Origin of the sequence: Novosphingobium sp. 17-62-19 (genome assembly GCF_002256775.1) — a bacterium.
In the GTDB taxonomy this organism is placed as follows: Bacteria; Pseudomonadota; Alphaproteobacteria; order Sphingomonadales; family Sphingomonadaceae; genus Novosphingobium.
The window spans coordinates 55,911-102,678 of record NZ_NCII01000007.1; the positions used below are offsets into that span (position 1 = coordinate 55,911).

Consider the following 46,768-nt stretch of genomic DNA (forward strand, 5'->3'; position numbering starts at 1 on the left):
CATCTTCACCGATGCCGCCGTGTCTCCCGCCTTCCTGCAGGAATGCTTGTCCGCCGCGAACACCCGTACCTTCTCGTGCATCACCGTCGATAGCGACACCTCCACCAGCGACACCGTCCTCGCCTTCGCCACTGGCAAAGCGGGCAACGCTCTGTTGACCGGCCCTGACAGCCCCGGCGCAGACGCCTTCGCCGCCGCGCTCGCAGATGTATGCCGCCAACTCGCCCACCTCGTCGTGCGCGATGGCGAAGGCGCGCAGAAGTTCATTGCGGTCAGCGTCAGCGGTGCAGTATCAGATGAAAGCGCCCGAAAAATTGGCCTCGCCATCGCCAACTCCCCCTTGGTCAAGACCGCCATCGCTGGCGAGGATGCCAACTGGGGCCGCGTCGTCATGGCCGTAGGCAAAGCCGGAGAACCCGCCGACCGTGACCGTCTCTCCATCGGCTTTGGCGGCACATGGGCCGCCCGCGATGGCCAGCCCCTTTCAGACTATGACGAAGCTCCCGTCGCCAACCACCTGAAAGGCCGCGACATTTCCATCGAGGTCGATCTCGGCCTCGGCGAAGGTAGCGCCACCGTCTGGACGTGCGACCTCACCCACGGCTACATCTCGATCAACGCCGACTACCGCTCATGACCCGCGCTTTGGACACCGCCGTCGCCGCACTCATGCGCGAAACGGCCGAAAAAACGCTGCTCAAGCACTACCAGCGCCTCGCTACCGATGACGTGACCAACAAGGCCGCCGACGATGTTGTCACCATCGCCGACACCGAAAGCGAGATCATGCTGGCGGAGGGCCTGTCCAAAATCCTCCCCGAAACCGCCATCGTCGGAGAGGAAGCCGCTCACGCCGATCCCGCCATCTTCGAACGCCTGTCCAACAAGCTGTGCTGGATCATCGACCCGCTCGACGGCACCAACAACTACGCCGCCGGAAAGCCCCCCTTCGGCATCCTCCTCGCCCTCGCCGAGAAAGGCGAGACGGTGGCAGGCTGGATCTATGACCCGCTCACCGACCGCCTCTGCACCGCCCATCGCGGCCAGGGCGCTTGGCTCAATGGCGAGCGCCTGACTGCGCGCACCAGCGGCGCAGACGTACCCGTTGCCGCCATCTCGCTCGTCTTTGCCGATCCGACCCGACGCGCGTCCCTGCTAGAACACATAGCCCCGCACTACACGCTGGTCGACATCCCCCGCTGCGCCGCCGAACAATACCCCCGCCTTGCATTGGGCCAGAACGACGTCTCGCTGTTCGAGCGTACCTATGCATGGGACCACGCCGCCGGAGTCCTCTTCCTCAACGAAGCAGGCGGAAAGGCCGCGCGCCCCGATGGCTCTCCCTACCGCGTCGATACCCACCTCAAATCCGGCCTGATCGGCGCCGCCAGCCCCGCCCTGTTCGATGATCTGGCCGAACGGCTTGCACGGATATAAAATTGATCTTTCAAGGCCGGATTGTGCTTTTAGGTTAAGTTATAGAAAACAAGGAAGTCGGCTTGATTATTGAGTTGGAAACATCAGCCCGCGTTCTGCAAGTTACCGAAGTTCGCATGTATCACGCTAAGGCGGTTGCAGCGTGGCGCGGCAAGATGGCTGCGGCTCAGGAGAAGATGGGCGGCGTAAGCACCGGGATCGGGTTTATCGGATCCCCCGAATGGGTGGTTGGAGGCGCACTAGTTTTAGGCGCGCTGGAAAGCGCCGTGTCGAACAGCAATGCGAAAATCGGCATCAAACTATTGGGTGAAGCCAACGCCTTTCTGGAGGAAATGCACGCACGAAGTGTGTTCATCCCGGTTTCCGATATAAAGAACGTCGACCGGCCTCAACCGGAGATGTGGCAGGCAACTCAAGGTTCAATCGACTTCATGTTGCTGGGCAGCGATTTTATGCGGGTGCGCATCGTTGGGGGGCGTGTAGTAAACGTTCGATGGAGCGCAGTCAGTAGTGCGGCCCTGTTGGAATAGAGATTTGCGCAGTCAGGTCGACTGGCAACCCACTCCCGCCTTGCATTTGCCCGCAAAACCGCTAAGAGCCGCCGCTTCCCTGTCATGGTCATCCCTGGAGGCGTGGCGGAGGAAGTTTTGAAACAAAGCATTCTTGGAAGGTACTGACACATGAGCGAGACGCTTAAGGCAAGGGAGCCTCCCGTGCACTGCGTCGCGAAGGCCGCACCCCCGCCGTAATCTATGGCGGCAATGAAGAACCGGTTTCGATTCACCTCGAAGAAAAGGCGCTCAACAAGGCGTTGGGCACCGGCCACTTCTTCAACTCCGTCGTCGAGCTCACTGTCGGTGGCAAGACCCTCCGCACCCTGCCCAAGGACGTCGCCTTCCATCCGGTGTCCGACCGTCCGCTGCACGCAGATTTCCTGCGCGTATCGAAGGACTCGGTTGTTCACGTGAACGTGCCGGTGGTCTTCATCAACGAAGAAAAGTCGCCCGGCCTGAAGAAGGGCGGCATCCTGAACGTGGTTCGCCACGAACTGGAACTGATCTGCTCGCCTGACGCGATCCCTGACGACGTCATCGTCGACGTTTCGGGCTATGAAGTGGGCGATTCGATCCACTTCAGCGCCGTCACGCTTGCCGACAACGTGGCACCCGCCATTACTGACCGCGATTTCACCATCGCAACGATCGTGGCTCCCTCCGCGCTGAAGAGCGAAGAGGGTGAAGCTGAGGCTGAAGCCGAAGGCTGAGCCCAACCAGTTCGCTGCTACGGCAGGACTGAAAAAGCAGCCCCTTCCGCTTCGATGCGGGAGGGGTTCTTTTTTGAATTGCGTGGTTGCGCTTGATCCTTCGACAAGTTCAGCATGAGCGGACAACAAGAATACCGCTCATCCTGAGCCTGTCGAAGGATGCTCAACCTAACGTCGCTAACAAGGACCACCGCACATGCAACTCTGGGTCGGCCTCGGAAACCCCGGACCGCAATATGCACTGCACCGGCACAATGTCGGCTTCATGGCGCTGGATACGCTCGCCGAAGTCCACAGCTTCGGCCCCGTACAGAAGAAGTTTCAGGGCTGGCTGCAGGAAGGCCGCATCGGCACGCAAAAAGTCCTGCTGCTCAAACCCGCCACCTTCATGAACGAGAGCGGCCGCGCCGTCGGCGAAGCGATGCGCTTCTACAAGCTCGGCATAGAAGCGCTGACCGTGTTCCACGATGAACTCGATCTTGCCCCGTTCAAGGTCAAGGTAAAGCAGGGCGGCGGTACTGCCGGGCACAATGGCCTGCGCTCGATTGACCAGCACCTCGGCGCCGACTTTCGCCGCGTGCGCCTCGGCATCGGCCACCCCGGTCACAAGGATCGTGTCACCGGTTACGTTCTGGGCAATTTCGCCAAGGCCGAGCAGGATGATCTTGTCGGAATGTTGGGCGCCATCGCTTCAGAAGCTGAGTGGCTAGCCAAAAATGACGACGTGCGCTTCATGAATGACATCGCGCTACGCCAGCAGGACTGACCGCACACTCCCAATGCGCCTTCGCGGTAACAATTCAGCAACCCGAAACTGTCGAACTTCCTGACACATCGCACCCGTTGAAACTTTCATTAACCATCTAAACCCTCGATTTTACGGAGTTGGCACGGCCTTTGCTGTGTATTGCATCAACCAAGATACAGGGTGTGGAGGTTGTAATGACGAAGAAGTTTCTCACAGCAGTAGCAACGGTCGCACTCGGGACCGCAATGACCACTCCGGCACATGCCACGTGGTGGACCAAGCCGACCCACAAGCACTACTGCAACTGCGGCCACAGCGGCCAGTGCGGTGGCACCAGCACCGGTGGAACCACCACGGGCGGCACGACCACGGGCGGCACCACTACTTCGGGCGGCACCACCACCGGCGGTACGACGACTGGTGGAACGACCACCGGCGGCACCACCACAACCGGCGGCACCACCACAACCGGCGGCACCACCACGGGCGGCAGCACCGGCGGCACGGCTGTTCCTGAGCCTGGTATGCTCGGCATGATGGCTCTGGGCCTGCTCGGCATCGGCTTTGCCCGTTCGCGCAAGGTCAAGCCGCGCGCTTGAACCAATCAAGCAATGGGGGGCGGATCAGCCTCCCTGCGCTACCGAAAATCGAGCGAGGCTGCGCCGGAACGTCACGTTCTGTGGTGCCGCCTCGCTTGCTTGTTTCAGCAGGGCGATTCCAGTGGCCACATCCTTGCCACCTGCGGCACGCACATAGCCTGCCATATAGGTTGTGTCTGGATCTTCCGGCCTGATTGCGCGCGCCCGATCAGCGGCCTTGATCGCCTCATCCGTGCGGCCCAGATGGCTCAGGGCCATCGCCAGACGCTTCATCACTTCTGCATCATCGCCCGTCGCCGACAGTTGGCCATAAGCAGCCACAGCGCCGGTCCAGTCCTGCGTCGCCATCGCCTTTTCACCCTGACGGATCAGACCTTGCGATGTTCCCGCCTTGGCCGCCGCCAATCGGGCTGAAAGCTTAGGCGCATCCGGGCTTTCCAGCGCCTTGGCCGCCATCTCCGCCAGTTCCAGTTCCTGCGGCCCCGCCAGCAGACTGTCCGACAATGGCTTGACTGTGGCATAGGCCGCTGCCGCATCGCCCGTCGCCATCTGCGATTGCGCCAGCATCAGCCGCGCATAGGGATTGTTCGGAGACCGCGTCAGCGCCCGTTGAAACATCGCGCGCGCCTGTTCGGGATGGTTCAACCGCAGCATCGCCTCGGCATATGTCAGCCCATTGGCCGAAAGTGGATCGAGCGTCGCCTCCTGGCTTGCCAATGTGGAGCGCACTTTCTCCCAGTCCCCCTTCATCGAGGCGAACTGCACCTGCAACGCCACCACACGCGGATCGGCAGGTGCAAGCTCTGCCGCCCTCTCCGACATCTTGATCGCGTCGTCCAACTTGCCTTCCATGTCATAGACATCGGCCCGCGCAATCCACGGCTCAGGCACCGCCGGGTAACGCTCGGCCAGTTTGGTCAGCACGCCATGCGCCTCGGCCATGCGCCCGCGTCGCGCGGCAATATCCGCTTTCAGCATCGGCCCATCAAAGCCATCGGGCGCAATCCGATCCAGCACCGCCACTTGCTGTGTCGCCCCATCCAGATCGTTCGCTTCGATCAGGAACTTGGCATAGTCTCGCAGCAGCAGCGCATCATCACCTGCCGCCGCACCTTCGCGCAAAGCCGCCAGCGCACCTTCCTGATCCTTCAACGCCAGCTTTGCTGCCGCCCGAACACGCCACGCAGCGGGCGATTTGTCCTGCGCCACCAGCGCCAGGGCATCTTCTGGCCGCCCCCGCAGCACTGCCGCCTCGCCGCGTGCCAGCGCAAGCTCCGGCCCCTTCATCCCGGCCCGCTCCATGCGTGCTGCCGTGGCCTCAGCCCCATCGCCGTCGCCCATGCGCAATTGCACCGCTGCCAGCATCCGCAAAAGCGCCGGATCGTCACCCTTCTCGGCCAGCGCAGCAGACAGATCAACCTTTGCCGCCCCAAGCCGCATTTCGGCAATTTCCTGCCGCGCGCGGGCGATTTTCTGGTCGGCATCTTCGCCACAAGCGCTCAACAGGGCCACGGCGGATAGAATCAGCAGATGTTTTCTCATGCGCGCGAGTTTCGCAGTTTATGCTGAAATTTCCGTGAAGGTTTCCAAACGCCGCATCCCCCGCTAAAGGCCCCGGCAACCAAGGAGTTTGAGAATGGGTTTTCGTTGCGGGATCGTCGGTCTTCCCAATGTCGGCAAGTCGACGCTGTTCAACGCGCTGCCGTTCTGCACGATTGAACCGAACGTCGGCAATGTCGGCGTCCCCGACCCTCGCCTCGATGAACTGGCCCGCATTGCTGGCAGCCAGAAGATCATCCCGACACAGCTTGGCTTTGTAGATATCGCCGGCCTCGTGCGCGGCGCGTCGAAGGGCGAAGGTCTGGGCAACCAGTTCCTCGGCAACATCCGCGAAGTGGACGCCATCGTCCACGTGCTGCGCTGCTTCGAGAATGACGACATCCAGCACGTAGACAACAAGGTCGATCCGGTATCCGATGCCGATACGGTCGAAACCGAACTGATGCTCTCGGACCTCGAAAGCCTCGAAAAACGCGTTCCGGCCGCGATCAAGAAATCCGCGCAGGGCGACAAGGAATCGAAGATCATCGCTTCGGTGCTGGGCCAGGCGCTCGAACTGTTGCGCGAAGGCTACGTCTGCAACGTCGAGGAAGAGAGCGCTGCCAATGGCAACGCCTTCTCCGCCCGCGTGTTTGAAAAGGCGAAGGCCGAAGGCGCAAATGCCGTGATCGTGTCCGCCGCTATCGAATCCGAATTGGTCGGCATGGACCCTGAAGAACGCACTGTATTCCTTGAGGAAATGGGCCTGCACGAAACCGGCCTCGCCCGCGTGATCCGCTCGGGCTACGATCTGCTGCACCTCATCACCTTCTTCACCGTCGGCCCGAAGGAAGCCCGTGCGTGGACCGTGCATCAGGGCGCCAAGGCTCCCGAAGCCGCTGGTGAAATCCACTCCGACATGCAGCGCGGCTTCATCCGCGCCGAAACCATCGCCTATGACGATTTCGTCTCGTTGGGCGGCGAAACCGCTGCGCGCGATGCCGGAAAGCTGCGTCAGGAAGGCAAGGAATACGTGGTCAAGGATGGCGACGTTCTGCACTTCAAGTTCAACGTCTGAGCCAATTTAATCGATCGGTTGACATCACCGCGCGGCACGCCATGCTGCGCGCATGATGTATTTCGAAGATATTGAACCCGGCGCGGTGCAGCGTTTTGGCAGCTACGCCGTCAATCGTGAGGAAGTGATTGATTTCGCTTCCAAGTATGATCCGCAGGCCTTCCATTTGAGCGACGAGGCGGCGGCGCAGACCCACTTCGGGCGGCTGTCAGCCAGCGGTTGGCACACGTGCGCGATGACGATGGCGATGCTGGTGGAAAACCTCAAGGAGCGCCAGCAGGCGGGGTTGGGTTCGCCGGGACTGGACGAGATCCGCTGGCTCAAGCCAGTCTATCCCGGTGATACGCTATCGGTCGAAACCGAAATCGTCGACAAAAAGCGCAGCGGATCGCGGCCAGAGATGGGCAGTTTCCGTTCAAACGTTAGGGTTTACAATCAGGATGGCGTTGTGGTGATGACCATGAAATCCATCGGCCTGATCCGCGTTCGTGAGGCGGAAAGCGTGCAATCCTGAACTGCACCTAAATGCACCTAAACAGCACCTAAACGCACACAGACTGCCGCAACTTGCTCGAAACCCTGCCTAAATCGCCTTGCATTGCACGTTCCCGATTGCACTATAGACCGGCCTTTCGAACTCGTCGGTGATGACCAGCTTGCCATCAAAATGCTCGCTGGTTCCCACCGCCTCGACCGGCCCTGATGCGGTAAGCGTCAGCGCATATTCCTTGCCGCTGTAACGCGACCAACTGCCTTTCGGCAGCTTTGCGGATCCCGTATCGGGCGCGAGTATCTGGATTTCTCCGTTTAATTTCAACACTCCCCGCTCATCCTGCGCAAGCAGGACTGCACCGATTCCGCCGCCCTCTGCAACAAAAGCACAGCCGGTGCCATGCAGCTTATGCTTTGAAATATCAGGATAAAGGATTGCCTGCGGGGAAATCGGCTCAACCGGATGCTTCCCATCCTGCGCCGCCTCTACCGCCGCAACCGCCTCAGCATCGCTCGGTTCCTTCTCCGTCGAACATGAAGAAAGTGTCAGTAAAATCAGTGGTATAAATGCCAATCTTGCCATTTTACTTTCTCCCGAACAGTTTCTCGATGTCACCGTGCGCCAATTTCACCCACGTCGGCCGCCCGTGATTGCACTGGCCCGACCGTGGCGTGACCTCCATCTCACGCAAAAGCGCGTTCATCTCCGCCACCGAAAGCACGCGTCCGGCCCGGACCGAGCCGTGGCAGGCCATCGTGGCGAGCACGAGATCGAGCTTTTCGCCGAGGAGCAAAGCGTCGCCATTGTGCGCAAGATCGTCGGCGACGTCGGCCACCAACTTTGCCGGATCGCCCTTGGCGAGCGCGGCGGGAATGGCGCGGACTAGCATGGCATTGGGGCCGAACCTCTCCAGCGCGAGGCCGAATTCTGCCAGCTTTGCAGAGGCTTCTTCGAGCCGGTCGCAGGCTACTTCCTCAAGCTCTACCACTTCGGGGATCAGCAGCGCTTGGCTGGGGGCTGTGCCCTGCCCTGCTCCGGCCGAACGCAGGCGTTCAAGGACCAAGCGTTCGTGGGCGGCGTGCTGGTCTACAATGACCAAGCCGTCTTCCGCCTCGGCCACGATGTAGGTGTTGGACACCTGCCCGCGCGCCACGCCGAGTGGGTGTTTTGCCGCGTCGACAACTGGTTCCGCTGCGATTTCGGCGCGAGCCTGCGGTGGGGCCATGACGGATTGCTCGTACCCTCGCCACGCGAGGCCAGCTTCCGAGACGCGAGGTTCGGGTCTCCATGTCTGACCAAAAATGCTTCCCTGTGAGGGGCTTGCTGCGCCTACCGGAGAAATAGGTTCAGCCTGCCAAGCCGCCATTGCGCTGGCTGATGGAGCCTGCGCGCTGCGCTGGTCTCCGGTGGAAAGCGCATGGCGCAACCCGGAAACAACCATGCCGCGCACGAAGGCCGGATCGCGGAAGCGAACTTCTGATTTGGCCGGATGCACATTGACATCGACCTCGCCCGCCGGGACTTGCAGGAACAGCGCGAGCACCGCGTGACGATCACGCGCGAGCATATCGGCATAGGCCCCGCGCACCGCGCCGATGAGCAGGCGATCCTTGACCGGGCGGCCGTTGACGAAAAGGTACTGGTGATCGGCGACTCCGCGATTGTACGTTGGAAGGCCAGCGATGCCGGTCAGGTGATATTCGCCGCGCAGCAGATCGACTTCGACCGAATTACCCGCCAGCTCACGCGCGACCAGTTGGGCGACGCGGGCTTCAAGCGCTTCCCCTCCCCGCACCTGAATCGAGCGCCGTCCATCGTGTTCGAGCGTGAAGCCCAAGTCCGGGCGGGCCATTGCGAGGCGGCGCACGACGTCCGAGGCTGCGGCCCATTCAGAGCGCGGGCTGCGCAGGAATTTGCGTCGGGCGGGGATTTTTTCGAACAGCTGTTCCACCCGCACCCGTGTGCCCGGTGGCAGGGCGGCGGGACCTTCTTCGACCAGAGCGCCGTTATCGATCACGCGCTTCCAGCCATCCGCGCTGCCTTGGGGGCGGCTTTCGATGGTGACTCGCGCGACCGAAGCGATGGAGGGCAAGGCCTCACCCCGGAAGCCGAGAGTTTCCACCATTTCGATGGCTTCGTCGGGCAATTTTGACGTGGCATGGCGTTCGAGCGCCAAGGCGATCTCGTCCGGGGTCATCCCGCAGCCATCGTCGGACACCTCGATCATCGCGAGGCCGCCTTCTGACAGGCGCACGTGGATGTGGCTTGCACCCGCGTCTATAGCGTTTTCAACCAATTCCTTGAGCGCGCTGGCGGGGCGCTCGACCACCTCTCCGGCAGCGATGCGGTTGATCAAAGTTTCGGGAAGACGGCGGATGACTCGCATGGTCTTTCAAGGACTAGCGCCGAAGCCGATTTATTTCGAGACAAGCTGCGAAGTTATCCAACCAAACCGGCACAAACCCATGTCCTTTGCACGAATCGCCTGCTAATGAGCCGCCTTCCCGGGCGCTCACTTTCGAAGGGTCTGGCGCGTGCCCGCGTGCCAAACTCGCAGATTTTCACGGATTTCCTGATGGCATCGATCTTTTCCCGATTCTTCAAATTTGGTTCGCAGAATATCGCGATCGACCTCGGCACAGCGAACACGCTGGTTTATGTACAGGATCGCGGCATCGTGCTGAACGAACCTTCGGTCGTCGCCATCGAGACGATCAACGGCATCAAGCGTGTGAAGGCCGTGGGTGACGACGCCAAGATGATGATGGGCAAGACCCCTGACAACATCGAGGCCATCCGCCCGCTGCGTGACGGTGTGATCGCCGACATTGAAGTGGCCGAAGAAATGATCAAGCACTTCATCCGCAAGGTGAACGGATCGAAGAGCCTGCTGCGCTACCCTGAAATCGTGATCTGCGTGCCGTCGGGTTCGACCAGTGTGGAACGCCGTGCGATCCGTGACGCGGCCAGCAACGCCGGTGCCAGCCAAGTTTACCTGATTCTTGAACCGATGGCAGCGGCCATTGGCGCGGACATGCCTGTGACCGAGCCGGTGGGTTCGATGGTGGTTGATATCGGCGGCGGTACGACGGAAGTTGCCGTGCTTTCGCTGCGCGGCCTTGCCTATACCACGTCGGTCCGCGTCGGCGGGGACAAGATGGACGAAGCCATCGTTTCCTATGTTCGCCGCCATCACAACCTGCTGATCGGTGAAGCCACGGCTGAGCGGATCAAGAAGGACTACGGCATCGCCACTGCGCCTGCCGATGGTATCGGCGAGACGATCCACATCAAAGGCCGCGATCTGGTGAACGGGGTTCCCAAGGAAATCACGATCACACAGGCGAACATCGCCGAAGCACTGTCCGAACCTATCGGAGCCATTGTCGAAGGCGTGCGCATCGCGCTGGAAAACACCGCGCCCGAACTGGCTGCGGACATCGTCGATCAGGGCATCGTGCTGACCGGTGGTGGCGCGCTGATCCGTGGACTGGACGAGCATCTGCGCGAGGAAACCGGCCTGCCCGTGAGCGTGGCCGAAGACCCGCTTTCGTGCGTGGCACTGGGCACCGGCCGCGCGATGGAAGATCCGATCTATCGCGGCGTGTTGATGACCGCATAAGGTCAGGCTTTTAACGGGTTGCTTCGCGGCGCGGCATAGCGTGCCGGATTGAAAGGGTGATCGGATGGCGCGGCCGAAGGACCGCCGCCCGGGCTATTCGCGCAGGGCGCAGTACGGGATCTTCACCGGCTACGTTATCGCCATGCTTGGCGTCGTGGCAGGTATTGCGGTGCTTGTCGTATCGCTGGTCAATCCTGGCGCATTTTCCTTTGCCCGCAGTGCCGCTGCTGAAGTTGCGCGACCGATGGGCAAGGCTGGCGCGGAAGGCCGTGCCAGTGGCCAAGGCGTGTTTGCCGCCATCGGGGCCTATTTCAAGGCTGGACAACAGAACGCCGAACTGCGCCGCGAAGTGGATGCTGCGCGTGCCAACGCCGTTTCAATGCAGGCGCTGGAAGACGAAAACCGGCGCTTGAAAGCCCTGCTGGGTATTGTTGATCCGGCACGCCGCCCTGTGGCGACCGCACATCTGATCGGTTCAAGCGGAGCCAGCACGCGGCGTTATGCCGTGCTGGACGCAGGCATCAGCGATGGCGTGCGGCCCGGCCAGCCAGTGCGTGCCGCTTCGGGCCTGATCGGCCGGGTAATCGAAGCCGGCCCACGAACTGCGCGCGTGCTGCTGGTGACGGACCCCGATAACGTGGTGCCGGTGCGCCGCGCGAGCGACGGACTTTCTGCATTTGTGCAGGGTGCATCTGACGGGCGCATCGACATTCGCCTTATCAATATGGGAACCAACCCTCTGAAAAAAGGCGATGTTTTCGTCACCTCTGGTTCGGGCGGACTCTATCCACCCGGCATCCCAGTCGCCGTGGCCACCGCGCCGCACCGCGATGGGGCGACCGGGCATCTGGCCGCTGACCCCGCCGACCACGTTTACGTTTTGGTAGAGCAAGCGTTTAGCGCGCAGGCGCGTGACGACCTGCAGCGCATGATAGAGGACGGTGCAAAGACCGCTGTTGAAGAGCCGTGATCTTCGAGAAACTGACCGCATCGCCCGAAGACCTTGTACGCAAGCGGATCAATCGTGCGCCCCTTCCCGCGCTCGCCATCGGCCTGCCTTGGGCAACGATCATGCTGGCATCGATGGCCAGCTTTTCGCCAGTGATCGCATCGGCCCCGGTGATGCCGCCGCTGGCCTACCTGATGCTGCTGGCGTGGCGCATGATGCGTCCCGGCATGTTGCCGGTGTGGGCAGGCTTGCCGCTGGGGTTCTTTGACGACCTCTATTCCGGGCAGCCGTTCGGATCAGGGATCGTGCTGTGGTCAGTTACAATGTTGGCGCTGGAAGTGATTGACGAGCGGTTTTTGTGGCGCGGCTTCTCGCAGGACTGGCTGGCGGCCAGCGGGTTGATCGCTGCGTATCTGACAATGTGCGCCCTGGTGGCCGGTCTGGCGACGGGTTATCCCCTGCCATTGGTGATTGGACCGCAAATTCTGCTGTCGCTGGTGATCTATCCTGTGATCACGCGCGTGGTGGCCCTGCTTGATCGCATCCGCCTGCTGCCGTTGAAAAGGCTCTGACACGCATGGGAAAACTGCCGGTCACGTCGGCTGTCCTGACCAACCGGTTCGAGCGGCGCACGTTTGTGCTGGGCGCGTTGCAGGGCGGCGTGGGGCTGATGTTGGCCACGCGGCTGGGCTATCTGGCGGTGGCGCAGAACGAAAAATATCAGGCAGCCTCGGAAAGCAACCGCGTCAACCTGACGCTGATTCCGCCCCGGCGTGGCTGGGTTCTGGACCGGTTTGGCAAGGCGCTCGCTTCCAACCGCGCGGACTTTCGTGTGGACATCATTCCTGATCGGGTGGCCGACCGCGACAAGACGATGGACACTTTGGCCGGGCTGCTGTCCCTACCGCCAGACAAAGTCCGCGACATCCGTGACAAGTTGGACAAGGCGCGAGGGTTTCAACCGGTGGAAGTGGCGGCGAGCCTTGATTGGGAGCGCTATGCTTCGGTCAGCGTGCGCTTGCCCGAACTGCCCGGCGTGATCCCGCAGCAGGGCTTTTCCCGGTTCTATCCTACCGGGGCGGCAGTGGGACATCTCGTCGGCTATGTCGGTGCGGCGTCGGCAGAGGATTACGAGAAGGAGCGCAATCCGCTGCTCGTCACGCCGGGCTTCAAGATCGGCAAGGACGGGCTGGAGAAGCACTTCGAGACGCGACTGCGCGGCGTGCCGGGGGCGCGGCGTGTAGAAGCGACCGCTTCAGGCCGCATCGTGCGCGATCTGGGTACGCGCGAGGATGTGCCGGGCAAGCCGATCCAACTGACGATCAACGCAGGCCTGCAGGACTATGCAGCGCGGCGCGTGGGACTGGAATCCGGCTCTGTCGTTGTGATGGACTGTGAGACTGGCGACATTCTGGCGATGGCATCGATGCCGAGCTTCGATCCAAACAGCTTTTCCGACGGGATCGGCCGCATCGAATGGAAGATGCTGTCCGAGGACGATCACGTGCCATTGCGCAACAAAGTGCTGCGCGGACTTTACCCGCCGGGATCGACGGTCAAACCGATGATTGCCATGTCGTTCCTTGAGGCCGGGCTTGATCCTTCGGCCAGCGTCGGCTGCGGTGGTGGCCTGCGCGTGGGCAACCGCGTGTTCCACTGCTGGAACCGGCGCGGGCATGGCACCGTGGACATGGCCAAGGCGATCTACCAGTCTTGCGACGTCTACTTCTATCACTTCGCGCAGAAGATCGGGATGGACACGATCGCGACGATGGCACGGCGGCTGGGTATGGGGCAGGAGTTTCCGATGCCTTATCCCGGGCAGTCCTATGGCACCGTGCCGGACCCTGCGTGGAAGAAGAAGAAGTACGACAAGGAGTGGGCGGTTTATGACACCGTCAACGCGACCATCGGCCAAGGCTATATGCTCTCAAATCCGCTGCAACAGGCGGTGATGACGTCTCGCATCGCTTCGGGGCGTGAGGTGATGCCGCGCCTGTTGCTTGACCGGAACGCTGCGCAGCCGAAGTCTATGGGGTTCCGGCAGGATCACCTCGACTATATCCACGCGGCGATGAGCGAAGTGGTGAACGGCAGAGGCACGGCGGGGCGGGCAAAGCTGCCGGTCGATGTGCTGATGGCGGGCAAGACGGGGACGGCGCAGGTTGTCGGCCTCAATATCGGCAATGGCAAAGGCGGGCTTTGGAAGCATCGAGACCACGGCCACTTCATCGCCTTCGCACCATTCGACAAGCCGAAATATGCCTGCGCAGTGGTGATCGAGCACGGCGGCGGATCGGGCGCAGCCTATCCGATTGCGCGTGACGTCATGACCTACATCTTCGATCAGGCCAAAGCGATGGAAGTGCTGGAAGGCTTCGAGAAGCAATGGGGCGGCAACGTCCAGCAGCGCATGGCTGCGCGTTACGAGGTGTTTGCGGCCAAGTATGGGGCATCTGCCCCCAAACCGGTCCCTGATGACGCAGAGCTGACCGAGCGAGTGGAGCAAGGGCGCAAGCCCGCAGAGGCCCCTGCAACGGTCCAGACCGACGCCGCAGCACCAAGGCCTGAGCCTGAGCAGGCGCCAGTGACCACGCCTTCACCTGCCCCCACTCCCGCAGCAACACCTACCACGACGGGAGGGCAGTGATGCCGCGCGCCTATATCCCTGCCACGATCTCGCGGCAACCTTGGGGGATGCTGCTACCGTTGATGGCACTGGTAGCGTTTGGTGCGGCAGTGCTTGATTCAGCAGCTGGCGGGCGGTTTGATGTTTGGGCCTCGTCCCATCTTGTGCGATTCTGCGTGTTTATGGTGATGGCCATGGTGATCGCACGCTTGCCGCAGGAACTGTTCCGCAAGATGGCGCTGCCAGCCTACGGCGTGCTGTGCGCGCTGCTGGTGCTGGTGGAACTGATCGGCGGCATGGGGGGAGGCAGCCAGCGCTGGCTCAACCTGGAGTTCATGACGCTGCAGCCATCGGAGCTGATGAAGCCGGGCATCGTTCTGGTTCTGGCGTGGTTCTATTCGGTATTGCCGGTGGGTGAAACGCAAAACTGGCGCTCGCTCGGCCCGGCAGCTGTGCTGCTGGGCATTCCAGCTGGGCTGGTCATGCTGCAGCCGGATCTTGGCACCGGGCTTGCCATCACGTTCGGTGCAGTGGTGGTGATGTTCATGGCGGGCCTGCCGTTGCGCTGGTTCCTTGGCGCAGGTGCGTCCGCGCTGGTGATCGCACCGATCGCATTCTTCACCCTGTTGCATGACTATCAGCGCAGGCGCGTGCTCGTGTTTCTCGATCCTGAGAGTGATCCTCTGGGATCGGGGTATCACATAAGCCAATCGAAGATCGCAATTGGTTCGGGCGGACTTTTTGGCAAAGGCTTTGGCAACGGATCACAGAGTCATCTGAACTACCTACCCGAATCCCACACCGACTTCGTGTTTTCCACGATGGCCGAGGAGTGGGGAATGCTGGGCGGGACTTTCGTGCTTGGGGTATTCGGGCTGGTTTTCCGCTGGGGTCTGAAGGTTTCGTTGGCTGCGCCGGATCGCTTTTCACGCCTTCTGGCGAGCGGTATGACCATGACCATTTTCTTTTACATGTGCATCAACCTGATGATGGTCATGGGCCTTGCCCCGGTGGTGGGAATCCCGCTTCCGTGGATGAGCCATGGCGGTTCTTCGATGATGACCAACATGATCTGCGTGGGCACGATCATGGCGGTAGAGCGCTGGAGCCGCAGCGCGCCGAAGGGCCTTTCGTAAAACTGCAATTTTGGGCTTGGCAGCCGTCAGAAAATCGCTATTGGGGCGGCTCCCGAACGGGAATGCCGCATGGCATGGACGCATAGCTCAGTTGGTAGAGCAGCTGACTCTTAATCAGCGGGTCCTAGGTTCGAGCCCTAGTGCGTCCACCAAACTTCTCAAAGACTTAGAGGCGATGATACACCCCTTCTCCGGGGCTGTCGAGAGCCACGTAATCGCCACGTAATCACGATTATTCGCAGGCTGGCGTAACCTTTTCCACGTAATCTGACGGGAGGAAGTCTCCTCCCTGGTCGGAGCTGCGCCGCATCTCCTCCACACCCACCTCAGCGGGGAAACCCCGCAACGCCCCGAGAAGTGGAGCGGTGCTAATGACGCGCTCTGTCCCGCAGGCCCGTCGGCCCTGCTCCTGAGGGCGCGGCATCAAATGTAATAGGCCCCGCAAGCACACTGAGCCGTGCGACATGGTTCCATGTGCAGGCGATGAAAGCCGACGAGCACCGCCTTTCCGCCTGCACGAGCAAGGGGACAGACCGCCCTCCCCTCAGGGTGCGGTTTTCTGCTGCGGCAACTTCGCTGGCCGCTCGTGTGACCGTTAGCATGAGCGGATTAGAGTGAGAGGGTGGCGGGCTTCGCCGTGACGGGATGAGGGTCGAGAGAGAGGCTCCCGGCCGCCCGTCATGGAGATTTTCCCATGAACATGCAGGTTCCAGGTGTGCGCCGCGATGTGAGCGGCGGCTACAAGGTGGATGTCACGCGCGGCGAGCGGGTCGGGCGGGTGTCGTCGGAGTGGTTCTCGCGGCCCGACGATGAGCGGTATCTGTCTCTGGGCGATCTGGCCCGCTCGGTACGAAGACGGTCAGAGCGCAGCCGGACTCGCGTGGTCGATACCGCGCTGATCCATGTCGAAGCGGGCCGCAACGATCCCGAGCGCCTGGCGCTGATGCTGCCGGGCGCCGACGCGCCGGTCGCGCCGACCCATTGGAGCTTCGGGCAACTTGCCAGCCAGGTCGGGGCACCGGCTGCCTATCTACGCCAGCTTCCCGCGCCGCTCGCCGCGATCAACCTGCAATATGGCCTGACATCGAACCGGGCCGAACAGATCAAGACGCTCGAAACGGGCGATCCCATTTCTGGGGGCAGGCTGGAACTGCGCGCCGTTACCGGACCCGATTATGGCCGGATCTACGATCATGAACTTGTCGAAGCGGTGCAGAAGATTGCGGGCAACGGCACGGGCGACACGCGCTGGAAAGTGCCCGGCGTGCTCGACTGGTCGACCGGCAACTACAATCCGCGCGTCGATATCACCCGCGATACGACCACGCTCTATGCATCCGACCGCGACGTGTTCCTGTTCCTGGTCGATGACCTCAACCCGATCGAGGCGGGTCGGCTGCCCGACGGATCGCCGGATCTCTACTTCCGGGGCTTCTACTGCTGGAACTCCGAGGTCGGCGCCAAGACGCTCGGCATGGCCAGCTTCTACCTGCGCGCGGTCTGCCAGAATCGCAATCTCTGGGGCGTCGAGGATTTCGAGGAAATCAGCATCCGGCACAGCAAGTACGCGGCCAATCGCTTCGCCCACGAAGCCGCACCGGCACTGGAAGGCTTCGCCAACTCCTCGCCTCTACCCTTCGTCAACGGCATCAAGGCAGCGCGCGAACGCATCGTCGCCCGTACCGACGAGGATCGCAGCGACTTCCTGCGGGCGCGCGGCTTCTCGAAGACCGAGACCGGCAAAATCATTGAAACCGTGCTGGCCGAGGAAGGCCGCCCACCCGAATCGATCTTCGATTTCGTGCAGGGCATCACCGCGCTGGCCCGTAGCAAGGCCCACCAGGATGCCCGGCTCGACATGGAGGGCAAGGCCAAGAAGCTGCTCGACCGGGTCCATTGATCCCGGCTCACCCCGATTGTTCTCCCGCGTCGCGCTGCCTTCTCCGGAGTGAGAGGGCGGCGCTTCGCTTCGTGACGGGTCGAAGCCGAGAGAGAGGCTCCCGGCGGCCCGTCATGGAGAACACCCATGATCGTCGGCGACGACGAGGTCGTCGCGCTGCGCCGCTATGTGCGCGATCAAACCTGATGGCACGGGTCACTTACAAGGGGCGCCCTTTCAACGTGAAAAAATTTGGCGACGATCTCATGAAAGCCGGCCTTGAGCTGGGGATGAAGGCGATCGAAGAGAAGGCACGGGGTGCCGCGGCCACCATCGTCGATCCCGAGACGGGGCGGCACGCCGACGTGTTCGTCGACCGCATGCCGGGCAGCAAGGTCGGCATCAGGACCAACGGCTCGCCGGCCTTCGCGCGGCTGGTCGAGGAACGGCTGGGTGTGGGCGCAGGAGAAGTGAAGACCATGAACGCAAGCGACGGCGCGGCCTATCCCAAGGTCTATCTGGCGCACGCCAGCGAGGACAAGGCAATGGTCCGACCGATCGCCGAATATCTCATGGCGAACGGGATCGACGTCTGGTTCGACGAATGGGAGATCGAGCCCGGCGACAGCCTCCGCCAGAAGATGGAGGAAGGCCTGGGCGAGATGACTCATTTCATGGTCGTGCTGACCCCGGCCTCGATCAAGAAACCGTGGGTCGCGCTGGAGATCGATGTCGGCATCGTCAAGCGGATCGGCGGCGAAAGCCGCATGGTGCCGGTCGTCGTCCGTCTCGATCCCAAGCGGCTGACGCCTTTCCTGCGCACGATGCTCTATATCGAGATCGATCCGGCCAGCGAAGCGGACCTCAAGGCGCTGGTCGATCGTCTGCACGGGGTAAGCCGGAAACCTGCGCTCGGCGAGACCCCGCGCTATGTCCGCAGCGCGCCTTCGGGACTTGCTGGCTGGTCAGCCGCGGCCGTCGCGATCGGCAAGCATTTCGTCGAGGCAAGCAAGGATGGCCGCGCCCATGACCCGATCCTCACTCTCAACGCACTGGCCGAGGCGACCGGGCTCGACCCGATCGATGTCCGGATGGGGGTGCTCGACCTCAAGGAGGCCGGCTATTTGTGGGAAGGGAGCGTACGCGGACATTATGCCGCCGAAATCCCGATGTTCGTCGACTTCGATCAAGAGTTCATGCCGTTCAGCCCGGCGGACGATGCCCAAAGGCCCGCAAAACGAATTTGAGTTCCCCGATGGCGGCAAAGTTGAAGACGAAGCCATTCGTGCTCAACGATTGCGCGACATCGCGCAGAACAACGCACGGCAGGCCTCGCTCGACCCTGGCGATGGGATTGAGCTATGACCCGGTCCAAGCACACCTTCCGCTTGCCGCCCGCGCTGGCCGATCAGCTCGCTGAATACGCCATCCGCAAGCGCGTCAGCCAGGCGCTCGTTGTCGAAACGGCATTGGCATCGTTCCTCTCACCCGACGGCACTGAGCGGATGGAAGCTGCCTTCAGTCGGCGGATGGACAAGCTGCAGCGGTCGAACGACCGCCTCCAGTATCACGTCGAGGTCGGCAACGAGGCGCTGGCGCTGTTCGTGCGGTTCTGGCTGACCGCCAATCCGCCCCTGCCGGAATCGGCACGCGCTGCCGCGCAGGCACAGGCCAAGGATCGCTATGACGGATTTGTCGAGGCGCTGACCCGCAAGCTCGAAACCAGCAAGGGCATTGTAGGCGAATTCCCAAACCCGCGGCGGTGAGGCCCGGCGGCAACCGGATCAGGCAGCCAGCAGCAGTTCGATCCGTTCGAGCTCTTGTGCGAATTCGAACCGCAATTGATCGCGTTCGTCGCTCGGAAGCCAGTTGGCCATCTGCGGAAACACCACCTTGTGATACTTCAGCGTCCGCTCATCCCAAGGTGAGCCGTTGGTGGCATTACGAGCTTCGGCCAGAATTTCGTGCAGTTCACGGCGCACTTCTTCGCGATCAGGCTCGAACGACTTGACCGGTTCGGCATCGCCCAAGTCCAGCCCAAACTGTTTCGGTCCGGAATCAAACAGTTCGTCCATTGATCTTTCCAAAACCCTGCTCGAAACGGTTGCGGGAAGCGCCACGCTGCTGCACATGACAATTTAGCGGAGGGAATGCGTGTCGCAAGCTGAATCGATCAAAATTGCAGTGGGCGAATTCGGCGCGTCAGCCAAGGCGAAGCTGAACGAGGGCGGTCAGCCCGAGGACCAGCTGCGCAATCCGATCGAGCAATTGTTCGCGGCGCTCTCGCTGGTCATCGGCATCCCGAAAGGCGCGTTGACCCTGATCGGTGAGAAATCCCTCTCAGAACTGCGAACCCGGCCCGACTTCGCCGTGAACATCAGCAAGGCGCTGATCGGCTTCATTGAGATAAAGGCGCCCGGCAAGGGCGCTGATCCCCGCAAATGGAAGACGGGGCACGACAAGGAGCAATGGGACAAGCTGAAAGCCCTCCCCAACCTGCTCTATTCCGATGGCAACGCCTTTTCACTGTGGCGCGATGGCGCACTGGTTGGCAGCATCATCAAGCTGGACGGCGACATCGAGGACGCAGGCGCAAAGCTTGCCGCGCCCGAGGGCTTCCTGCCGTTGCTCAACGATTTCCTCACGTGGCAGCCGATCGCGCCGAGGAACGTCCCAGAACTCGCGCGCATTTCCGCCCGCCTTTGCCGATTCCTGCGCGATGAGGTGGTGGAGCAACTCGGCATCAAGAACGCCAAGCTGACCGAGCTGAAGGAAGATTGGAAGGCACTGCTCTTCCCCGATGCGGATGACGCCAAGTTTGCGGACGGCTATGCGCAAGCGGTCACCTTCGGTCTGCTGATGGCGAAGTCCAAGGGGCTCAGCCTCGCCGATGGGCTGGACGACATCGCCAAGGAACTGGGCAAGACCAACACGCTGATCGGAGCAGCACTGCGCCTGTTGACCGAGCAGGATCTCAAACTCGGCCCTGCCCTCGATACGCTGACGCGCGTTCTCGATGTCGTCGATTGGGGCGTCATCGCCAAGGGCGACCCGGAAGCTTGGCTTTATTTCTACGAAAACTTCCTTGAGGTTTACGACAACAAGCTGCGCAAGCTGACCGGCAGCTATTACACTCCGCCTGAAGTGGTGCAGGCGATGGTCCGCCTGTGCGACGAAGCGCTGCGATCGTCAGACCGTTTCGCCGTGGCTCAGGGTCTTGCCAGCGCGCAGGTGCGTATTGCCGATCCGGCGACGGGTTCGGGCACATTCCTGCTCGCCGCACTGCGCGCCATCGCGCAAAGTGTGGGGGCCGATGAAGGTGAAGGTGCCGTCCCCGGTGCGATCACAGAAGCGGCCAAGCGGCTCTATGGCTTCGAACTTCAATTCGGGGCCTTCGCCGTGGCGCAGCTGCGCCTGCTGGCCGAAATGATCGATCTTGGGGCCGATGGCTCACCCGGTCTCTTCGTCACCGACACGCTCAGCGATCCCCATGCTGATTTCGAAAGCGGCCAGGGCATCTACCGCGAAATCTCCAAATCGCAGCGCCTTGCTGGCGAGATCAAGCGCGCGCAGCCGATCACCGTCGTTATCGGCAATCCGCCCTACAAGGAAAAGGCCAAGGGCAAGGGAAGCTGGATTGAAAACGGTCGGTTCAAGGATGGCAAGGACGCGCCGCTTAATGACTGGCAGCCGCCAAAAGCATGGAAAGTCGGCACTCACGCTAAGCACCTCCGCAATCTCTACGTCTATTTCTGGCGATGGGCTGCGTGGAAGGTGTTCGAACAAGGTGCTGGTGGAAGAGACAAGGATCCGCCCGATCACGAAGACCTGTCAGGCATGGTCTGCTACATCACTGTCTCGGGATTCCTCAACGGCGCGGGTTTCCAGAAAATGCGCGATGATCTGCGGCGCAGTTGTGACGACATCTGGATCATCGACTGTTCGCCAGAAGGACATCAGCCCGAAGTTGCGACACGCATTTTCCAGGGCGTGCAGCATCCGGTGTGTATCGTTCTTGCCTCGCGCTCTCCCGCGAACGATCCGGACAAGCCTGCGCGCGTCCGGTTCCGCGCGCTCGCCAAAGGCAGACGCGAAGAAAAGTTTGCTGCTCTGGAAACCGTTAGGCTTGATGGCAAAGGCTGGAGCGATTGCCCAAGTGACTGGCGCGCGCCATTCCTGCCCGCATTTTCGGGTGGATGGGCCGATTTCGTGCCGCTCGACAGCGTGATCGGGGATTGCGGATCAGGTGTTATGCCCGGTCGGACCTGGATCATTGCACCCGACAAGGATTCGCTGCAACGCCGTTGGCAGAGGCTTGTCGAGGAAACGGATGCAAGCAAGCAAGCGATGCTGTTCCATCCCCATATGCGGGGTGGAAATCCGGGTGACCGTCATGTCGGCAAATCCGGGAGAGCTTTGGATAGGTCTCAAATTGTACTGACGCCAATCGATCGAATTCCGGTGGAGCGTACCAACCCAGACAAGAAGTTAAGGGCTTTGGCGGAACGCGCTTTGGCTGGCGAGCCGCCGATCGCGTATGCCTTCCGATCCTTTGATCGGCAGTACATCATCCCCGATGCTCGAGTCATAAATCAGCCCAATCCGGGTCTTTGGGACAATTTCGGTAAGGATCAGGTCTATTTGACCGCTCCAATGGACAGATCGCCAACTGGTGGGCCTGCGATTTCGGCAGCGTCGATCATACCTGATCTGCACCACTACAATGGTCGCGGTGGCCGCGTATTTGCGCTTTGGAAAGATGCCGCGGCAACCCAATCCAACATTTCAGCTATGACGCTTGCAGCACTGGCGAAAGCATTCGGCGCGCGGGTCGATCCCGTTGATGTTTTTGCCTATGTCGCGGCCCTGTTGGCTTGCCCGGCCTATACCGAGAAATTCAAGGGCGACCTGATCCGCCCGGGTCTGCGCGTGCCGATCACCGCCGACGCCACACTTTTTGCAGAAGCGGCTGTGCTGGGGCGCGAGATCGTCTGGCTGCACAGCTTTGGCGTGCGCTTTGCCGATGGCAGGCCGGCAGGTGCCCCGCGTCTGCCCGAGGGCCGCAAACCCGATTACCCGAAGGCCGGGGCCATCTCGAACAAGCCCGAGGATTTCCCCGACACAATCGACTACGACGCGGCGAAGCAACGCCTGCTGATCGGCACCGGCTACATCGACCGGGTGCCGCCCGCAGTCTGGGCCTACGAGGTCTCCGGCAAGCAGGTGCTGCGCCAGTGGTTCAGCTATCGCAAAAAGGACCGCGAGCGGCCCCAGATTGGCGACAAGCGCAAGCCCTCCCCGCTTGGCGACATTCAACCCGATCACTGGTTGCCGGAATACACTTCAGAACTAATCAATGTTCTCAATGTTCTGGGAATGCTTGTTGATCTTGAACCTAAGCAAGCCGATCTGCTGAATCGGATTTGCGACGGGCCGCTGATTCCCGCTTCGAAGATCGCGTGATGGCCTGGACCTCGCTTTAGGCTTCAGAGGCTGCACCGCCCTCCCCGCCATGCGTTTCTAGATTTTCGCCACACTACGATGACCGCAACCAGCTGTTGCGTTCACCCGATTTGATGCCTCTTTGATCCGCCTCGTGAGCGCAGCCGGTGGTCGGTTGCCTCGCAGACACGAGGCAACCCATGAGCGTCATCCCGATCAGGTCAGAAGCATCGTCACGCGGCGCGCGCATGCTGCGGACGGCGCTCGGACCGGAAATCGCCGCATGGCTTGAAGATGCTTCAGTCATCGAAGTTATGCTCAATCCCGACGGTCGGCTTTGGATCGACCGACTGGGGGCCGGGATCGCCGATACGGGAAGCGGGATGTCCGCTGCCGATGGCGAGCGGATCATCCGGCTCGTCGCGCACCATGTCGGAGCTGAAGTTCATGGGCGGTCGCCGCGCGTGTCGGCGGAGCTTCCCGATACGGGGGAAAGGTTCGAAGGACTGCTGCCGCCGGTCGTGGCTGCACCGAGTTTCGCGATCCGCAAGCCCGCCGTCGCGGTGTTCACTCTTACAGACTATGTCGGCGCGGAGATCATGTCCGGGTGGCAGGCCGACGCGCTGGTCGCCGCCGTTGCAACCCGCAAGAACATCCTGGTCGCCGGCGGCACATCGACCGGCAAGACCGCCTTCATGGCTGAGCGCGTGCTCGGCAACGTCGTCTCCTCGGGCAACAAGGTGCTGGTGCTGGCGGTGATCGTCGGCATCGGCTCGACCATTTTCTCCGAGTTCACCTCGGCGATCGCGGGCGAACCGACGATCGAGGACGCGCTGTCGATCGTGCTCGCCAGCCTCTCTCTGCTGGGCCTCGGCATCTTTGGCCCCGGCATCGCCAACGGCATCGTCTCGGGCGGACCGCAGCTGGGCGCCGGTGCCGCCGCCGGAACCGCGCTGCTTGCCGGCGGTGCGGCGGCAGGTGCGGTTGCAGGTGCAAAGCTTGCTGGCGGGGCGGTTGCGAGCGCGGCGTCCAATGTCGCGCATGGTACCTCGCGCACTGCTGGCGGGGCGACCATGGCCTATGCTCTGGGCTCGGCAGGCAAGTCGGGAGCAAGTGCGGTTGGCTCCGGCATGGCCGCGGTCGGCGATGCCGCCGTCGGCGCTGCAACTTCTCCGCTGCGCAAGGCAGGCGACGGGATGAAGCAGTCGTTCCGCGAAGGCAGCCGCGCGGCAATTACCAATACGGGCGGCAGCATCACGCCCGGACCCAATACGCCGCCTCCACCGCCCCCAACAGCCGACGCAGGACAACCGGCTTGGGCCAAGGCGATGAAGGACCGGCAGACCATCGCGCACGGCGCGACCATCGCCGCCCACACGCTCAAGTCCGGCGACAGCCACGGCGGCGGGGCTTCCATCGACACCTCCGAAAAGGACTGATCCATGTTCCGACGACCCTCGATCCGCTACGGCAAGACCCCCGAACCCGAAACGCCCTACCAGCGCGCCGCCCAGGTCTGGGATGACCGCATCGGCTCGGCCCGCGTCCAGGCGCGCAGTTGGCGGCTCGCCTTCTTTGGTGCGCTAGGACTTTCGACCTGCCTGACCGCCGGGATCATCTGGCAAGGCGCGCGCGGGAGCATTGTTCCCTGGGTCGTGCAGGTTGACCGGCTCGGCGAGGCGCAAGCAGTTGCCCCGGCTGACGTTGGCTACACGCCCTCGGACCCGCAGATCGCGTTCCATCTGGCGCGGTTCATCGAGCAGGTCCGCGCCGTGCCTGACGATCCGATCGTCGTCCGCCAGAACTGGCTGCGCGCCTACGACTTTGCCACCGACAAGGGCGCGCTCGCGCTCAACGACTATGCCCGGACCAATGATCCATTCGCGCTGATCGGGCGCGAACAGGTCGGGGTGGATGTCACCAGCGTGATCCGTGCCTCGCCGACCAGCTTCCGCGTCGCCTGGGTCGAACGCCGCTACCGCGACGGCAGTCTTGCAGAAACGAGCCGCTGGACCGCGATCCTGACCATCGCCCTCCAGATCCCGCGCACCCCCGACGCCGTCCGCAAGAACCCGCTCGGCGTCTTCGTCAACGCCATCAACTGGTCGAAGGAACTTGGATCATGAATACCATCACGTCAGCGGCGGCATGCCGCGTGATCGCCTCAGTGTTTGCAGCAAGCGCGGTGCTCGCTTCACCTACGCAGGCCCAAGAACCGACAAAGCACCAGCCTGCCGCGCCTGCGTTCCCCAACGAGGTTGCGCAGGCGCCCCTTTCGGAACCAACGGTCGTGGCAATCCCTGTACCGCTTCCGCTTCCCGGCCAACTCAAAGCGTTTCCGCAGCGCACCCCTCCCAACGCTGCGGGCCGCTCCCGCCCGTCCCAGAGTCGCCCCACTCTCCAGGACAGGGTGGGAGCGGCGATGGAGGCAGCGCGGGTACAGCCCGACCGCACAGGGTTCATCAACGCAATCCAGGTCTTCCCCTATACCGAAGGCGCGCTCTGCCGCGCCCGCCGGAACTCCTGAAACAGCTCCTGCTGCAGGAACCCAGGGCGAAGCTGGCCGCAAACAGGCGTTTCTCGAGCGCGCTGCCGATCGCCGCACGGTTTCCGCCGAACGGCTGTCCGGTTTGGCATCCACGCATATCGTTCAGGCAGGCTCGGTCATTCCGGCGGCGCTGATCACCGGCATCCGTTCGGACCTGCCGGGACTGGTCACCGCGCAGGTGACCCAGAATGTCTATGACAGTCCGACCGGGCGAATCCTGCTGATCCCGCAAGGATCGCGGCTGATCGGCGATTATGACGCCGATGTCGCGTTCGGGCAGAGCCGGGTGCTGCTGGCCTGGAACAGGCTAATCCTTCCCGATGGGCGCTCGATCGTGCTGGAGCGCCAGCCCGCCTCGGACCCACGCGGCTTTGCCGGACTCCAGGACGGTACCAACTATCACTGGGGCGGTGTATTCAAGGCCGCGCTGGTTTCGACACTGCTCGGCGCTGGCTCGGAATTTGGTTCAGGCGACGACGGCAATCTCGCCCGTGCGTTTCGTCGCGGGACGCAGGACAGCATCAATCGCGCTGGCGAGCAGATCGTTAGCCGTGAATTGAATGTACGACCGACCCTGACCATCCGGCCCGGATTTCCGGTGCGAGTGCTGGTGGCGCGCGACCTGGTCTTGGGAGGCGGGCAGTGACGCGATTGAAGCTTGCCGATCTCGCAGACGAGAAGCCCGTGCGGCTGACTGTGGAAGTATCAGCGCGGTTGCACCGTGACCTGACGGCCTATGCCGCGGCCCTGAATGGCGGCGATGCCAAAGGCGCCCCCACACCAGAACGCCTTATCCCGCCGATGATCGAGCGGTTCATCGCGACCGACCGGAGCTTTGCCAAGACGCGGCGGTCGGCTCAGCCCGGATAGCGCTCTTCGATCAGCTTGAAGAAATGCTGGAGCGCCGGGTTATCGTTGTTCCTGCGCCAGTAGAGCGCGTACTCAAGCCGGGCCGGACCGTTGGGGTCGTGGATCTCGTGAAATCGCAGGTCGGCCCAGCAAACCCCCTGGGACGCCTCGGTAGCTATTGAGATGTAGCGCTTTGCAGCGACCATGCTTAGCACGCTCTCAAGGCTGGTATCCTGGACGATAATGCTTGGCCGTTTGCCCTGCTCTGTCAGCCGAGCGGCGATCAGGTTGCCGAAAACCGGCCCAAGCCCACCTGCAGGAACCACGAACACTTCGCGGCGCAGATCCTGCCAGTAGATCTGCTCTTTTTCTGCCAGCCCATGATCCATAGGCAAAACGGCGAAGAGGCGCTCGGACCAAATGCGGCGGGACGCGATCCCGTCTTCTTCGAGCCCGATTGGGGCAACAGCCACATCGACTACATGTGAATGCAGCCCGTGGAACAGTTTCTCCAGACCAGCTTCGATGCCGTCGAACTGGACGTCTTCGAACTTCGTGAGGTAGTCCGCGATCGCCAGCCGCAGGTTGCCGGACATGATTGGCGAGCAATAGCCAACTGCGATGCGCGCACGCAGACCGTAGCTGACGTTGCGTGCAGTGGTTTGAAGGTTATCGACATCGGTGATGATGCGGCGGGCCTGTTCGATGAACGGTCGACCGTTTTCAGTCGTCTCGGCACCGCGCGTGGACCGGTCGAACAGCTTAACTCCGAGACGATCTTCGAGCAGCTTTACCCTTCGGCTCAGCGTAATCTGCTTTACGTTGAGCGCAGCGGCTGCACGCGAAAAGCTCTTCGCGTCGGCGGTCGCGACGGCATAGCGGAGCTGGTGGATTTCAATCAATGTCGTCGCTCATGCGAACCACGCAGCCTGCCCCGTCGGGGTTTGATCAACTGTCACGCCAGGAAAGAAGTGAGCCAGCTCGGGCATCGTTTCCCCATGGCGTTTGTAAGAAATCTCTGGTCGTAGCAACGGCGGATCAGATACCACATCGTTACACAGTGTGATCGAAAGATCGACAAATCGACGGGGCATGGGGCGTATTCCCTCAAGCCGGAATCAGTTGGACCGGCAACGAGCCAAGTGCAAAAAGCGTGTTGTTGGGGCGGCGCACGGCAGGCCCGGCAACCCTGATTTCTTCCACGCTTTCAACCATCGCCGAGAGGACCGCTTCCATCTCGAAGCGAGCAACCATCTGGCCTAGGCATTGGTGAATGCCAAACCCGAAGCCAACGTGTCCGCTGGCGTTTCGCGTGATGTCGAATTTGTCAGGATTGTTCCAGCGACGTGGATCACGATTGGCTGCAGCAAGAAAAAGCAACACCTTACTGCCCTCTGGAAGCAGTTCTCCGTGAACCTCGAGTTCTCGACTGGTGGTACGAAAAAATGTCTGAGCAACACCCGAATAGCGAAGCACTTCTTCGATGGCCTTGCGCACCAGCGATGGATCGCGGCGTAACACCTGCCATTGCTCTGGGTTCTCGGCAAAGGCTTGTATGGCCGCGGCAATGCCGTTGACAGTTGTGTCCACACCAGCTGACAGAAACGACCGGACCAGCCGCTCAGCCTCTTCAGTGGTGCATTCACCCCGATCGGCAGCAGCAAACAGGTCAGCGCCCCAGCCTTTTGCCTTAAGGAATTGCCGCTTACAGCTATCCGCAACCCATGCGCTAGCCCCTGCGGCATCGACGCTGCTCTGTTCGAGCAGCGCATTGCGTGGGCCGAAGGCGTTGAAGACCGACATGGCATATGGGATCAGATTTTCACGACCATCATCGCGCAATCCGATAAGTTCTGGAAAAATCTGCAGCGGGAATGCTTCAGCAAGTCCAGCCACCGCATCGAAAGAACCAGCACCTATGAGCGGTTCTACGATGGCCTTGGCCGTCATGTTCCATTCTGCTTGCCTCGCCTTTAGGCCGGGCAAAGCCGTAACCTTGTTCATCAGCCCGCGTGTGCGGTCATGGAGAGGCGGATCAGCCTCGAGGAGAAGTGACGGCGGCCGCCAAGGAGCCTCTTTCGAAAAATCGCTCAGTCCGACGCCTCTTCCGGAAACGAAAGTCTGCCAATCCTTTAGTGCCGCCTGAACTTCGGCGTAACGCGCCATCCCATAGCAAGAATAACGGGACAAGCCGAAGACTGGACCAGCTTCGCGCAAGTCGTCGTGATGCCTGAACGGGTCCGACAGGGCCTTGTCCGTATAAGGATCAAAATCCAGCTGCGGGATGCTCACCTGCATTGCTCCTTCAAACGGATTGGCGCGCCAAAGCTGCTCGCAGACCAATAGGAGTAATCACAAAAGCGAGCCCTGCACCGTAGGCGACCTTCAAGGTCATTGCAGTGCTGTTCGCCAGGGACTCTACTCCCAACATCCAGGCAATGGCTCCAACTGACGAGCTGCCAAGCACCGCTGCGGTTAATGCGAGCAACAAAGCCCTAATGATGAGCGATCGCGGGAGGCGTGTGAGCTGATCCGACGACGTCAAGGTGCCAGCCCTGAGCTTTTTAGCTGTCAGAGCGCCAGGCACGAGCGTGCTCATCAGCGCGATCATGAAACTTTGAGGAAGGTAATCGAAGACCCACTGTCCAACCCCCCACACCGCCACCGGATCATGTTCGCCAAAAACGAACCAAAAGAACCCGGCCGAAATCGCGGCATTTATGATCGTCGAAACAATTGTTTCACGGCGAATGTGTGCAATATGCACAACAGCCAGCGGTTCTGCATTTGCGTTCATCACGCCGTATATCCTCCCAATGTTTCAGCAAACCAGTCTGCGATGCAATCGCGACCGTAAGCCATGTTGTCGGCTCCGACATGCTCGACGCCACCTTCGTGGGAAGTAAAGATCACCTTCTCGCGACGCCGAGAATTGATCAGTTGGTCATAAAGGTCGTCAGCGTATCTTACGCTTATCTGCCGATCATTTCCGCCGTGTGTTACCAGAAATGGCACCCTTACGCGGTCCATATGACCGTTGAGGTTCATTTCCTCAGACTTGGCAAGGAAATCGTCCATATCGCTTGCCCCGAAGGCCCACATGACGTGAGCCCAATAATGCGGGACGGGGTTTTCGCCTTCGCGTTTCAGACGTTGATCCTGAACCTCGCGCCAATTGTGGTTAGCGCCCCAGACTGCACCGGAAGCGAAACGCGGTTCGTAAGCAACCGCTCGCGGCGCGAAATGTCCACCAAGGCTGATTCCGGTCATGCCGATGCGCTCGGGATCGACATCAACCTGAGCTTCCAACCAATCAACCGCCTTTGTTGCCCAGTGTTCACTATGTGGGTCTACTGGTAGTCCTTGCAGACGGAGGGCTTCACCACTCCCGGGCTGGTCAACGCACAGCGTCGAAATTCCGCGACGTGCCAAAGCTTCAGGCAAGCGCGACCAATAAAGCAACTCCTTGCAACTATCGAGGCCGTTGCAATAAACCACAACGGGGTGCGGTCCCGGCCCTGTTGCACGAGTGTAGAGCGCGGGCATAAACCCGTATTTGAGCGGTATTTCAATCCGTTCGCGGTTGAGCTCCCCCAGACGTGTTGATTGCTCAAAGGCAGCCAATGCCTTGGCGTAAGTCTCGCCGCGACCGGGATGACCATGCCCCTGCATTCTTTCGGCAGTAATCAGGTACAGAGATGCCCGTTCAAGTTTGTTGGAAGCACTAAATGCTCTTCCTCTCCGCTCATCCTCCGCCGCCAGATTGATAAGCTTTTCGCCCATTGCCGACCACTGCTTCATGAATTCGGGCGTGCCAGCATCCGCCCCCGACGCAGCGGCATCTCTAATTGGCTTGCACATATCGACGATTTCGCCAATCTGCCCTCCGCTTTCCATCGCGATGGCAACTGACAAGTTCCAGATATAATTTGGAAAATATTCGAAGAGGGCCACTACTCAGCCCTCCACCGCAACGAACAGACCAGGGTTGGGTGCCGGGTGAGGCATGGTCTGTGGCCCGCCAACACCGATGCCCCACTGGTCCATTACCAAGGGAGCAGGTACATGAACCTTGGCTTCATGGGTGTCGAAATCGACTTCCTCAAGATCCGCCGTGTATTCAACGGCAAAGCCAGCCGGCGTTACGAAATAGCTGAAAGCGTTGTTGCCAGCAGTGTGCCGTCCCGGGCCCCACTGAATTTCAGTGCCTTTCAACTTGAGCCGGTGCGCGCCCCGCATCATGTCATCGACCGACAGCATGTCATAGGCGACGTGGTTGAGGCATGGCGGTCCCGGCAGAATGGCAATTCGATGATGGGCCGAGTTGCAGCGCAAGAAGCACATGAAGTCGCCAAGCCAGTCCGAGATCTTGAATCCCAGAACATCTGTGAAGAATTGCACCAACTCCTGATGTTGTGGGCTGTGAAGCACGATATGGCTGATCTTGACCGGCAGGCCCTCCCAGTGCGCCAGACCTCGCTTGCCACCTCTTGCAACATCGCAGGAGATTTCAATCTGCAGCCCATCCGGCGAGAAGAATCGAAAGCCGTATCCGCCTCCAGGCGTGTTGAGCTCATGCGGCTCACATACCAAACTGCAACCGGCGGCGCGGGCCTTGTCGCAAAGTGTGTCCACATCGGAACGGGATGCGGCTGCTAATGAAATCACATCTAGGCGATTGGCTTCGGCCTTCCGGAGCCGAACGACGTGATGCTCATCATGTCCCTGGGTTTTTAACCAAGCCGTGTTGTTGTCTGAATCAACAAGTTCGAGACCGAAGGCGTCAACGTAGTAGTTCTTCTCTGCCTCGAATTCGACTACGCCATAACCGACGTAACGGATTTCAGTGACTCGGCTCATTTGGCTTCCTCTTGATGCGTGAGCCGGTTTCCACCGAGCTCTCTGTTCGATTTTTTTGGCGAAGTATCTTTGCTTTGCGGTCTCAGAACGCATCAAGATCGTTGGCAATGACGACAGGGCCGGCGTAGCGGCTCGCAATGCGACGAACGTACCCCAACAGTTCTCCTGCTTTTGCTCCCGAAGCCACCACATGCGTAACGACCAAGGACTTTGCGCCCGAGCGCTTTGCAAGATCCCCCACGTCTTCGGGGGTCAAATGATGTCGCCTGAGATGTTCAGTCATCCCTGCCAACTGCGCATCAGACATGTCTGGCGTGTTGCGGCGAACATTGGCAACAGTGCGATCAACGTCGATCATCTCGGTGACCAACAGGTCGACGTTGCGAGCCAGTTCCTCAACAGCTGGGCTCGGCCCTGTATCTCCGGTGTAGACGATCGATCGATCTGGCAAATCAAACCGGAAGGACAGCGCCTTGAAGCGGCGATCCATTTCTGATCCAGCGTGGAAGCTATAGTGCGTGTTCTGGCGCACGTGAACTTGTACATTGCCAACCGATGTCTGGGCTCGATCACTCAGCTCAATAACTTCCACGGTTTCGTCCGGACGGATTATGGCAGCACCGTCCAGGCCATAGCCGGCCTCCGCCGCGGGCTGCATTGAAGCCAAAATGCCGGCGACCAGCTGCTTGGTTCCAGGGGGGCCGAATATCTGGAGCTTTCCGGGTACATTGGTTTGATAGCGAAGGCCCAAAACTGCAGCCAACCCTCCAGCATGATCGAAATGCAGGTGGCTCAAAAATACCGCCTTAACCCGGGGCAAGCGAATGCCGGCTTTAGTCAATTGCCCGACGGTCGCGTCCCCGGTATCGACAAGCAATACATCATTGCCCGCCACTAGAACATTGGAGGGCTGTGAACGAACCGGATCAGTAACCGGCCCCCCCATCGTGCCTAAAGTGACAAACATGCTCGACTGTGTCGCCGGAATTGGACTGGCCTGCTGAGCCGAGGCGCTGGTTGACAAAAGCAAAGCGACGCACGCAGCAACATTTGCGCTGAATTTTCCAGACATACCGGCTCCCGAATCTGTATGAGGTTTGCCGCCTGGATACACATCCTGCATGTACCGGCGACGAATCTCATTTTGGCCTTACCACTTTGCAGGCCGCGTTGGGTTCAGGCAAATTCTTAGTTTTTGTTCCTTTCCATTCATGGTATTGATACTGAATGCGTCTCGACAAATTCGATCTGAACCTCCTCATCGCGTTGAATGTCTTGCTCGAGGAGCAAAGCGTCACTCGTTCTGCCGAGCGCATGAACCTGACTCAATCAGCGATGAGCGCTGCCTTGGGACGGCTTCGTGCAGCACTGAATGATGAACTGCTCACGCCGCATGGCCGCAAAATGCTGATAACGCCGCATGCACGGGCGCTCGCACCGCAAGTGGCTGAAGCGATTCAGACGCTGAGGACTTTGGTTTCGGGAGCGACAGCGTTTGACCCTGCCACGTCCGATCGACGCTTTGAGATTGCCGCATCGGACTACATAACGACCGTGCTCATCGCCCCCATTCTCCCGCAGCTGAAGCGTGAGGCGCCAAATATTCAAATCAACCTATCGCTTCCTACCAATTTGAGTCATGGCGAATTGAGTGACGGGAAATTAGATTTTCTTCTTACACCGGAGCAGTTTTTAAGTTCCGATCACCCAAAGGTTCTTCTTTTCGATGAGAGTCATGTTGTCGTAGGCTGGGTAGAGAACCCTGTTTTCGATCACCCATTAACCGAAGACGCTTATTTTTCGTGTGGTCATGTCGCAGTTCGAATCACAGGTGCGCCAACCTTTATAGAAAAGCATATGACAGATTTGCAGGAACACCGCAGGATCGAGATATATGCACCATCCTTTTCTCAAGTCCCATGGCTGTTGCCGGGGACTTCACATCTGGCGCTGATGCATCGAAGGCTGGCCGAAGTGTTTGTTCCTTTGTTGCCCTTGAAATTCGTTGATCCGCCATTTCCCGTTCCCGCGATGCGCGAAATGATCCAATACCACGGGGCCCGAACCAGCGATGCAGGATTGCAATGGCTGCTCTCAAAATTTCTATTGGCTGCAGGACAGGGAACAGATCCGAAATAGCAATTCCATTCATGAGTTATCATAAAATTAATTCACACGATCGATTGCTCTAGATCAAGAAGGGCTCGGCCTATTCCTGCAATCTCCGTCTGGCAAGGAGATTGAAGATGATTGCAGGTATTAGAAGATTGGTTTTTCACGTTGACGATGTTGCGTGGTGCGAACGATTTTTCGTCGACTATGGTCTCGCGCTCCAAAGCTCATCTGAAAAGCGCTCAAGCCTGATTGCATTTGACGGTAGCGAAGTTCTCCTGCTCGACAAGAAGTCCGTTACGGTCATGCCGGGCGCCAAGCAAACAGGTATCGGAGTTCATGAGTGCGTTTGGTACGTGCAGGATGTCTCTGCGTTGCAGCGTATTCGGAAGTCACTGGAAATCGATCATCAGATTGCAACTGATGAAGAAGGTATCTTGCATTTCGTAACGCCCTTTGGGCAATTGATCGGGATCCAGGTTTGGTCTCCAAGGTCTGTTTATGGCGCGCCCTCGCCAAGCAATACACCGGGTTCAATTGGGCGCTTAAATCAGCCGCGCAAATGGTTGACGCGACCTCTCCCGAAACGGATTCACCACTGCGTATGGACATTCCCTGATGTGCAGGAAGCGCTGGATTACTACCGAGATCGCCTAGGATTCCGAGTGACCGATGTGCAAAAGGGCTTTGGCGTTTATATTCGCGCACCTGGAGCATATGAACACCACAGCGTCTTCCTGGCGGATGCGAATGCCAAGATGCCTGGCTTCGATGGATCACTCAAGTTCCACCATGCCAATTTCGAGCTTGAGGACATCGACGAGATCATGGTCGGCAAGAACTGGCTGGATCGCAAAGGATATGATTTCAGCGGGAATTGGGGGCTAGGCCGACACCGCCTGACCAGCGCTGCGTTCCTTTACCTCAATGTTCCGCAACTCGGCGGCGATATGGAATACGGCGCAGACTGTGATTGCGTCGATGATGGTTGGAAGCCGAGAGTTTGGGACGGTGCATTCGGTACGGCAATATATATGCACGAACTGCCGCATTGGATGATGGATGAGCCCAACTGGGACGTATCGTTCGCGCGCGACGATCAGCTTAGATTTCTCCCAGCCGAAAATGTCTAGAGCGTCGAGCCGATCGAGGCATCTTGCCTTGGTCGGCTCAACAGCGCGGCGGCCGCGACGAAACTTGGATCGATCACTTCCCCCACAAACCCTTAGGCAGATCGCACGCAACGAAAGCCTATGTGGCTCGTCGTGCTATCGATGGCTTCTCCTTGCCGAGCTGCCGGACGGTAGCGCTGACAATAATTGTCAGCGCAGAGATGCGACCCTCCTTTGATCACTTTTCGAGGAATCTTGAGACTAGGCGAACACGGGTCGAAGCTTGCAGCACGGGTCGCGCCTCGGGGATTTTCTATTACGCAACAAGCGCCAGCATGGCGCTTGTTGACCGGCTTTGGTTCAGAATACCAGTCGTCGGTCCATTCCCAAACATTGCCGGCCATATCGTAGAGGCCGTAATCATTTGGAGGAAAGTGCCTGACAGGACTCGTGCGGAGCCAGCCGTCCTGGACCGTATTCTCGTAAGGAAACCTTCCCTGCCAGTAGTTGGCGAGCATCGCACCGCCCGGAGCCAATTCATCACCCCAGATAAACTCACGGCCCTCGTGTCCACCGCGTGCGGCGTACTCATGTTCTGCCTCACTTGGCAGACGCTTGTCTGCCCAATCAGCAAATGCCTGCGCATCGCGGTGGGCAACATGCACGACGGGATGGTCCATCAAATCGTCGATATTGCTTCCGGGTCCAAGCGGATGCCGCCAATCTGCTCCGTGTACAAAGGACCACCATTGGCTCCAGTCGTGCATTGCAACAGGATTCTCAGCCCCGGTGAATACCAATGACCCAGCCTTGGCCATTGCAGGATCCAAACCAGGATAGTCCTTTGGATCAGGCGGGATTTCAGCGAAGGTGACAAAGCCCGTTGCCTCAACAAACTCAGCAAACTGGGCGTTGGTCACCGGAGCTTCATCTATCCAGAAGCTGTCGACCTTTACGCGGCGTGTCGGCTGCTCCTCCGGGTAAAACGCAGTAGAACCCATGGTGAAGATGCCTTCTGAAATGAGACGCATCCCATTTGCTACATCGTCCGCACCCGTTCTCGCCGCTTTCTCATTCATCTGTCAAACGACCCCATCGTTTGCATTGACTGCACCGGACGAGCCAAAATCGGCTGTGTCTGTTTCAACCAATAGCTCAAAAAGCGCTGGCCCGGAACAACCTCCGGGCCAGCCTCCTCGACTTCGATGATATCAGAACTGCAGTGAAGCCTGGATACCGACTTGCCGGATCGAACGATTGCTCTGGACAACGCTCTCGACGAGGAGACCGGCACCAGCACCAGCTCGGCCATCAGGGATCTGTGCGCTGATGCCGGCAAGGTTGCTCGGATCGTTAGTGCTGCCGATATTGTCAGCAAACACCGCAAGGCTCCATGACTTATCAACTCGGACGCCGATACGGCCGCCGAACACAGCGTGCGCCTTGTAGACATAGTCTTGCGACCCGCCGCCCGTTCCCAACCGCATCTTCGACAGGTAGTTCATATCGAGCGAAATGAAGCCCTCAAGCTTGTCCCCAAGCGGAACTGAATAATCCGTGCCGATTGTCGCAGCAAAACGCGGAGCCAGCATGAGCTGCTGACCAGCAAGCGACGAACCGTCATCGGCTAGGTATCCAGTCGGATACTTGACCACATTATAGGTAGCGTTGGCATTGATAGTCCAATTTGGCGACAAACGACCAAACAGATCGAATTCAAAGCCCTTGCTCGTGATGCCATCGATATTCTGCGGATTGCAGGTAGGCGTGAATGCGATCGCATCCATCACGCAAAACGTGGTCTGGTAGCCATCTATCTTTGAATAGAAGCCAGCGAGGTTCAGATTGAGCTTGCGATCAAACAGACTGGTTTTGATACCCACTTCATAGGTTGTTGGCTTTTCGGGGAAGACCACCTGCGCAGGCCGGTTGTTCTGAATCGGCGCAATCTGCGCAGCCTTGTAACCGGTTGCCACCGTGCCATAAAGCATCGTGTCCTGCGCCACATCGTAAGTGGCGCCAGCACGCCACATCACGTGCGTATCGCTATACGAAAGGTCAGAGGTCAGCGCGTTCTGAAAACCGTCCAGATGGGTTTTCGAGCTTGAAACGCGCAGGCCGGCAAAGGCTGTGAACCCGTCTCGTTGATAACGGACTTCACCGAAACCTGAGAGATTGTCACTTGTGTAGTCCTGTCCGTTGGTTTGGGCGCGAAGGGTGAAAGTTGCGCAGCGCGCATCAGTCTGTACCGGCCAGCACGTAGCGATCGGATTACTGCCTCGGAAATTGTAATCGCGACCAAATGCTCCAGCAAGACTACCGCCACGGGCATAGACGGTGCTGCGCAAGTAAAATCCGCCAAGTGTTAGAGAAACTGGACGATTTGGGTCAGTTGCGGCTCGAAACTCCTGGGTGAACTGCGTATAGTTCGTGATGCCCCCGCTCTGCTGCTCCGTCGAACCCAACGCACTCATCACGTTGTCGATGTCACTTCCTGTGTCGGAGTCCAGCTTGCGGTATGCAGTAATTGATGTCAGCGAAACATCGCCACCATCATAGTTCAGTTGAAGGGAATAACCCTGCGTGACGAACTTGTTGAGCGAATTTCCGTCACTGCAATTTTCCATGTTCTCGATTGACGGTGTAAGACCGCAGGCCGCGTAGATTGCCGCGCTCCGAGAGGCGGTAGTGTTATTCGTCAAGTCGGTGGTGACAACCGTGGCGGGTGACACACCCGCAGCCGATGTCGTGGTATTGCGAATGACGCGCCAAACGGTCGGAAACCCACCGCCCCGATCGCTCGCATTATAGGCGTATTCCGCGATGGCATCGACAGAAAGATCACCAATATCCGTCTTGAAACGACCACGCACCCCCCACTCACGAAGACGATCTTTACGTCCGTCGAAGGCATTCTCGATGACGCCCTGGGTTTCCCCCAGATAGCCGCTGACACGCACACCGGCCTTGCCTGCAATCGGAATGTTCAGTGAAAGTCGACCGAGCTGGCGTCCATATTCCGAACCAAGAGTGCCGTCATCACTGACCTGCACCGAAACCTTACCTGAAAAATCGTTGTAATTTGGCGCTTTCGTTGTGATGTTGACCACGCCAGCCGAGACGCTCTGCCCGAACAAGGTGCCTTGCGGACCGCGCAGCACTTCAAGCCGCTCGATATCATCCAGGTTTCGAGTGTTGGTCAGCCCCTGAACCACCCCGTCCACAACGAAACCGACCGAAGGTTCAGCCGAGCGTCCGCGCGAATACGTACCAATACCGCGGATGTATGCTCCGCCACCCGTCGTCGCCGGCGTCTGATGCAGCTGGAGCGCTGATGACACGCGCGCCAGGTCGGAAATGTTATTGATGCGTTGCTGATCAAGCTGCGTCCCGCTAACCACCGTCACTGAAATCGGGACGTCTTGCACACTTTCTGCGCGGCGCTGGGCGGTGACGATGATCTCACCCGAGTCCGCACCCTCGTCCGCACCGGTGGACTGCGCTAAAGCCGGGCTGGCTAGCGACAAAAAACTGGCAGAAACCAGCAAAGTGGTCGAAAATTTGATCATCGTGATCCTCCCTGAGAGCTTGCAGCCTAGTGGCTGGCAAATTGGTCAATCCAGTTTATTGCACATCAGGATCCATCGATGCAACGCCATTTCATTGATGGGTATCCATCAACGAAATTGCTGGATGTGTTTGGCGGCTTGAGCACCATCAGATTGACAGGAATGACCCTCCACCGTAAATTGGCCAAACCACATTTCAAGAATCGGGCAACCGACGCTTGCCTATTCGGGAGCGGAGAATAATGCGATCGCTAGTTTGGACTTTGCTCGCCACCTCGAGCGCATTTATGTCATCTGCCCTTGGGGCAAATCCGCATCATACGGCGGAATACACCGCTCCATCAAGCAGCCCAAGACGTGAAATACCTCTCAACGAGGGGTGGAGGTTCTTGCAGGCATCTGACCCTGCCAATGCAATGGCCTCAGAATTTGACGATGCTCAATGGGAGAAGGTTTCACTTCCGCACACATGGAATCGAGTAGGCCTGTATGAAGATGCGGCGAAGGTTGGCGTTCACCGGCCTGCGATGATCAACAAGTTGCAAGGGCCAGGATGGTACAGAGTTAGTCTCACCCCTCCTCGGCTGCTGTCAGGGCAACGAGCCTGGCTAGAATTTGACGCGGCAAGCCGAACAGCTGAAGTGTGGTTGAATGGAATAAAGCTCGGCTCACATGCCGGCGGTTTTTCGAGATTCCGCTTCGATGCGACAAATGTCTTGCGGGTTGGCGCACCCAATATTCTGGTTGTAAAAACCGATAACTCGCCGCCGCGCGCCGGTTCCTTGACTGCAAATACGTTCCCCTTGATGGGCGACTTCTTCGTCCATGGCGGGCTCTATCGCCCTGCCCGCCTCATTGTCACCGAAGCGACTCATTTCGATATGCTCGATCACGGCAGTCCCGGTGTTTACGCTCGGACTACTCGTATTGCGGACGGCCAGGCGAACGTTGCCGTCATTGCTAAGCTGAGCACCAGCGACCGCCGAATGCAGCGTGTTTCGGTTCATGCCAGCCTCATTCATCCCGACGGAACGATCAGCAGCAGGGCTTCGACTACGACCAACATCAAACCTGGCATTGCAATCGACGCGGGATTGTCGCTTGATCTTGCAAATCCGCACCTTTGGCATGGGACGAAAGATCCCTTTCTGTATCGCCTCGTCGTCGAGTTGCGCGATTCCAAGGGAAAACTACTCGACCGTTATGACCGTCCGTTTGGGGTGCGAGAAATCCGGCTAGATCCCCAGAAAGGCTTCTTCCTTAACGGGGAAAACATCCGCTTGTTTGGAGTTGGTTTGCACCAGGATCGCGAAGGCATGGGCTGGGATACCGTGATCCCGCAGACCATCCGCGCCTCTCTGCCAAGGAACGCGCGCTGATCGACAACAGCCGGGGCGAGGACATCGAGGGAAAACCCGCGACCCGGAAAGACGTTCTGAGCAGCCGCTCGTTCTGGGCCATCGCGACACCCCGTTTTCTGTCCGAACCTGCCTGGCAGACCTTCAATTTCTTCATCCCGCTCTATCTGGTGGCGGTATGGAACCTTGACCTAAAATCGATCGCGCTGTGGGCATGGCTTCCGTTCCTCGCCGCCGATTTCGGCAGTCTGGCAGCAGGCCTGTTACCGACATGGCTAATGAAGCGAGGAACAGGTCTTCTCGCCAGCCGCAAGATCACGATGACGCTGGGTGCGCTGTGTATGGTCGGCCCGGCCTGCATCGGCCTTGCCACGTCGCCGGGCATGGCGATTGTGCTGTTCTGCATCGGCGGCTTTGCCCACCAGATGCTCAACGGCGCACTGATCACGCTTTGCGCCGATGTATTCGACCGCCGCACAGTCGGCACGGCAAGCGGCATGGCGGGCACTTCCGCGTGGATCGGCGGCATGCTGTTCACCCTGCTGATCGGGCAGAGCGCGGACACGTTCGGCTATAATCCGCTGTTCGTTGCGCTGGCAGCGCTCGATCTGCTCGCCGCTGCGGTGCTATGGGGGCTGCTCAAGGCTCCTGCGCCGGAATCGCGCCCGACCGCATGATCGTCCACCCGGCGAGCTTATGCCCGGCGCACGCTGCCTTTGAATGATCTGCCCCGTCCAGCCGCGCGGCCAGATAGCCCGCGTTGAATGCATCTCCCGCGCCGCTGGTATCAACCGGGGCAAGGACTACTTCGGGCGCTATCACCGATCCGTCTGGCAGACGGCAGCCTTCAGCACCAAGCTTCACAACGGTCTCCGCGCAGCCCAGCCCTTGCCAGTGCGACGCAACGGCACTGGCCCTATCCTCTCCCGAAAGCGCCGTCTCATCCTCAAGAGTCGGCAGGCCGATAGTGGCAAGCGCGATCGCTTCGTCTCGGACCTTGCATGCCTCTGCAGTGTCATTCCACAGCCGCTGTCGATAGTTGCCGTCAAACGCTACCTGCCCGCCGCGCAATCGCACAGCGCCCGCCAGTGCAAACATTGTCTTGCGCCCCTCGGGCGGCAGAATCGCCAGCGTTATCAACGAGAACGCAATTAAGTCTGCTTGAGTTGCGAGTTCCAATGCCTCCGCCGACCCCGGCAGAGCGAACATTTCGCGCGCGGCGCTCGTATCGCGCCAATATGAAAAGCTGCGCTCACCCGTCGCATCGGTACTGATCGCGTAAAGCCCGGTGCTGCGCGTGGGATGATCCAGCACCAAGGATGTATCCAGCCCCTCACCCGCCCAGCGCTCCTTCAGGTCAGCGCTCAATGGATCGCTACCCAGTGCCGTCAGGTAGGCCACGTCGTGCCCGGCCCGCGCCATGTGGACCGCGGTGTTGAGCGTGTCGCCGCCATAGGCCAGTTGACAGCCCGCGCCGGAACGCGAAAGTTCCAGCATCGCCTCACCAATCACGACAACGCGCACTTGTTCACCAGCTCCACATTGTGCCGTCTTCCAGCCGGGCGACGGGCAAATAGGCGGGCTTGTAGGGGTACTTCGCCGCCAGCGCCTCGTCGATGTCGACGCCGTGGCCGGGGGTCTCGCCGCAAAACAGCTCGCCCGCCTCGAAGTGGTAGTCGTGCGGGAAGACCGCGTCGGTTTCCTCCGAATGGCGCATATATTCCTGGATGCCGAAATTGGGCACCCAGGTATCGAAGTGCAGCGCGCAGCCCATGGTTACGGGCGAAAGGTCGGTCGCGCCGTGGCAGCCGGTGCGGATCTGGTACATCGCCGCCAGATCGGCAATGCGGCGGAGATGCGTGATGCCGCCCGCGCCAACCACGGTGGCGCGGATATAGTCGATCAGCTGGTTCTGGATCAGGTCTTTCGCATCCCACACCGTGTTGAAGATCTCTCCCACGGCGAGCGGGGTGACGGTGTGCTGGCGCACCAGCTTGAAGGCCTCCTGGTTTTCCGCCGGGGTGCAATCCTCCAGCCAGAACAGCTGGTAAGGCTCAAGCATCTTGCCAAGGTTCGCTGCTTCCTGCGGCGTGTAGCGGTGGTGGCCGTCATGCAGCAGGTGGTGGTCGAAACCGTATGTCTCGCGCAGCTTTTCGAACAGCTTGGGGACATAGTTCAGCGCCTTGCGCGTGTCCCATCCGGTGACCGAGGGCAGGCTGGCGTCGGCCGGTTCGTAAAAGAGCTTGCCGCGTCCCACGCCGTAGGCATCCTTGATCCCCGGCACGCCGGTCTGCGCGCGGATCGCCTTGTAACCCATGTCGATATAGTGGCCGACTGCATCGACCGTCTCGGCAATGTCGCTGCCGTTGGCATGGCCATAGACCATCACCCCGTCACGGCTGCGCCCGCCGAGCAGCTGGTACAGCGGCATCCCGGCCATCTTCGCCTTGATATCCCACAGCGCCATGTCGACCGCGGCGATCGCGCGCATGGTCACCGGACCGCGCCGCCAGTAGGCACCCTTGTAGAGATACTGCCAGATATCCTCGATCCGGCGCGGGTCCATGCCGATCAGGCAGGGGATCACGTGTTCCTCGAGGTAGGCGACCACCGAAAGCTCGCGCCCGTTGAGCGTGCCGTCGCCGATGCCATAGACGCCCTGGTCGGTCTCGATCTTGAGCGTGACGAAATTGCGCCCCGGGCAAGTGAGGATGACGCGTGCGGCGGTAATTTTCATGATTCGAGCCTCGCATTCTGATGCAGGAATGTGGTATGACCGATTGACTGACCAGTCTTGGTCTGTCAAGTTTTTGACATTGGCTTTACCAAAAAGGTCGGCATGGATAACCAAGATAAAGGCAAAGACCGCCTGTACCAAGATCTCGCGAGATCGCTGCTTGAGGAACTTGCGGCCGGCAAATACCCTGTCGGTACGCGAATGCCGGCAGAAAGGGATTTGGCGACGCGCTACGGAGTAAGCCGTCCGACGGTGCGCGAAGCAATTATCGCTTTAGAGGTGCAGGGTTTGGTCGAAGTGAAGATCGGCTCGGGTGCCTATGTATTGCGCGTACCGGGCACGGACGACACGCCGGGATTTAATGTTTCAGCTTTCGAACTGACGGAAGCCAGGCTCCTCTTTGAATCAGAGGCCGCCGCACTGGCGGCTACACAGATAACTGACGATGAACTCCTCGAAATTGGCAAACTGGTGGATGCGATAGCGAAGGAAAACAGCAACCCTCGCGGGACTGAAAGCGCAGATCGAGCTTTCCACCTCGCTATAGCCCGCGCTACGCGTAACAACGCCATCCATGACGCGGTGGAACGGCTATGGGACCTGCGTGCGACGTCACCGGAAGCAGCTCTTCTCCACGAGAAGGCACGGACAGCCAACGTGAAGCCCATCGTGGACGAGCACTCAGCAATCTTAGACGCACTCCGGGCGCGCGACCCGGCCAAAGCACGGGCCGCAATGCGGCAGCATTTGTCACAGGTCATCGACAGTCTGCTTTTTGCGACCGAGGAACGGCAAATTGCAGAGGCCCGAAAGGCGGTTCAGGCAAAGCGTGACCGGTATGCCAGAGCTACAGCATGAGTTCCCCCCTCGTATTACATCCAGACCGTTTATTGCCTCATGACCCGGCCACTCGCGCCATCGCGCGCGAGCTGTACGCCGACGTGAAGGGCCTGCCGATCATCAGCCCGCACGGCCACACCGATCCGGCGTGGTTCGCCAGCAACGCGCCCTTCGGCAATGCCACCGAACTGCTGTTGGTGCCCGATCACTACGTCTTCCGTATGCTCTATTCGCAGGGCGTGCCGATGGAGGCACTGGGGGTGCGAAGTCCTACCGCAGACCCGCGCGAGGCGTGGCGACTGTTTGCCCAGCGCTATCACCTGTTCCGGGGCACGCCTTCAAGAATGTGGCTCGACTGGGTGTTTGCCGAGGCCTTCGGCATTGAGGTGAGGCTGGAGGCTGAAACCTCGGACCTCTATTACGACACGATCACCGCCGCGCTGGCCACCGACGCTTTCCGCCCGCGCGCGCTGTTCGAACGCGCCAACATCGAAGTCATTGCCACCACCGAAAGCCCGCTCGACACGCTGGAGCATCATGCCGCGATTCGCGCTTCAGGCTGGCAGGGCAAGGTCATCACGGCCTATCGCCCCGATCCGGTTGTCGACCCTGAGTTTGAAGGCTACCGCGCCAACCTGCGCGCCTTCTCCGACCTGACCGGAGAGGACTGCCTGTCGTGGTCCGGCTACCTTGCCGCGCATCGCCAGCGCCGCGCCTTCTTCGCGGCGATGGGCGCGACCAGCACCGATCACGGCCACCCCACCGCGCAGACCGCGAACCTCTCCGCCGCAGAGGCTGAAGCCCTGTTCCGCCAGGTCAGCGCCGGGTCCTTCACGGCTGCCGAGGCCGAACTGTTCCGCGCCCAGATGCTGACCGAAATGGCGGCGATGAGCCTGGACGACGGGCTGGTCATGCAGATCCACCCCGGCGCCTTCCGCAACCACAATGCCGATGTCTTTGCCCGGCTGGGCCGCGACAAGGGCGCCGACATCCCGATGCGCACCGAATACGTCCATGCGCTGAAACCCCTGCTCGACCGCTTCGGCAATGCCGCTGACCTGTCGATCATCCTGTTCACCCTGGATGAGAGCACCTATGCCCGCGAACTTGCCCCCTTGGCCGGGCACTATCCCTGCCTCAAGCTTGGCCCGGCGTGGTGGTTCCATGACAGCCCCGAAGGCATGCGCCGCTTCCGCCGCATGACCACCGAGACGGCAGGCTTCTACAACACCGTCGGCTTCAACGACGATACCCGCGCCTTCCTGTCGATCCCGGCGCGCCACGACGTTGCCCGGCGGGTCGACTGCGGGTTCCTCGCCGAACTGGTCGCCGAACACCGCATCGAGGACTGGGAAGCGGCGGAACTGGCGCAGGAGCTGACCGTCGGCCTCGTCAGGCAGGCCTACAGGCTGTGAGGCTGTCACCCGCAACGATCGGGGCCTTGCCCGGCGATGTCGCGCGTCCGGCTTATGACCGCGACGGGCAGGTCGTGGGCATCGTCCACTTCGGCATCGGCGCCTTCCACCGCGCCCACCAGGCCTGGTACACCGATGCGGCAATGAACGCCGGGGACCGCAACTGGGCGATCATTGGCGTATCGCTGCGCTCTGCCGATGTCGCCGCGCAGATGAACCCGCAGGGCGGGCTCTATACCGTGACCGAACGCTCGGCGGCAGGCTGGCAGACGCGGCTGGTCGGCGCAGTGCGCGAGGTCCTTGTCGCCACCGAGGCGCGAGAGGCGGTGATTGCCGCGCTTGCCGCGCCGACGACCCATATCGCCAGCTTCACTATCACCGAAAAAGGCTATTGCCGTGCAGCGGACGGCAGCCTCGATCCGGCGCTCGCTTGTCAGGGCAGCATCTATGCCTTTCTGGCCGAGGGCCTGCGCCGCCGCCATGACGACGGCCTGCCCGGCCTGACGCTGCTGTGCTGCGACAACCTGGCCGACAACGGCCGCCAGCTCGCCCGGCTGATGGGCGAATACCTCGAAACCAACGACCCCGCCCTCCGCGGCTGGTTCGAGACGGCCTGCGCCTGCCCGTCGACCATGGTTGACCGCATCGTTCCCGCGACGACCGAGGCCGATCGCGCCGAACTTTCCGCGCGGATCGGCATGGCGGACCACGCTGCCGTGATGACCGAGTCTTTCAGCCAATGGGTGATCGAGGACCGCTTCGCTGGCCCCCGTCCGCGCTGGGAAGCAGTCGGCGCGCAGCTGGTGGCGGACGTCCGACCCTATGAAACGGCGAAGCTCAGGATGCTCAACGGCGCGCATTCGCTGCTCGCCTATGCAGGACTCGCCAAGGGGCACAGCTATGTTCATCAGGCGATTGCCGACCCCGAACTGCGCCAGCTTGCCGAAAGCCTGATGTTGGCCGAAGCCGCACCGACCATTGCCGAGGCATCGGGGCTGGATCTGCCCGCCTATGCCGCCGCGCTGATTGCCCGCTTTGCCAACCCGGCGCTGGAACACCGGCTGATCCAGATCGCCATGGACGGCAGCCAGAAGATCCCTCAGCGCTGGCTGGAAACGCTGAACGAAAACGAAAAACCTTGCCGGGGTATTTTGGCCGGGATTGATGGCTGGATTCGGCACATCGGAGGAGCAAACGGGCCAGTGGATGATCCACTAGCGCCCGAATTGGCCCGCGCTGCAGGTTCACCGGACCCAATCAAAGCTCTATTTGGTCCAGATGGCTTGTTGGGGCACCTACCAGACCAGTTATGTGCTCAATTGATGGACCGGAAATAGGACCAAGCAGCTTCGTTAAGTGCGCATCCCATAAGGTCAACGCACTGCGCTTCTCTATGTCATATCGGTGTCTATTATAAATACCTGCAACACCCGAGCGCGTTCCGCTAATGTGGTTGAGCACCGCTTCGGTCACTTCGATTGGGATCCCCAGCGCTTGCAGATTGGTCGCACCTGTTCGGCGAATGTCGTGGAGCCGCCATTCAGGGATGCCGACAGGTTCATGGCCCCCTTCGCGCTCAACCTGCCGCTTGTGCATGATCGACTGCATCTCGTCATCAAGTGCCCGCTTGGCCTTGGAAAAGCCTGACACCGCGGTTTTACCCGTCGTCGTGAACACCAGGCCACTTGCTTTGGGACCAAGCGCTTTGAGCTGATCGACAACGAGGTCGGTTAGCGGGACGATATGCGCTTCGTCGTTTTTGGCTCGGTCAGCCGGCAGTGTCCAAACCTTGGCTTCGAGGTCGATCTCAGACCAGTCCATTTCCGCAACTTCCTGGCGGCGTTGCATCGTCAGGATCAGCAGGCGGCAATACGGTCCCCACGGCCAGCCGACCTTTTCGCACGCCAGCCACAGGCAGATCAGTTCCTCCTGGCCAAGCACCCGTCGACGCGACGCTGCTGACTTGGGTGCCTTCATCCCGGCGAGCGGCGAGACCATGATATCCTCCCGGTCGACCGCCCAATTGAACAGTTTGCGCAGAAGTGAGTGGACATATTTCTTCCGTCCGGGCCGATCGGCGTAGTCATCCATGAGCTTCACCATGTCGGACCGCTTAAGCGACAGCAGCGACCGCTTGCCCCAGCGCGGCTTGACGACATTCTCGAGCGTCCGCATCGCCTCGGGCCAGGTGTCTGGCCAATGGGGCTGAAGGTAGAGTTCAACGAACTGGTCGCAGTAGGCCGTGAAGTTGAGCGTCTTCTCCTTGCGCTGGGCTTCGCGCTGTTCCTCGACCGGATCGACCCCCTGCTTCACGACCATCAGCAGTCGCTCTGCTTCCTTCCGTGCTGTTTGCGTGGTCCAGGGACTGCCATGAATGCCGATGGTCTTGCGCCGTGCAGCGCCGCCACCGACGCGATATTGCAGCACATAGGATTTCACGCCCTTAGGCGTGGTTTGCGCGGCGACAACTACGATGGCCGGTTGAGCGGCGACTATGATGGCCGGTAGGATCGGTTGTCTGGTCTGATCGTAGGGAGGGGCGCAGCCCCGACC

42 protein-coding genes, 1 tRNA gene and 2 pseudogenes (1 of these 45 running past the window's edge) are annotated in these 46,768 nt (G+C 60.4%); 30 read left to right on the forward strand and 15 right to left on the reverse strand.

From position 1 onward, the window contains the following. The 6 genes and pseudogenes from argJ to B7X90_RS02035 all read left to right on the forward strand — a co-directional run. Positions 1-637 carry the 3' portion of a bifunctional glutamate N-acetyltransferase/amino-acid acetyltransferase ArgJ gene (gene argJ, locus B7X90_RS02010; RefSeq protein ID WP_292621217.1) on the forward strand. 590 nt of this gene lie to the left of the window's left edge, so the window shows 637 of its 1,227 coding nt (coding positions 591-1,227); the start codon falls outside the window, past its left edge; it ends in the stop codon at positions 635-637. Beyond that, on the forward strand, positions 634-1,437 hold the full coding sequence (locus tag B7X90_RS02015; RefSeq protein ID WP_292621219.1) for an inositol monophosphatase family protein: 804 nt from the start codon (positions 634-636) through the stop codon (positions 1,435-1,437). Before argJ ends, B7X90_RS02015 begins: the two co-directional genes overlap by 4 nt. Before the next feature lie 62 nt (positions 1,438-1,499). Next, positions 1,500-1,967 carry a hypothetical protein gene (locus tag B7X90_RS02020; protein ID WP_292621221.1) on the forward strand — a complete coding sequence of 156 codons (468 nt, stop codon included), beginning with the start codon at positions 1,500-1,502 and terminating at the stop codon, positions 1,965-1,967. Between the two features lie 143 nt (positions 1,968-2,110). After that, positions 2,111-2,701: pseudogene (locus B7X90_RS02025) on the forward strand (50S ribosomal protein L25/general stress protein Ctc). Positions 2,702-2,897: 196 nt separating this feature from the next. Further along, positions 2,898-3,467, forward strand: coding sequence for an aminoacyl-tRNA hydrolase (gene pth / locus B7X90_RS02030; RefSeq protein ID WP_292621223.1), 570 nt, complete (start codon positions 2,898-2,900; stop codon positions 3,465-3,467). 176 nt (positions 3,468-3,643) lie between these two features. Further along, on the forward strand, positions 3,644-4,048 hold the full coding sequence (locus tag B7X90_RS02035; protein ID WP_292621225.1) for a PEP-CTERM sorting domain-containing protein: 405 nt from the start codon (positions 3,644-3,646) through the stop codon (positions 4,046-4,048). Positions 4,049-4,072: 24 nt separating this feature from the next. On the opposite strand, the gene B7X90_RS02040 is transcribed toward B7X90_RS02035, so the two are convergent. Continuing rightward, positions 4,073-5,590: a tetratricopeptide repeat protein gene (locus B7X90_RS02040; protein WP_292621227.1), complete on the reverse strand. Its 1,518-nt coding sequence runs from the start codon at positions 5,588-5,590 to the stop codon at positions 4,073-4,075. 94 nt (positions 5,591-5,684) lie between these two features. On the opposite strand from B7X90_RS02040, the gene B7X90_RS02045 reads away from it, so the two are divergent. Further along, positions 5,685-6,665, forward strand: coding sequence for a redox-regulated ATPase YchF (locus B7X90_RS02045; protein ID WP_292621229.1), 981 nt, complete (start codon positions 5,685-5,687; stop codon positions 6,663-6,665). A 52-nt stretch (positions 6,666-6,717) separates the two neighbouring features. Next, positions 6,718-7,179 (forward strand): MaoC family dehydratase, encoded by a 462-nt coding sequence (locus B7X90_RS02050; protein ID WP_292621230.1) that lies wholly within the window; start codon positions 6,718-6,720, stop codon positions 7,177-7,179. Between the two features lie 69 nt (positions 7,180-7,248). On the opposite strand, the gene B7X90_RS02055 is transcribed toward B7X90_RS02050, so the two are convergent. After that, positions 7,249-7,740 carry a hypothetical protein gene (locus B7X90_RS02055; protein ID WP_292621232.1) on the reverse strand — a complete coding sequence of 164 codons (492 nt, stop codon included), beginning with the start codon at positions 7,738-7,740 and terminating at the stop codon, positions 7,249-7,251. Between the two features lies 1 nt (position 7,741). Next, on the reverse strand, positions 7,742-9,544 hold the full coding sequence (mutL, locus tag B7X90_RS02060; RefSeq protein WP_292621234.1) for a DNA mismatch repair endonuclease MutL: 1,803 nt from the start codon (positions 9,542-9,544) through the stop codon (positions 7,742-7,744). Positions 9,545-9,733: 189 nt separating this feature from the next. Here mutL and B7X90_RS02065 point away from each other — a divergent pair, with 189 nt between their 5' ends. From B7X90_RS02065 to B7X90_RS02105, 9 genes are all read left to right on the forward strand, one after another. Beyond that, the gene (locus B7X90_RS02065; protein WP_292621288.1) at positions 9,734-10,780 is read left to right on the forward strand and encodes a rod shape-determining protein; all 1,047 of its coding nucleotides are present in this window, start codon (positions 9,734-9,736) and stop codon (positions 10,778-10,780) included. Positions 10,781-10,844: 64 nt separating this feature from the next. Next, positions 10,845-11,750: a rod shape-determining protein MreC gene (gene mreC, locus B7X90_RS02070; protein WP_292621236.1), complete on the forward strand. Its 906-nt coding sequence runs from the start codon at positions 10,845-10,847 to the stop codon at positions 11,748-11,750. Continuing rightward, complete coding sequence (locus B7X90_RS02075; protein WP_292621238.1) at positions 11,747-12,301, forward strand: rod shape-determining protein MreD; 555 nt, start codon at positions 11,747-11,749, stop codon at positions 12,299-12,301. Before mreC ends, B7X90_RS02075 begins: the two co-directional genes overlap by 4 nt. A gap of 5 nt (positions 12,302-12,306) precedes the next feature. Next, positions 12,307-14,379, forward strand: coding sequence for a penicillin-binding protein 2 (gene mrdA / locus B7X90_RS02080; RefSeq protein ID WP_292621240.1), 2,073 nt, complete (start codon positions 12,307-12,309; stop codon positions 14,377-14,379). After that, positions 14,379-15,494, forward strand: coding sequence for a rod shape-determining protein RodA (rodA, locus tag B7X90_RS02085; RefSeq protein ID WP_292621241.1), 1,116 nt, complete (start codon positions 14,379-14,381; stop codon positions 15,492-15,494). The genes mrdA and rodA overlap by 1 nt, the downstream gene beginning before the upstream one ends. 76 nt (positions 15,495-15,570) lie before the next feature. Further along, positions 15,571-15,646, forward strand: a tRNA-Lys gene (locus B7X90_RS02090). A gap of 542 nt (positions 15,647-16,188) precedes the next feature. Continuing rightward, positions 16,189-17,394 carry a DUF932 domain-containing protein gene (locus B7X90_RS02095; RefSeq protein ID WP_292621243.1) on the forward strand — a complete coding sequence of 402 codons (1,206 nt, stop codon included), beginning with the start codon at positions 16,189-16,191 and terminating at the stop codon, positions 17,392-17,394. Between the two features lie 185 nt (positions 17,395-17,579). Then, positions 17,580-18,620 carry a toll/interleukin-1 receptor domain-containing protein gene (locus B7X90_RS02100; RefSeq protein WP_292621244.1) on the forward strand — a complete coding sequence of 347 codons (1,041 nt, stop codon included), beginning with the start codon at positions 17,580-17,582 and terminating at the stop codon, positions 18,618-18,620. Positions 18,621-18,734: 114 nt separating this feature from the next. After that, entirely contained in the window at positions 18,735-19,139 is a 405-nt protein-coding gene (locus tag B7X90_RS02105; protein WP_292621246.1) for a CopG family transcriptional regulator, read from the forward strand. An 18-nt stretch (positions 19,140-19,157) separates the two neighbouring features. Here the strand turns inward: B7X90_RS02105 and B7X90_RS02110 are convergent, their stop codons facing one another. After that, positions 19,158-19,448: a hypothetical protein gene (locus B7X90_RS02110; RefSeq protein ID WP_292621247.1), complete on the reverse strand. Its 291-nt coding sequence runs from the start codon at positions 19,446-19,448 to the stop codon at positions 19,158-19,160. A 79-nt stretch (positions 19,449-19,527) separates the two neighbouring features. Here B7X90_RS02110 and B7X90_RS02115 point away from each other — a divergent pair, with 79 nt between their 5' ends. From B7X90_RS02115 to B7X90_RS02140, 6 genes and pseudogenes are all read left to right on the forward strand, one after another. After that, entirely contained in the window at positions 19,528-22,836 is a 3,309-nt protein-coding gene (locus B7X90_RS02115) for a type ISP restriction/modification enzyme (protein ID WP_292621249.1), read from the forward strand. A gap of 179 nt (positions 22,837-23,015) precedes the next feature. After that, on the forward strand, positions 23,016-24,254 hold the full coding sequence (locus B7X90_RS02120) for an ATPase, T2SS/T4P/T4SS family (protein ID WP_292621250.1): 1,239 nt from the start codon (positions 23,016-23,018) through the stop codon (positions 24,252-24,254). Between the two features lie 3 nt (positions 24,255-24,257). Continuing rightward, positions 24,258-24,941 carry a conjugal transfer protein TrbF gene (gene trbF / locus B7X90_RS02125; protein ID WP_292621252.1) on the forward strand — a complete coding sequence of 228 codons (684 nt, stop codon included), beginning with the start codon at positions 24,258-24,260 and terminating at the stop codon, positions 24,939-24,941. Then, a complete protein-coding gene (locus tag B7X90_RS02130) occupies positions 24,938-25,342 on the forward strand; it encodes a hypothetical protein (RefSeq protein WP_292621293.1) in 405 nt (134 codons plus the stop codon). The genes trbF and B7X90_RS02130 overlap by 4 nt, the downstream gene beginning before the upstream one ends. A 40-nt stretch (positions 25,343-25,382) precedes the next feature. Then, a pseudogene (locus tag B7X90_RS02135) lies at positions 25,383-26,009 on the forward strand (TrbI/VirB10 family protein); the annotation flags it as partial. Beyond that, on the forward strand, positions 26,006-26,233 hold the full coding sequence (locus B7X90_RS02140; RefSeq protein WP_292621254.1) for a DUF2274 domain-containing protein: 228 nt from the start codon (positions 26,006-26,008) through the stop codon (positions 26,231-26,233). The pseudogene B7X90_RS02135 and the gene B7X90_RS02140, both read left to right, overlap by 4 nt. Here B7X90_RS02140 and B7X90_RS02145 read toward each other — a convergent pair. The 6 genes from B7X90_RS02145 to B7X90_RS02170 form a co-directional block, all read right to left on the reverse strand. Further along, on the reverse strand, positions 26,221-27,114 hold the full coding sequence (locus B7X90_RS02145) for a LysR family transcriptional regulator (protein WP_292621257.1): 894 nt from the start codon (positions 27,112-27,114) through the stop codon (positions 26,221-26,223). The genes B7X90_RS02140 and B7X90_RS02145 overlap by 13 nt on opposite strands. Positions 27,115-27,319: 205 nt before the next feature. Beyond that, on the reverse strand, positions 27,320-28,504 hold the full coding sequence (locus B7X90_RS02150; RefSeq protein WP_292621259.1) for a cytochrome P450: 1,185 nt from the start codon (positions 28,502-28,504) through the stop codon (positions 27,320-27,322). Positions 28,505-28,517: 13 nt separating this feature from the next. Beyond that, on the reverse strand, positions 28,518-29,009 hold the full coding sequence (locus tag B7X90_RS02155; RefSeq protein WP_292621261.1) for a hypothetical protein: 492 nt from the start codon (positions 29,007-29,009) through the stop codon (positions 28,518-28,520). After that, entirely contained in the window at positions 29,009-30,166 is a 1,158-nt protein-coding gene (locus B7X90_RS02160) for an alpha/beta fold hydrolase (protein WP_292621263.1), read from the reverse strand. The genes B7X90_RS02155 and B7X90_RS02160 overlap by 1 nt, the downstream gene beginning before the upstream one ends. Before the next feature lie 3 nt (positions 30,167-30,169). Continuing rightward, entirely contained in the window at positions 30,170-31,072 is a 903-nt protein-coding gene (locus B7X90_RS02165; RefSeq protein ID WP_292621264.1) for a VOC family protein, read from the reverse strand. Between the two features lie 82 nt (positions 31,073-31,154). Continuing rightward, positions 31,155-32,195, reverse strand: a complete 1,041-nt coding sequence (locus tag B7X90_RS02170; protein ID WP_292621266.1) for an MBL fold metallo-hydrolase — start codon at positions 32,193-32,195, stop codon at positions 31,155-31,157. A 104-nt stretch (positions 32,196-32,299) separates the two neighbouring features. On the opposite strand from B7X90_RS02170, the gene B7X90_RS02175 reads away from it, so the two are divergent. Together B7X90_RS02175 and B7X90_RS02180 are read left to right on the forward strand one after the other, a co-directional pair. Next, entirely contained in the window at positions 32,300-33,211 is a 912-nt protein-coding gene (locus B7X90_RS02175; protein WP_292621268.1) for a LysR family transcriptional regulator, read from the forward strand. Positions 33,212-33,318: 107 nt separating this feature from the next. Continuing rightward, positions 33,319-34,317 (forward strand): VOC family protein, encoded by a 999-nt coding sequence (locus tag B7X90_RS02180; RefSeq protein WP_292621270.1) that lies wholly within the window; start codon positions 33,319-33,321, stop codon positions 34,315-34,317. 92 nt (positions 34,318-34,409) lie between these two features. Here the strand turns inward: B7X90_RS02180 and B7X90_RS02185 are convergent, their stop codons facing one another. Together B7X90_RS02185 and B7X90_RS02190 are read right to left on the reverse strand one after the other, a co-directional pair. Next, positions 34,410-35,327: a formylglycine-generating enzyme family protein gene (locus tag B7X90_RS02185; protein WP_292621290.1), complete on the reverse strand. Its 918-nt coding sequence runs from the start codon at positions 35,325-35,327 to the stop codon at positions 34,410-34,412. Between the two features lie 180 nt (positions 35,328-35,507). Further along, the gene (locus B7X90_RS02190) at positions 35,508-37,865 is read right to left on the reverse strand and encodes a TonB-dependent receptor (RefSeq protein WP_292621271.1); all 2,358 of its coding nucleotides are present in this window, start codon (positions 37,863-37,865) and stop codon (positions 35,508-35,510) included. A 287-nt stretch (positions 37,866-38,152) separates the two neighbouring features. Here B7X90_RS02190 and B7X90_RS02195 point away from each other — a divergent pair, with 287 nt between their 5' ends. Both B7X90_RS02195 and B7X90_RS02200 read left to right on the forward strand, forming a co-directional pair. Beyond that, on the forward strand, positions 38,153-39,244 hold the full coding sequence (locus B7X90_RS02195) for a sugar-binding domain-containing protein (RefSeq protein ID WP_292621274.1): 1,092 nt from the start codon (positions 38,153-38,155) through the stop codon (positions 39,242-39,244). Between the two features lie 149 nt (positions 39,245-39,393). Further along, positions 39,394-39,900, forward strand: coding sequence for an MFS transporter (locus tag B7X90_RS02200; protein WP_292621276.1), 507 nt, complete (start codon positions 39,394-39,396; stop codon positions 39,898-39,900). Here B7X90_RS02200 and B7X90_RS02205 read toward each other — a convergent pair. Both B7X90_RS02205 and manD read right to left on the reverse strand, forming a co-directional pair. Further along, complete coding sequence (locus tag B7X90_RS02205) at positions 39,863-40,720, reverse strand: sugar kinase (RefSeq protein ID WP_292621292.1); 858 nt, start codon at positions 40,718-40,720, stop codon at positions 39,863-39,865. The two genes, B7X90_RS02200 and B7X90_RS02205, sit on opposite strands and share 38 nt — an antisense overlap. Positions 40,721-40,751: 31 nt before the next feature. Further along, the gene (manD, locus tag B7X90_RS02210; RefSeq protein ID WP_292621278.1) at positions 40,752-41,960 is read right to left on the reverse strand and encodes a mannonate dehydratase; all 1,209 of its coding nucleotides are present in this window, start codon (positions 41,958-41,960) and stop codon (positions 40,752-40,754) included. Positions 41,961-42,062: 102 nt separating this feature from the next. Between manD and B7X90_RS02215 the strand changes: the two genes are divergently transcribed. Genes B7X90_RS02215 through B7X90_RS02225 form a run of 3 tightly spaced genes read left to right on the forward strand, consistent with a single transcriptional unit; the run spans position 42,063 to position 45,552 of the window. Then, complete coding sequence (locus tag B7X90_RS02215) at positions 42,063-42,818, forward strand: FadR/GntR family transcriptional regulator (RefSeq protein WP_292621280.1); 756 nt, start codon at positions 42,063-42,065, stop codon at positions 42,816-42,818. After that, entirely contained in the window at positions 42,815-44,215 is a 1,401-nt protein-coding gene (gene uxaC, locus B7X90_RS02220) for a glucuronate isomerase (protein ID WP_292621282.1), read from the forward strand. The genes B7X90_RS02215 and uxaC overlap by 4 nt, the downstream gene beginning before the upstream one ends. After that, positions 44,212-45,552, forward strand: a complete 1,341-nt coding sequence (locus B7X90_RS02225) for a mannitol dehydrogenase family protein (protein WP_292621284.1) — start codon at positions 44,212-44,214, stop codon at positions 45,550-45,552. Before uxaC ends, B7X90_RS02225 begins: the two co-directional genes overlap by 4 nt. Here B7X90_RS02225 and B7X90_RS02230 read toward each other — a convergent pair. Next, a partial coding sequence (locus B7X90_RS02230) for a site-specific integrase (protein ID WP_292621286.1) occupies positions 45,473-46,768 on the reverse strand: 1,296 nt, incomplete at its 5' end. The genes B7X90_RS02225 and B7X90_RS02230 overlap by 80 nt on opposite strands.

Coding starts and splice junctions, on each gene's coding strand:
- trbF (WP_292621252.1), top strand. CDS start 24,258: ATGTTCCGACGACCCTCGATCCGCTACGGCAAGACCCCCGAACCCGAA.
- B7X90_RS02190 (WP_292621271.1), bottom strand. CDS start 37,865: ATGATCAAATTTTCGACCACTTTGCTGGTTTCTGCCAGTTTTTTGTCG.
- B7X90_RS02095 (WP_292621243.1), top strand. CDS start 16,189: ATGAACATGCAGGTTCCAGGTGTGCGCCGCGATGTGAGCGGCGGCTAC.
- B7X90_RS02035 (WP_292621225.1), top strand. CDS start 3,644: ATGACGAAGAAGTTTCTCACAGCAGTAGCAACGGTCGCACTCGGGACC.
- B7X90_RS02180 (WP_292621270.1), top strand. CDS start 33,319: ATGATTGCAGGTATTAGAAGATTGGTTTTTCACGTTGACGATGTTGCG.
- B7X90_RS02065 (WP_292621288.1), top strand. CDS start 9,734: ATGGCATCGATCTTTTCCCGATTCTTCAAATTTGGTTCGCAGAATATC.
- B7X90_RS02015 (WP_292621219.1), top strand. CDS start 634: ATGACCCGCGCTTTGGACACCGCCGTCGCCGCACTCATGCGCGAAACG.
- B7X90_RS02110 (WP_292621247.1), bottom strand. CDS start 19,448: ATGGACGAACTGTTTGATTCCGGACCGAAACAGTTTGGGCTGGACTTG.
- B7X90_RS02155 (WP_292621261.1), bottom strand. CDS start 29,009: ATGAACGCAAATGCAGAACCGCTGGCTGTTGTGCATATTGCACACATT.
- mreC (WP_292621236.1), top strand. CDS start 10,845: ATGGCGCGGCCGAAGGACCGCCGCCCGGGCTATTCGCGCAGGGCGCAG.
- B7X90_RS02100 (WP_292621244.1), top strand. CDS start 17,580: ATGGCACGGGTCACTTACAAGGGGCGCCCTTTCAACGTGAAAAAATTT.
- B7X90_RS02215 (WP_292621280.1), top strand. CDS start 42,063: ATGGATAACCAAGATAAAGGCAAAGACCGCCTGTACCAAGATCTCGCG.
- B7X90_RS02170 (WP_292621266.1), bottom strand. CDS start 32,195: ATGCAGGATGTGTATCCAGGCGGCAAACCTCATACAGATTCGGGAGCC.
- manD (WP_292621278.1), bottom strand. CDS start 41,960: ATGAAAATTACCGCCGCACGCGTCATCCTCACTTGCCCGGGGCGCAAT.
- B7X90_RS02130 (WP_292621293.1), top strand. CDS start 24,938: ATGAATACCATCACGTCAGCGGCGGCATGCCGCGTGATCGCCTCAGTG.
- uxaC (WP_292621282.1), top strand. CDS start 42,815: ATGAGTTCCCCCCTCGTATTACATCCAGACCGTTTATTGCCTCATGAC.
- B7X90_RS02165 (WP_292621264.1), bottom strand. CDS start 31,072: ATGAGCCGAGTCACTGAAATCCGTTACGTCGGTTATGGCGTAGTCGAA.
- B7X90_RS02195 (WP_292621274.1), top strand. CDS start 38,153: ATGTCATCTGCCCTTGGGGCAAATCCGCATCATACGGCGGAATACACC.
- pth (WP_292621223.1), top strand. CDS start 2,898: ATGCAACTCTGGGTCGGCCTCGGAAACCCCGGACCGCAATATGCACTG.
- B7X90_RS02120 (WP_292621250.1), top strand. CDS start 23,016: ATGAGCGTCATCCCGATCAGGTCAGAAGCATCGTCACGCGGCGCGCGC.
- B7X90_RS02175 (WP_292621268.1), top strand. CDS start 32,300: ATGCGTCTCGACAAATTCGATCTGAACCTCCTCATCGCGTTGAATGTC.
- B7X90_RS02055 (WP_292621232.1), bottom strand. CDS start 7,740: ATGGCAAGATTGGCATTTATACCACTGATTTTACTGACACTTTCTTCA.
- mrdA (WP_292621240.1), top strand. CDS start 12,307: ATGGGAAAACTGCCGGTCACGTCGGCTGTCCTGACCAACCGGTTCGAG.
- mutL (WP_292621234.1), bottom strand. CDS start 9,544: ATGCGAGTCATCCGCCGTCTTCCCGAAACTTTGATCAACCGCATCGCT.
- B7X90_RS02105 (WP_292621246.1), top strand. CDS start 18,735: ATGACCCGGTCCAAGCACACCTTCCGCTTGCCGCCCGCGCTGGCCGAT.
- B7X90_RS02205 (WP_292621292.1), bottom strand. CDS start 40,720: ATGCTGGAACTTTCGCGTTCCGGCGCGGGCTGTCAACTGGCCTATGGC.
- B7X90_RS02050 (WP_292621230.1), top strand. CDS start 6,718: ATGATGTATTTCGAAGATATTGAACCCGGCGCGGTGCAGCGTTTTGGC.
- B7X90_RS02185 (WP_292621290.1), bottom strand. CDS start 35,327: ATGCGTCTCATTTCAGAAGGCATCTTCACCATGGGTTCTACTGCGTTT.
- rodA (WP_292621241.1), top strand. CDS start 14,379: ATGCCGCGCGCCTATATCCCTGCCACGATCTCGCGGCAACCTTGGGGG.
- B7X90_RS02045 (WP_292621229.1), top strand. CDS start 5,685: ATGGGTTTTCGTTGCGGGATCGTCGGTCTTCCCAATGTCGGCAAGTCG.
- B7X90_RS02040 (WP_292621227.1), bottom strand. CDS start 5,590: ATGAGAAAACATCTGCTGATTCTATCCGCCGTGGCCCTGTTGAGCGCT.